Origin of the sequence: Massilia agri (assembly GCF_024753255.1) — a bacterium.
Taxonomy (GTDB): Bacteria; Pseudomonadota; Gammaproteobacteria; order Burkholderiales; family Burkholderiaceae_D; genus Telluria; species Telluria agri.
The window spans coordinates 109,761-167,431 of record NZ_JANUHA010000004.1 but is presented as its reverse complement, the minus strand read 5'-3'; the positions used below and the strand labels follow the sequence as shown (position 1 = coordinate 167,431).

Here is a 57,671-nt window from a genome sequence, read left to right as displayed (position 1 = left end):
GGCCACGCCGTTGAAGAAGGCTTCACCGGAAATCGCGCCGTACAGCACGGTGTTCCCGACGATGATGTTGTCCACCGCCCAGCCGCGGAACTCGGTGTTCGGACGCACGATGATGCGGCCGCCCGACAGGCCCTTGCCGACGTAGTCGTTGCCTTCGCCGACCAGGTCGATCGTGATGCCCGCCGCCAGGAAGGCCGCGGCCGACTGGCCGGCGGTGCCCTGCAGCTGGATGTGGATGGTGTCGTTCGGCAGGCCGGCGTGGCCGTAGCGCTTGGCCACTTCGCCCGACAGCATGGTGCCCACGGTGCGGTGCACGTTCTTCACCGGCGAGATGAAGGAGACGCGCTCGCCCTTCTCCAGCGCGGCCTTGGCCTGGGCGATCAGCTTGTGGTCCAGTGCCTTGTCGAGGCCGTGGTCTTGCGCATCGGTATGGAACAGGGCGCGCGGCGAATCGGACTTCGGCTGGTAGAAGATGTTCGAGAAGTCCAGGCCCTGGGCCTTCCAGTGGCCGATGGCCTTCGCCTTGTCCAGCAGGTCCGTTCGGCCGATCAGTTCGTCGTAGCTGCGGATGCCCAGTTGCGCCATGATCTGGCGGGCTTCCTCGGCCACGAAGAAGAAGTAGTTCACCACGTGTTCCGGCTTGCCCTGGAACTTGGCGCGCAGGACCGGGTCTTGCGTCGCGACACCGACCGGGCAGGTATTCAGGTGGCATTTGCGCATCATGATGCAGCCTTCCACCACCAGCGGCGCGGTCGCGAAGCCGATCTCGTCGGCGCCCAGCATGGCGGCGACCACCACGTCGCGACCGGTGCGCATCTGGCCATCCGCTTGCACGCGGATGCGGCTGCGCAGGCCGTTGAGCACCAGGGTCTGCTGGGTCTCGGCCAGGCCCAGTTCCCACGGGGTGCCGGCGTGCTTGACCGAGGACAGCGGCGAGGCGCCGGTGCCGCCGTCATGGCCCGCGACCACCACGTGGTCGGCCTTGGCCTTGGAGACACCCGCGGCGACCGTGCCGATGCCGACTTCCGACACCAGCTTCACCGAGATCGAGGCGTTCGGGTTCACGTTCTTGAGGTCGTGGATCAGCTGCGCCAGGTCTTCGATCGAGTAGATGTCGTGGTGCGGCGGCGGCGAGATCAGGCCCACGCCCGGCACCGACACGCGCAAGGACGCGATGTACTCGCTGACCTTGTGGCCCGGCAGCTGGCCGCCTTCGCCCGGCTTGGCGCCTTGCGCCATCTTGATCTGGATCTGGTCGGCCGATGCCAGGTACTCGGCGGAGACGCCGAAGCGGCCCGACGCCACCTGCTTGATCTTCGAGCGCAGGGAATCGCCCTCTTCCAGTGGGATGTCGGCGACCACGCGGTCCGAGCCCAGGATCGAGGCCAGGGTCTCGCCCTTGGCGATTCGGATGCCCTTGAACTCGCCCATGTAGCGGCGCGGATCTTCGCCGCCTTCGCCGGTGTTCGACTTGCCGCCGATGCGGTTCATCGCAATCGCCAGCGTGGCGTGGGCCTCGGTGCTGATCGAGCCGAGCGACATCGCGCCGGTGGCGAAGCGCTTGACGATGTCCTTGGCCGGCTCGACTTCTTCCAGCGGGATGGCTTTCGACGGGTCGATCCTGAACTCGAACAGGCCGCGCAGGGTCAGGTGCCGGCGGCTCTGGTCATTGATGATCTGCGCGTACTCTTTATAGGTGCTGTAGTTGTTGGCGCGCGTCGAGTGCTGCAGCTTGGCGATGGCGTCCGGCGTCCACAGGTGGTCTTCGCCGCGCACGCGGAAGGCGTATTCGCCGCCGGTGTCCAGCGCATGCTCGAGCAACGGATCGTTGCCGAAGGCGAGCGCGTGCAGGCGCAGCGCTTCTTCCGCCACTTCGAACAGGCCGATGCCTTCGACGGTGGACGAGGTGCCGCGGAAGTACTTGTCGACCAGCGACTTGTTCAGGCCCACGGCTTCGAAGATCTGGGCGCCGCAATAGGACATGTAGGTCGAGATGCCCATCTTCGACATCACCTTCATGAGGCCCTTGCCGACCGCCTTGGTGTAGTTGGTGATGGCCTTGTCCGCATCCATTTCGTGCGGCAGGTTGTGCGCGAGATCGGCCAGGGTCTCGAGCGCCAGGTAGGGGTGCACGGCTTCCGCGCCGTAGCCCGCCAGCAGGGCGAAGTGATGGGTCTCGCGGGCCGAGCCGGTTTCCACCACCAGGCCGGTGGAGGCGCGCAGGCCGCGTCCGACCAGGTGCTGGTGGATGGTGGAGGTGGCCAGCAGGGCGGGAATAGCGACCTGGTCGGCGGACATATTGCGGTCCGAGACGATCAGGATGTTGTGGCCGGATTTCACGGCATCGACCGCTTCCGCGCACAGCGACGCCAGGCTTGCCTCGATGCCTTCCTTGCCCCAGGCGACCGGATAGCAGATGTTCAGCTCATAGGACTTGAACTTGCCGCCGGTGTGCAGGCTGATCGCACGCAGGCGCGCCATGTCGTCGAAGCCGAGGATGGGCTGCGAGACTTCCAGGCGCATCGGCGGGTTGACGTTGTTGGTGTCGAGCAGGTTGGGCTTCGGGCCGATGAAGGAGACCAGCGACATCACCATGCTCTCGCGGATCGGGTCGATCGGCGGGTTGGTCACTTGCGCAAACAATTGTTTAAAGTAGTTATACAAAGGTTTGAGCTTGTTCGACATGACCGCCAGCGGCGAGTCGTTGCCCATCGAGCCGGTGGCTTCCTCGCCCAGCACGGCCATCGGGGCCATCAGGAACTTCAGGTCTTCCTGGGTGTAGCCGAAGGCCTGCTGGCGGTCGAGCAGCGTGACAGCCGTCTTTTCGCCCTGCGCGTCCTTCGCGCGGTGCTGCAGCAGCTGGCTTTCGGACAGCTTGATCTCGTTGAGCTTGATGCGCACCGACTTGATCCAGGCCTTATACGGCTTGGCGTTCGAGTAGGTGTCCTTCAGCTCCTTGTCGTCGATGATGCGGCCGGCTTCCAGGTCGATCAGGAACATCTTGCCCGGCTGGAGGCGCCATTTCTTGACGATGCGCGACTCGGGAATCGGCAGCACGCCGGATTCGGATGCCATGACGACCAGGTCGTCCTCGGTGATGACGTAGCGCGCCGGACGCAGGCCGTTGCGGTCCAGGGTGCCGCCGATGTGGCGGCCGTCGGTGAAGGCCATGGCGGCCGGGCCGTCCCAGGGTTCCATCATCGCGGCATGGTATTCGTAGAAGGCGCGGCGGTTGTCGTCCATCGACGTGTGGTTCTCCCAGGCTTCCGGGATCATCATCATCATCGCCTGGGCGACCGGATAGCCGGCCATCACCAGCAGTTCGAGCGCATTGTCGAAGCAGGCGGTGTCGGACTGGCCTTCATAGATCAGGGGGAACAGCTTGCCCAGGTCTTCGCCGAGCACGGCGGACTTGAGCATGCCTTCGCGGGCGCGGGTCCAGTTGAAGTTGCCCTTGACGGTGTTGATCTCGCCGTTGTGCGCGATCAGGCGGTAGGGGTGGGCCAGCGGCCATTCCGGGAAGGTGTTGGTCGAGAAGCGCTGGTGCACCAGGGCGAGCGCGGAGATGCAGCGCGGATCCTGCAGATCCTTGTAGTAGACGCCGACCTGGTCGGCCAGCAGCAGGCCCTTGTAGACGATGGTGCGGGCCGACATCGAAGGCACGAAGAATTCCTTGCCGTGCAGGAGTTTCAGGGCCTGGATCGCGTGGCCGGAAGACTTGCGGATCACGTAGAGCTTACGCTCGAGCGCGTCGGTGACCATGATGTCGGGGCCGCGGCCGATGAAGATCTGGCGGATCACCGGCTCCTTGGCCTTCACGAAGGGCGACATCGGCATGGTCTCGTCGACCGGCACGTTGCGCCAGCCGAGCACGACCTGGCCTTCGATGCGCACGGCGCGCTCGATCTCCTGTTCGCAGGCGATGCGCGAAGCGTGTTCCTTCGGCAGGAAGACCATGCCGACGCCGTACTCGCCGGGCGGAGGCAGCTCGACGCCCTGCTTGGCCATCTCGTCGCGGAAGTACTGGTCAGGAATCTGGATCAGGATGCCCGCACCGTCGCCCATCAGCGGATCGGCGCCGACGGCGCCCCGGTGGTCGAGGTTCTTCAAAATCATCAGGCCCTGCTCGATGATCGAATGGCTCTTGTTGCCCTTGATGTGGGCAATGAATCCAACGCCGCAGGCATCGTGCTCGTTGGCGGGATCGTACAAACCTTGGGCAATCATGAGGCAATCTCCACAGCTTTTTCGGGGGTTGAAAATCGAGAATAGTGCAACGCAACACAAACGGCAACAAGAATAATTAGGGTCAGAGTCGAATTGTTTGACAACTTTTTGCGAAGCAGATTAATTGGGGACAGAGTCAATTCCATGGTCAAGAATATTGCCAAGTGCTTGATTTTTATGGATGCACGCGATGTTCCTGCCGCGTGCGGCGCATAAAAAAACGGCACGGAAAACCGTGCCGTTCGACTGTTTGCGCGTCCTTACGCTTGCGGACGGGGTGGAATGGGCTCCCGGAAGGGCCGGCCGCGCTTGGCCGGCAGGATCTGGCGCTTCGTCTTGCGCTCGAGCTCGGCCTTGAAGCTGTCCGAACCCAGGGGCTGGTTCTTCAGGACCGCGGTGGTGACGAAGTCGAGCTCGTCCTGGGGGATGCCTTGCATGACCAGTTCGGTATACGCGGCTTCGCGCTGGAAGGGGGTGTTGCCCATGCCCCAGTAGAGGAGATGGTCGGTGACCAGGCCGTCGGTACGCACGCCCGTGTGGTGGGCGTAGCTCGACCAGGGGTAGTCCAGCGGCCCCGACGCCAGGCCGGCGCGCACGGGATTGAGCTCGATGTAGCGGCTGCAGGCCAGGAAATAGCTTTCCGTATCGATGAGAGAGGTGCGGAAGCGTCCCTCGAACAGGCCGCCGCTGCGCTCGTACTTGTTATTGAACCAGGGGACGTAGAAACGGCCCACCTTCTGCATCATCAGGGCCAGGCCGGTCGCGTCCGAGGGCGTCGCGAGCAGGTGTATGTGATTGGGCATGAGCACATAGGCATGGATCGCCACCTGGTAGAAGCGCGCCGCCTCCTTCAGCCAGGCCAGGAAACGCTGGTAATCCACTTCCTCGCGGAAGATCAGTTGGCGGTTATTGCCGCGCTGGATGACGTGGTGCGGCTGGTTCGGGATGATGAGTCGGGGTAGGCGTGCCATGGCGTGCTCAAAAGTCGAGCAGGCATTTTAGCTGAGAAATTTTACTCTGTCCCCAATTAATCTCAAGGCCGCCGAAAAAACGGCTGACTCTGTCCCCAATTACGGTCGAGCACGCTTCTAATGAGTCATTGCTCAATAATTCGACGCTGACCCTCATTGGAAATGGGACGAATTTGGGCAATTGCTCAATAATTCGACTCTGACCCCAATGAGAGGGTCAGGCGAGGGTGAAGCCGGCGGAGAGGCTGTAGCCTTCGCCGTAGGCGCTGCGCAGGGGCAGGTCCTGGCCGAGGCCGGAGCGGGCTTTCTTGCGAAGGCGGTAGACCAGCATGTCGACGCGGCGGCTGGCGTCCGGGTCTTCGCCGCCCATGCCGGCGACGATCACCTGGCGCGGGACCGGGCGGGTGTTGATGGTGAGGAGGTGCAGGAAGTTGCACTCCTTTTCGGTCAGGTCGATCACCTTGCCGCCCAATTCGAGCTGGCGCGCGCTCACGCGCAGGGTCCACTTGCTCGGCGCCGGGGCCGGGTCGGCGGGACGGACGCGGCGGTCCAGGGCTTCGATGTGGGCCGCGAGTTCGGGGAACTTGATCGGCTTGGTCAGGTAGTGGTCGGCGCCCAGGCGCAGGCCGAGGATGCGGTGGTCGAAGGCGACGCGCCCCGTCAATACGAGCAGGCCGATCTCGGGATACAGCTGGCGCATGCGCGGGATCACGTTGAAGCCGTCCTCGTCCGGCAGGCCGAGGTCCAGCACCACGACCGCGGCCGGGGTGCGCGTCAGCGCGGCCCACATTTCGCTCGCGGTCTTGGCGATGGTGACGTCGTGGTCCAGCTCCCGCAGGAACTCGGCCATGTCGTCTGCATATTCGCCGTTGTCTTCAACAATCAGTATCTGCGTCATGCGGGAGCCATGTTATTGATCGCTCCGATTATCACTGCTGGGACTGGATGAGGCAAGTCGTTGTTGTCCACCATCTTCCAGCGCCGGCAGCCACAAGCGGAATTCGGCACCGCCACTGCCCTCGGCCAGGCGCAGCATGCCGCCATGGACGTCGACGATCGAGCGCGCCATGTAGAGGCCCAGGCCGCTGCCCGCCAGGCCGTCCGCATTGCGGCCACGGTAGCCCTTGTCGAAGATGCACGCGACGTCCTCGAGCGGGACGCCCGCGCCTTCGTCGCGCACGCTGAATTCGACACCGTTGCCGCTGCGGCGCGCGCCCAGGCTCACCCGGGTGCCGGATGGCGAGTACAGCAGCGCGTTGTCGACCAGGACCTTGAGCGCCAGGCGCAGGCCTTCCGGCTCGCCTCGCAATACCAGCGCCGGCGGCAGCGCATCCGCCGCGACCTTCGCTTCGCGCCCGGCCTCGCGCACCTGCGCGGCGCCGGCCTCCAGCAGCTCGCCGGGCGCGATGGTGTTCGGCTGGCGCACCTTGCCGATCGCGGCCATGCGGTCCGGCGACAGGTATTCATCGAGCATGGCGATCAGGCGGTCGGTCGCCACCGCGATCTTGCGGTAGCGTTGGCGGGTCGGTTCATCGGCGCCCTGGGCGGTCGCTTCCAGGCGCTGCACCGCGCCGTCGATGGTGGCCAGCGGGGTGCGGAATTCGTGGTTCAGCATGCTCGCGAAGCGGCGCTGGTCGGCCAGGTGGACGCGCTGCGGCGTCAGGTCGCGCAGCAGGCCGACCAGCGACTGGCTGCCGTCCCCGTTCTGCACGATGGTCGAGATCACCTGCAGGCCGACCGGGTGGCCGTCCGCGTTGCGGATATCGATTTCCTGGGTCCGGCGCTCTCCCGGCGCGCCCATGCCGCCTGCCAGGACCATGCCCAGCGGGCCCAGGTCGTCGTGCGCACCGGCGATCGCGGCCTGTAGCGCGTCCCCGGTGTGGCCGAAGCTGCTGCTGAATGCGGGGCTCAGGTAGCGCAGCGTGCGCGCGGGCAGGTCGATGCTGAAAGCGATGTCGCCGGCGAGTTCGGCGATGATGCGGAACTGCTCGCCCATGCCATTCCCAGGCACGGGCTGGCCTGGTGCGGAGGTGGATGCATCCGTGCGACGGGTCATCGGGCGCTTTCTATTCGCGATGGGACACGCAGTATATCGCCCACCTTGCTTATTTGTACAGACAAGCCGAGGGCGCCCTCACGCCGCATTTTTTGCGCCACGTGGACCGCAGTTGGTGGATAATTCGCGTCATGAACGATACCACCTCCCTCCCCCAACTCCCGGACCGGCTCTCGATCGACCCGAGCAGCCCTTTCCATAACCGCGACGTCTTCCAGCGCGAGATCGGCATCCGCTTCAACGACAAGGACCGCCACGACGTGGAAGAGTATTGCATCAGCGAAGGCTGGATCAAGGTCGCCGCCGGCCGCACGCTCGACCGCAAGGGCAAGCCGATGCTGATCAAGCTGAAAGGCAAGGTCGAGGCTTATTACAAGTAAGCTGCGCCCTGTCCGCACCATCTGTAAAGCGAAAGGCTGCCCGGTTCGTACCGGCAGCCTTTTTTTTCATGGCGCCGGCGCCTCTTCTCAGGGAAGCCGCCGCACATGGCGGAAACGTGCGTAGCGGTTCAGGAGATCGTTGATCAGCTGCTCGCGCGTATAGCCGGTCACGTCGTGGGCCTGGTCGCCTTCGGAACTGGTGGCCATGGCGCGATAGTGCCGGCTGGACGAATCCGGCTCCTCCGTTTCCGCCCAGGCGAAGCTCGGTGGCCGGAAGCTGCGCGCGCGAATCGTGTAGCGGAACGTGCCGCGGTCGCCGTGCGGCACATCCAGCTCGAGCCGGTCCCCGGCATGGGCCAATTCCGGTTCCAGGCCTGTCTCGCGCATCTGCGCGGCGACCGCTTCCAGCGCGGGGCGCGCGGTGCTCTCGAGGAAGGCAGCGATCTCGGTCCTGCCGTAGAAGTGCATGATGCTGGCCAGACGCTGCTGCCAGTTCAGGCCGGCCGCAGACGGCGGCGTGTCGACGGCAATCGACAGGTCCATCGACGAGCCCCGGGTTTCGGTCTGCAGGGCGCGCAGCAACCCATAGCAGATAAAGAGCATCACCACGGCGAAGGGGAGCGCGCTGGCCAGCGCCGCGGTCTGGAGCGCCTGCAGCCCCCCGGCCAGCAGCAGCACGGCGGCCACGACGCCGGCGCAGACCGCCCAGAAGATGCGCTGCCAGACCGGCGGATGCGGCGCGGCGCCGGAGGTGATCATGTCGATCACGAGGGCGCCGGAATCGGCCGAGGTCACGAAGAAGGTGATGACCAACAGCGTGGCGATTCCGGATGCGATCAGGGGGAAGGGCAGCTGCTCGAGCACCTCGAACAGCGCCACCGGCAGATTGTCGGCAACGGTGCGCACGATCGGCGCCGCGCCGCTCAGGTCGAGGGCGATGGCCGTATTGCCGAACACCGTCATCCACAGGAAGGTGAACAGCACCGGCACCAGCAGCACGCCGGAGATGAACTCGCGGATCGTGCGCCCGCGCGAGATGCGCGCGATGAACATGCCCACGAAGGGCGACCAGGATATCCACCAGCCCCAGTAGAACAGGGTCCAGTCGCCAAGCCAGGCATTCGGCTCGTAGGCGTACATGCGGAAGGTGCGTTGCACCACCGCCCCCAGGTAGGCGCCGATGTTCTGGACGAAAGCCTGCAGCAGGAACACCGTCGAGCCCACCGCCAGCACGAAGAGGAGCAGGGCGATCGCCAGGATGATGTTGAGCTCGGACAGGCGCTTGACGCCCTTGTCCAGCCCCGTGGCGGCCGACAGCGTCGCCATGCCGGTGATCGCGGCGATCAGCACGATCTGGACCGTCGGACTGACCGGCAGCCCGAACAGGTAGGAAAAGCCGGCGTTCACCTGCAGCACGCCGAAGCCGAGCGAGGTCGCGACGCCGAACATCGTGCCCAGCACCGCGAAGATGTCGATGGCGTGGCCGATCGGGCCATGGATGCGCTGGCCGATCAAGGGAAACAGGCCTGAGCGCAGCGTCAGCGGCAGGCCGCGCCTGAAGGCGAAATAGGCCAGCGCCAGCCCCACGACGATATAAATCGCCCAGGCATGCAGGCCCCAATGGAAGAACGTCAGCACCATGGCCTGGCGCGCCGCTTCGATCGTACGGCCCTCCCCCACCGGCGGCAAGGCGTAGTGCTGGACCGGCTCGGCGACACCGAAGAACAGCAGGCCGATACCCATGCCGGCGCTGAACAGCATGGCGAACCAGGACAGGTAGCTGTATTCGGGCTCGCTCTCGTCGGGACCGAGCTTGACGTCGCCATAGCGGCTCATCATCAGGAACAGCACGAAGATCAGGAATGCGGCGACGGCCAGGATATAGAACCAGCCGAAGTCGCGTACGATGCCCGCCTGGAGCATGTCGAACAGGCTGCCGGCACGCTTCGGGAACACCGCTCCGAACAGGGCGAAGGCGAGGATCAGCCCGGCCGAGATGTAGAACACGGGCGGATTGACCTGCATCCTCGGACGAGGACCAGGATGGGCGGCTTCCTTCAGCACAGGATCAGTCATCTCTTGGCGTTCCTCCATGAATCCGGCAAACCAGGATGAGCGAGGCGCGTACGCTTTCCAATCCCGCGTTCCCGGGCCAAGTCTAGCACGCGGAACCCTCGTGTCCGATTGCCGGGCACGATTGAATGGGCGGGCGCCGTGGCAGAGCCGGCGCCCCCCCCCGGTCAGGCGGCGCCGTCGTCCAGCGGCGCGAAGATCGCCTGCAGGTCTTCCTGCGTCAGCGCCATCTTCTGCGATTCGCCTTCGGACAGGATCGACTGGGCCAGCTCCGACTTCTTCTGCTGCAGCTGCTGGATCTTTTCTTCCAGCGTGCCCTTGGCGATCAGCTTATAGACGAACACGGGTTTGTCCTGCCCGATACGCCAGGCGCGGTCGGTGGCCTGGTTCTCGGCTGCCGGGTTCCACCACGGGTCGTAGTGGATCACGGTGTCGGCGGCGGTGAGGTTCAGGCCGACGCCGCCAGCCTTCAGGCTGATCAGGAAGATCGGCACCGCGCCCTGCTGGAAGGCGGCCACCTGGGCCGAACGGTCGCGGGTCTCGCCGGTCAGGAAGGCGTAGTGGATGCCGCGCGCCGCGAGTTCTTCCTCGATCAGGAAGAGCATGCTGGTGAACTGCGAGAACACCAGGATCTTGCGGCCTTCCTGCAGCAGGTCTTCGACCATCTGCATCAGGTCGGCAAGCTTGGCCGACACCGGCGCCGAATTCTTCTTGGCCGGCATGGCTTTCACCAGGCGCGGGTCGCAGCAGACCTGGCGCAGCTTGAGCAGGGCCTCGAGGATGACGATCTGGCTGCGCGCCACGCCCTTGCGGTCGATTTCCTCGCGCACCTTCTTGTCCATCGCCAGGCGCACGGTCTCGTACAGGTCGCGCTGCGGGCCCGAGAGCTCGATGCGGCGCACCATCTCGGTCTTCTCGGGCAGTTCCTTGGCCACGTGGTCTTTCGTACGGCGCAGCAGGAAGGGCTTGATGCGGCGGCTCAGAAGCGTACGACGCACCGTGTCGTCCTGGCGCTCGATCGGATGGCGGAACTGGTTGTTGAAGGTCTTCTCGTCGCCCAGCAGGCCAGGCAGCAGGAAGTGGAACTGCGACCACAACTCGCCCAGGTGGTTTTCCAGCGGGGTCCCGGACAGGCAGAGACGGTGGTTCGCGTTCAGCGAGCCGGCCGTCTGCGCCGCCTTGGAGCGGGTGTTCTTGATGTAGTGCGATTCGTCCAGGATCACCAGGTGATAGTGGTGCTCGCGCAGCTTTTCCTCGTCGCGCGGCAGCAGCGCGTAGGTGGTCAGGACGATGTCGGCGTCCTTGATCTGGTCGAACAGGTCCATGCGCTCCTTGCCCTGCAGGAGCAGCACCTTCAGGCTCGGCGCGAAGCGCGCGGCTTCGTCGAACCAGTTGGTCATCAGGCTGGTCGGCGCGATGACCAGTGCCGGGCTGGTCAGGCGGCCGGCTTCCTTCTCGGTGAGGATGTGCGCGATGGTCTGCACGGTTTTACCCAGGCCCATGTCATCGGCCAGGATGCCGCCGAGGTCGTACTCGCGCAGGAACTGCATCCACGAGAGGCCGTCGAGCTGGTAGTCGCGCAGGGTGGCTTGCAGGCCCTTGGGTGGTTCGACCTTCTTCACCGAGCCGAACTGGCTCAGCTTGCGGCCGGTTTCGCGCAGGCGTTCGCCGCCAGTCCAGCGCAGCTCGAGGCCGCGCGCCAGGTCTTCCAGGCGCGCCGCGTCGAGGGTGGACATGCGCATGCGCGCCTTGATCTTGTCGTTGAAGTACAGCTCACCCAATGTCGCCAGGATGGGCTTCAGGCGCCCCCATGGCAGTGCCACGCGCACGCCGTCCGGCAGGGTCGCCAGCATCTGGTCGGACTCCGCATGCGCGGCCAGCACGGCCGGGTCGAAGTCGCTCGGCGCGCTGCGGATCAGCTGTACCAGCACCGGCAGCAGCGGCACGCGCTTGCGCGCCACCACGATGCCCAGCTCCAGCTCGAACCAGGCATTGCCCGCCTCGATCGGCTCGTCGATGTCGGCATACCAGTCTTCGACGGCCACGGTGTCGTAGCGGTACTTGGCCGACTTCTGCACATGCCAGCCGGCGTCGGACAGCGCGTCCAGGTCGCTTTCCGCGAAGCGCAGCCAGTGCGCCTGGCTGTCCAGCACCAGGGCCCCGGCCATCGCATTGAAAGGCGCCGTGGCGGGCTTGCGGAAGCCCATCTCGTTCAGTTGATTGAGCGCCGAGGCTTCGGCCTTCGGGTCGCGCTCGATGACTTCGGTGACGTCGCCGATCTGGCGCACCACGCGCTGGGCCGGGTCGAAGGAGACACGCTGGCCGTCGTAGTCGTAGGCCAGCACGGCGAAGTCGTGCCAGCGCGCCGCGCCGCCGTCGGACAGCTGCACGGAATCGAGCAGCAGGTGCGGGATCGGCTTGACATCGTTGCGCAGGCGCTGGGTCAGCGGCTGCGGCAGCGGCATCAGCCCCTGCAGGCCGTGCGCCAGCAGCAGCTGCGAGACGCGCTTCTTGTCGGTGCCGGTGAGGGCCGGGGCCTGGGCCACCAGCGCCTGCAATTCGGCCAGCGAGATGTCGATGCCGCCGCGATTGAGTTCCAGCGGGCCGATCGACAGGTTGTCGATATACCACGGTGGATCGGTCGGCAGCATGTAGTCGATCAGGTCGGCGCCGCTGTGCGTGGCGCCCTTGGCCGGTTCCACCGACCAGCCGAGCTTGGCCACGCGGCCTTCGTCGCGCCAGGCCAGGCTGGCCAGGCGGGTCGGGCCGGCCTGCAACGGATACACGAGGCCGTTGGCCATGTCGGACCAGGAGTTCGCCCACAGGAGCTTGCCCTGCTCGAGCAGCATCTGCAGCAGGATGGCGCCGACTTTCCCTTTCGGTTCGGTGGCGCTGGTGCCCTGGGCCGAGCCGCTGCGCATGGCGATGAAGAAGCGCACCAGGTCGACGTCGTCGCCTTCCAGGTAGGCGGGCGGGGCCGACAGCAGCGAGAACACTTCGCTCACCGGGCTGGCGGCGGCCACGTCGCCGTTCGGGCGCAGGCGCGCCTTGCACAGGCAGATGGCCACGTGGCGGCCGCCGCTGGTGGGCGCCATCACGTAGACGAACTTGTATTGAACCGCCTTTGGATCAGCGACCTCGTCGGTCAGCTTGGGCTGCGGATGCGCCGCGGCCTCGACCCTTTGCAGCCAGCTCACCACCGGCGCGGGCAGGGCGGGAGCGCGTGCGGGAGCGCGGGCGACTACAGGAGCGTCGCTGGCGTTCTCGCGATGATCATCGACTGTGTGCATGGGTCTCGTGTGTCTGTATTAAAAACGACAATAACGAACATTATCCTTCATACGGACACTTCCGTTTTGTTCGGAATCGCACGTAGCGGACAAAACTGGTCCGGGTGTCTCCTGCGTGCGCATGTGCCTGTTTTGAAGATGGTCTGCCAAACCGACTGTTCTCGCATGATCGGGGTGTGCCTGTCAAGACTGGCGCATCTGCCGTGTTTGCGTGATCATTGTTCGCTTGACCTTCCGCTCCATTTCTGAACCATCCATGCTGCCATCCATCGAACAACGCTTAGCAATCGAACTGTCCGCCAAACCGGCCCAGGTGGCCGCCGCCGTCGCCCTGCTCGACGAAGGCGCCACCGTCCCGTTCATCGCGCGCTACCGCAAGGAGGCCACCGGCGGACTCGACGACGTCCAGCTGCGCCTGCTCGAAGAACGCCTGCGCTACCTGCGCGAACTCGAAGACCGCCGCGCCGCGATCATCGCCTCGATCACCGAGCAGAACAAGATGACGCCCGAGCTGATGGGGGCGATCGCGCTGGCCGAAGACAAGACCCGCCTGGAAGACCTCTACCTGCCCTACAAGCAGAAGCGCCGCACCAAGGCGCAGATCGCGATCGAGGCGGGCCTGGCGCCGCTGGCCGACGCCCTGCTTGCCGACCCGACCCTCAATCCGGATGAAGTCGCCGCCGGCTACCTGCGCGAAGCGTTCACGAACGCCGACGGCGGCGCCAACCCGGGCGTGCCGGACGCGAAGGCGGCGCTGGACGGCGCACGCCAGATCCTGATGGAGCGCTTCGCCGAAGACGCGACCCTGCTCGCTTCGCTGCGCGAATACGTGCAGGAGCACGGCGTGGTCGAATCCAAGGTCGTTTCCGGCAAGGAGGAGGAAGGCGAGAAGTTCGCCGACTACTTCGATTATTCCGAAACCCTGGCCACGGTGCCTTCGCACCGCGCGCTGGCGCTGATGCGCGGCCGCCGCGAAGGCGTGCTGGACGTGACCCTGCGCCTGGATTCGGAAGCCGAAAAACCGAAATGGGACGCCCCGCACAACCCTTGCGAAAGCCGCATCTGCGCCGCCTTCGGCATCAAGGGCGCGGGCCGTCCGGCCGACAAATGGCTGCTCGACACCGCGCGCTGGACCTGGCGCGTGAAGAGCTTCATGTACATCGAGACCGAGCTGATGGGCGCGCTGCGCGAGAAGGCCGAACTCGATGCGATCAACGTCTTCGCGCGCAACCTGAAGTCGCTGCTGCTGGCCGCGCCGGCCGGCCCGCGCGCCACCATGGGCCTGGACCCGGGCCTGCGCACCGGCGTCAAGGTGGCCGTGGTCGATGCGACCGGCAAGGTGGTCGACACCGCCACGGTCTATCCGCACCAGCCGCGCAACGACTGGGATGGTTCGCTGCACGTGCTGGGCCAGCTGGCGGCCAAGCACAACGTCTCCCTGATCTCGATCGGCAACGGCACCGCGTCGCGCGAGACCGACAAGCTGGCCCAGGACCTGATCAAGCAGCGTCCGGAGCTCAAGCTGACCAAGATCGTCGTGTCGGAAGCCGGCGCCTCGGTCTATTCGGCATCCGAATTCGCTTCGCGCGAACTGCCGGAACTCGACGTCTCGCTGCGCGGCGCGGTCTCGATCGCGCGCCGCCTGCAGGACCCGCTGGCGGAACTCGTGAAGATCGATCCGAAGAGTATCGGCGTCGGCCAGTACCAGCACGACGTGTCGCAGGCCCAGCTCGCACGCTCGCTCGACGCGGTGGTCGAGGATTGCGTGAACGCGGTCGGCGTGGACGTGAACACGGCGTCCGCCCCGCTGCTGGCGCGCGTCTCCGGCCTGTCTTCGAGCGTGGCGCAGAGCATCGTCACCTACCGCGACATGCAGGGCGCATTCGCCTCGCGTGCGGCATTGAAGAAGGTGCCGCGCCTGGGCGACAAGACCTTCGAGCAGGCCGCGGGCTTCCTGCGCGTGATGAACGGCGAGAATCCGCTCGATGCGTCGGCGGTCCACCCCGAGTCCTATCCGGTGGTCGAGAAGATCCTCCTCGATATCAAGCGCGACATGAAGGCGGTGATCGGCGACAGCGCCCTGATCAAGTCGCTCAACCCGGCCAGGTATGCGGACGACAAGTTCGGCGTGCCGACCGTGAGCGACATCCTGAAGGAGCTGGAAAAGCCGGGGCGCGACCCGCGTCCGGAATTCACCACCGCGACCTTCAAGGAAGGCGTGGAAGAGATCGCGGACCTGCGTCCGGACATGATCCTGGAAGGCGTCGTCACCAACGTCGCCGCCTTCGGCGCTTTTGTGGACATCGGCGTGCACCAGGATGGACTGGTGCACATCTCTGCGCTGTCGAACACCTTCGTCAAGGACCCGCACACGGTGGTGAAGGCCGGCCAGGTGGTGAAGGTGAAGGTGCTGGAAGTGGACGCCAAGCGCAAGCGCATCGCGCTCACCATGCGCCTGTCGGATTCGGCGCCGCAGGCCGGCGCGCAGCCGCAGCAGCGCGGCGACCGCGATGACCGCAAGCGCATGGGCCAGCACCAGCGCCAGGAAAAAGCCGCACCAAGCGCAGGCGGCGCGATGGCGGCGGCTTTCGCCAAGCTGAAGAAGTAATCAGGTGATGCAGGTCGCGCCCATCGATCCCGACGATCCGGACGTCCGGCTCCTGATCTCGGAACTCGATGCGGCGCTGGCCGCCGTCACCGGCGACAGCGGCGCCTCGTCGTTCGACGCGAACGATGTGCGCGGCCCGCGTGCGGTCTTCCTGGTCGCGCGCGCGGAAGACGGCGCGCCGGCCGGCTGCGGCGCCTTGCGGCCGCTCGAGGGCGAAGCCGATGTCGGGGAGATCAAGCGGATGTACGCGCGTCCCGGCAGCGGCGCGGGCAAGCGCCTGCTGGCCGCGCTGGAGGCGCAGGCGCGCGATCTCGGCTACCGGGAAGTGCGCCTGTCCACGCGCCGCATCAACGCACGCGCGGTGGACTTCTACCGCCGCCACGGCTATCTCGAGGCGCCCGCCTGGGGCAAGTATGTGGGCAGCGCGGTGTCGGTCTGCCTCGGTAAACCGCTCAGCCCCGGTGCTTGAGGAAGAGCCCGATCATATAGATGCTCAGGAAGGCAAAACCGATCAGGAGCATGCGGCCCTGCGGCATGGCCGGCAGTCCGGTCTTGCGGATCGACAGGCCGTCGCGCACCAAGAGGCCCGCATAGGCGAGCGCCGCGACGCCGCAGATGATCTCCCCTGGACTGCCGCGCGTGAAGCCGCCGAACAGGTTAATCAGGCCCGGGATGCCGAGCAGGGTGGCGATGACGAAGTTGCCGCCGGCCGAAGGGCCGCGACGGGGTGGCTGTTGCATGACGGAGACCGGTTAATAAATGAACGCGGGATCATACCGCAGTCCGCGCCGCGCGAACATGCACGCTCAACCCTGGTGTCAGGTCTGACATCTGGACACGAGCTCTAGCATAATCACCATTGATTGCTGAGCTCGTGTCTGAATGTCAGACCTGACACCGACTGAAGTGTGTCAGAGAACGGCCAGGCCGAGATATTGACCAAGTTTAAATAGCAGCATCACGGCCAGGAAGGCGAAGCAGAGGTGGCCGGCGATGACGGTGGCGCGCGAAGCCAGCGTTTCGCGCTTGCCCTGCTGGACGCGCAGCGCGCAGTACAGCATGAAGACGCCGACGCACAGGCGCGCGAGGTTATGCACGATGTCCTGGCGCGACATCCCGTCCAGGTCGACCGTCAGGTCGAACACGGCGGGCACGCCGAAGATGAGGGCGAACAGCCACATCACGGGCGTGGACATGGTGGCATAACCGCGGTAGGTCGTCACTGCTGGGCTCCAGAATATTGATAAGCCGACCATCATACTAAGAAACGCCGCAGTGGCGCCATCTGCCGGCCACGCCCGCACAGCGGAATTCTTATAAAATGGCGCCATCTCACCCATTTCTACTGAAGGCAATCACATGAGCGACGTTCAAACCTGGATCAAAGAAACCGTGACCAATACCCCGGTCGTGCTCTTCATGAAAGGTACCGCCCAATTCCCGCAGTGCGGCTTCTCGGGCCGCGCCATCCAGATCCTGAAAGCCTGCGGCGTCGACAACATCGCCACCGTCAACGTGCTGGAAGACGCCGAAGTCCGCCAGGGCATCAAGGATTACTCGAACTGGCCGACCATCCCGCAGCTGTACGTGCGCGGCGAATTCATCGGCGGTTCCGACATCATGAACGAGATGTACGAGTCGGGCGAGCTGCAGACCCTGCTGAAGAACGGCTGATTCGATGTCGAATCGTCCGCGCCGGATCATTGTCGCCATCACGGGCGCGACCGGCGCGGTCTATGGCGTCCAGCTCCTGAAACGGCTGGGCGCAACGTCAGGCGTGGAAACCCACCTGGTGCTGTCCGACGCCGCTACCCTCACCCTGCACCAGGAACTCGGCCTGCAGCGGCGCGATGCCGAAGCGCTGGCCCACGTCGTACACCGCAACCGCGACATCGGCGCGGCGATCGCCAGCGGGTCGTACCAGACCGACGGCATGGTGGTCGCTCCCTGTTCCATGAAAACGCTGGCCGCCGTCGCCCACGGGCTGTCGGACAACCTGGTCGCGCGCGCGGCGGACGTGATGCTGAAGGAAAGGCGCAGGCTGGTGCTGATGGTGCGCGAGACACCCTTCAACCTGGCGCACCTGCGCAATATGACGGCCGTGACCGAAATGGGCGGCATCGTGTTCCCGCCCCTGCCGAGCTTTTATCACCGTCCTGCGACGATCGAGGAAATGGTCGAGCACACGGTCGACCGTGCGATCGACCTGGTCGGGCTCGACAATGCCCACGCCCCGCGCTGGGGCGGCATGAAAGGCACTGCGGACGCTTGAGCGTCCCGGCCGCCTGTCTAGCGTTTGTCGCCGTCGAAAACCGGATCGTCGGCCTTCTTGGCCTCACGCGCTTCTTCGAGCATCCGCCGCCGGGCATTGCGTTGTCGCATCACCTCGGCATGGCGCGCCGCCGTCATCGGCGGTGCGGTCATCAGTTCCTTGAGCTGGGCGGTGTTGGCGTAGTTGTTTCGCATACGGCAGCTGCTCCTTGACGTGACCAGTGGGCGCGAAGCCGCGCGCCACCGAATAGATTATGTACCAGCCGGGACGGTTTGTGCGTTCCCTGGCTCACGAAAAGTGCAGTAACGAAACTATAGGACCTTAAAAAACCGTTGCGAGCGGCAGCAGTGTTGGTCGAGAAGCGCAGCTGTACGAGTAGTACAGCCGGTCCGCCGTAGCGGAGCATCGCAGACCGACAATGCAACGCGCAGCAGGTTTTTCAAGGTACTTATTTTTGCTCGGCCTTGGCGTGATTCATGCGCACCAGCATGCGGATGAACTCGCGTGCGAGCTGGCGATGGTGTTCGTCGAGGCGTTGTAAATCTGCAATAAGCTTGACATCGGCGGACTCGAAGCGGGCGCCTGCCGCGCCGCTACCCTCACCGGCGCCAGCGTGCTCGGCGCCGCCGAAGCGCAGCCAGTCGGCGGGCACGCCCAGCCACTGGGCGATCATGCGCAGCTTTTCCTGGGTAGGAATGGCTTCGCCAACCAGCCATTTACGGGCGGCATGGACCGTGATTGGACGGCCTTCGAACCGGATATTGAATTCCCTCGCGAGGCGGGTAGGACTATCGGGAGAATAGTGGGCGTTCTTCAGCGCCTGCTGCAGACGCTCGCTGAAACTCTCCCGTTCATTGGTTGAATTCATTGAGATACTTACAATCGTGGGCGGAATGCCCGGTGGACGGCCGGCTTCACTGCTGAGAAGCCTCGCTGACAATCATACTCTTAAAATGTAACAAAGATGTGATTATTTAAGAGAATTTGCACTTCTTACAAATAGAAAAATATACCGCCAATTCCCCAAATGGGGAACGAAAATATATCCTAAAGGAAAGGGCATGTCAGCGCCGCGCGCTTGAATAGAAAACTCTTTTATGTCTATACAAGCGCGGGTGGCAAGTCAGGCGAGCTGGAAGCGCATAATGCCATCCGCATCTTTTGTGCGGCGCAAGATACCGTCGTACCAGAGTTTATGCAGGTGGGCGAGCGCTTCGCCCAGAGCGAAGCTGAGCTGGTGGGCGTCGAGCTGGCGGCGGAACATGATGGGGACGATGTCGACGGCGGACTTCGGCGTGGTGCAGGCCGTGACCACTTCGGCCAGGCGCGCCGCATGGTGTTCACGCAGTTGCGCGATGCGGGTGTGCAGGCCGCGGAAGGGTTTGCCGTGCGAAGGCAGGACGAGAGTGTCTTCCGGCAATTTTGTTAAATTCCCGATCGAGTCGAGGTAGCGCTGCAACGGATTGCCTTCCGGTTCGACCGCAAACACCGATACATTTGTCGAAATCCTTGGCAGCACCATGTCGCCGGAGATCAGGATGTTCAGTTCCTCGCAGTAGAGCGAAGCGTGTTCCGGCGAGTGGCCGAAGCCGGTGATCACGCGCCAGCCCCGGCCGCCGATGGACACGACATCGCCGTCCTGCAGGCGGGTATAGGCTTCCGGCACGCTCGGCACGAGCGAGGGATAGTAATTGCGGCGGCTGCGCATCTGCTCGAGCATGGCCGGGTCGGTCAAGCCATGGCGCTCGAAATGGGGGATGGCCGAGGGCCCGTCCACGCCGGGCAGAGCCGCCGCCATCATGCGGGCGAAGCCGAATTCGCCGGCCGTGGTGCAGAACGGCGCGTCGAACCGGCTGGCGAGCCAGCCGGACAGGCCGACGTGGTCCGGGTGGCAGTGGGTGGCGAAGACGCGCAGCAGCGGCGCACCCTGCAGGCCCTCGGCGAGCACCTGCTCCCAGGCGGCGCGGGTGGCGTCGGTGCCCGCGCCGCTGTCGACCACGCTCCAGCCGCCGCGGCGCGCTTCCCCGTCGTCGACTTCGTCGGCCAGGAGCCACAGATTGATGTGGTCGAGCGCGAAGGGCAGCGGCATGCGGATCCAGGCCAGGCCCGGCGCAACCGTCTGCAGGGCGCCAGGGGCGGGAATGGTGTCGCCAAAGGGATAATCCAGCTGGGCTTCGAGCGGGTTCATGGAAAACTTTCGTGTTTCAAGGAAGGCGGTCGCGCTACAATGCATTAACGTTAACGTAAACGGAAATGCGCGAGCCTGTCGATTGTAAGCCATTTGCGCATTCCGCTTCCCTGCACCCGAAGAACCATGGTCACCTACACCATCGCCGAACTGGCCCGCGAATTCGACATCACCGCCCGCGCCATCCGCTTCTATGAAGACCAGGGCTTGCTCAGCCCCAAGCGCGAGGGCGTCGGCGGACGCAACCGCGTCTACACGCCGCGCGACCGCACCCGGCTGAAACTGACCCTGCGCGGCAAGCGCCTCGGCCTGACCCTGTCAGAAATCAAGAGCATCGTCGACATGTACGAGTCGCCCCGCGACACCGTGGCCCAGATCAACCGCTTCCTCGGCGTGCTCGCCCACCAGCGCGAGACCCTGGAACAGCAACGCGCCGACATCGAGATGGCGCTGGAGGAAATCGCGGCCCACGAGGAAGAATGCCGCCGCCTGCTGAACGAAAACGCGGAAAGCAAGGACGCCGCCTGAAGTACCGCCGGGCTTGGACGTCCCGGCTTTTTTTGTCTCTTAGTTGACGTTTACGTTAACGTAAGAGGCGAGTATCATCCACCCTATTCTGCTCAACCACCGTTCACCGTGAGGACGACAATGCTGCATCTTCCAGGCTTGACCTTTGACCATGGCGAAGACATCGCCGCGCTGCGCGAAGCCGTTCAACAGTTCGCCGAAGCCGAAATCGCACCGCGCGCTGCCGAGATCGACCGCAGCGACCAGTTCCCGATGGACCTGTGGAAGAAGATGGGCGAACTCGGCCTCCTGGGCATCACCGTCGGCGAGGAATACGGCGGCGCCAATATGGGCTACCTGGCGCACATCGTCGCCATGGAAGAAATCTCGCGCGCCTCGGCCTCGGTCGGCCTGTCCTATGGCGCGCACTCGAACCTGTGCGTCAACCAGATCAAGCGCAACGGCAACGAAGAGCAGAAGCGCAAGTACCTGCCGAAGCTGATCTCGGGTGAGCACGTGGGCGCCCTGGCCATGTCCGAGCCGAACGCCGGCTCCGACGTGGTCAGCATGAAGCTCAAGGCCGAATTGCGCGGCGACCGCTACGTGCTGAACGGCACCAAGATGTGGATCACCAATGGCCCGGACGCCGACACCCTGGTGGTGTATGCCAAGACCGACCTGGAAGCCGGCCCGCGCGGCATGACCGCCTTCCTGATCGAAAAAGGTTTTAAGGGCTTCTCGATCGCCCAGAAGCTGGACAAGCTGGGCATGCGCGGCTCGCACACCGGCGAACTGGTCTTCCAGGACTGCGAAGTGCCGATCGAGAACGTGCTGGGCGGCGTCGGCAAGGGCGTGAACGTCCTGATGTCGGGCCTGGATTTCGAGCGCACCGTGCTGTCGGGTGGTCCGCTGGGCATCATGTCGGCCTGCATGGACGTGGTCGTGCCTTACATCCACGAGCGCAAGCAGTTCGGCCAGGCGATCGGCGAATTCCAGCTCATGCAGGGCAAGATCGCCGACATGTACTCGACCATGATGGCCTGCCGCGCCTATGTGTATGCCGTGGGCCAGGCCTGCGACCGCGCGACCTCGCCCGAACAGGTGCGCGCCCTGCGCAAGGACGCCGCCGGCGCCATCCTGTACAGCGCCGAGAAGGCGACCTGGATGGCCGGCGAGGCGATCCAGACCCTGGGTGGCAACGGCTACATCAACGAATACCCGGTTGGCCGCCTGTGGCGCGACGCCAAGCTCTACGAGATCGGCGCGGGCACCAGCGAAATCCGCCGCATGCTGATCGGCCGCGAGCTGTTCGGCGAAACGATGTAATGCCGCAGGATGCGGGTGTCGTCGCGGCCGCTAACCCGGTGACATCCCTCCTTGCAATAGAATATCAGTCTGAAGACACACGCCGGACTGCGCGCGAGACGAACGATGACCCAGCAAGCGTTTCCCAAACTGCTGTCTTCCCAGATCGCATTCGATATCGCGCGCACCATCCTGGACGGCTTCGACAAGCACTACCGCCTCTTCCGCCAGGCCAGCCAGCAGGCGCGCCGCCACTTCGAGACCGCCGACTGGGCCACCGCCCAGGAGGCCGCGCGCGCGCGCATCGATTACTACGACCAGCGCGTGCAGGAATGCGTGCAGATCCTCGAGGACGAATACAGCCTCGAAGAACTGACGGACCGCGTCTGGCGCGAAACCAAGCTGCACTACATCGGCCTGCTGTCCGGCCACAAGCAGCCGGAACTGGCCGAGACCTTCTTCAACTCGGTCAGCTGCCGCATCCTGCACCGCAGCTACTACAACAACGACCACCTCTTCGTGCGCCCGGTGATCTCGACCGAGTACATCGAGACCGACGAGCCGCAGCCGACCTACCGGGTCTATTACCCGCCGGCCGACGGCCTGCGCACCGCCCTGACGCGCATGGTGACGAACTTCCAGCTCGACGTGCCCTTCGCCGACCTGGCGCGCGACGTCGCCCTAGTGGAGGCGCGCATGCGGGAAGCCTTCGGCATCGACCGTGCGGAAGCGAACCTGCAACTGCAGGTGCTCTCCAGCCTGTTCTTCCGCAACAAGGGTGCCTACATCGTCGGCCGCGCCATCAACGGCCCGCGCGACTACCCCTTCGTGATCCCGGTACTGTACGAGCCCAGCGGCCAGCTGGCACTCGATACGGTGCTGACGGACCCGTACCACATCACCCTGCTGTTCAGCTTCACGCGCGCCTACTTTTTGGTAGACATGGAAGTGCCGTCGGCGTTCGTGGGTTTCCTGCGCAGCCTGATGCCGCGCAAGCCGCGCAGCGAGATCTACACGGTGCTGGGCCTGCAGAAACAAGGCAAGACCCTGTTCTACCGCGACTTCCTGCAGCACCTGAAGCACAGCTCGGACGCCTTCCGCATCGCGCCCGGCATCCGCGGCCTGGTAATGCTGGTGTTCGAACTGCCGTCCTTCCCCTATGTGTTCAAGGTGATCAAGGATTTTTATCCGCCGCCCAAGGACACCACGCGCGCTCTCGTCAAGGAAAAATATCTCCTGGTGAAGCACCACGACCGCGTGGGACGCATGGCCGATACCCTCGAGTACTCGGACGTCGCCTTCCCGCTGGCGCGCTTCTCGGAAGAACTCCTCGCCGAGCTGAAGGAATTCGCACCCTCGCTGGTCGAGATCGAAGGCGAGCGCCTGATCGTGCGCCACCTCTACATCGAGCGCCGCATGGTGCCGCTGAATATCTATTTATCCGAGGCCCAGGCGGCCGGCGACGATGAACGCCTGGCGCGCGGCGTGATCGAATACGGGAATGCGATCAAGGACCTGGTCGCAGCGAACATCTTCCCAGGCGATATGCTGTATAAAAATTTCGGCGTCACCCGCCACGGCCGCGTCGTGTTCTATGATTACGACGAGATCGAATACCTCACGGATTGCAACTTCCGCGACATCCCGGAGGCGCGCAACGAGGAGGATGAGATGGCCTCGGAACCCTGGTATCCGATCGGCAGGCACGACGTGTTTCCGGAACAGTTCGGCCGCTTCCTGCTTGGGAATCCGGCCATCCGCCACCACTTCATGAAACATCACGCGGAGCTGCTCACCCGCGCGTATTGGCAATCCCACAAGGACCGTATCCTGGCGGGCGTCGTCGACGACGTCTTCCCTTACCCCCAGCAGATCCGTTTCTGTACCCCGGCGCACGCACACCGTGATCCAGCGCCACCCATTTTGGAGACCTTACACAATGAATGATCCAGTCGTTATCGTTGGCGCCGCCCGTACCCCGATGGGCGCCTTCCAGGGCGATTTTTCTTCGAAAACGGCGAGCGACCTCGGCGCGGTGGCGATCAAGGCCGCGGTGGAGCGCGCGGGCGTCGATGCCAACAGCGTCGAGCACGTCTACTTCGGCAACTGCCTGATGGCCGGCCAGGGCCAGGCCCCGGCGCGCCAGGCCCTGATCAAGGCCGGCCTGCCACTGTCGACCGGCGCCGTGACCCTGTCGAAGATGTGCGGTTCGGCCATGCAGGCCGCGATCTTCGCCCATGACCAGCTGGTCGCCGGCAGCGCCGACATCGTCGTCGCGGGCGGCATGGAATCGATGACCAACGCGCCCTACCTGATCCCGAAGGCACGCGGCGGCTACCGCATCGGCCACGCGCCGATGTTCGACCACATGATGCTCGACGGCCTGGAAGACGCCTACTCGCGCAACGAGAAGACCGGCGAAGGCCGCTCGATGGGCACCTTCGCCGAAGAGTGCGTGGCCACTTACCAGTTCTCGCGCGAAGACCAGGACAACTTCGCCATCGAATCCGTGAAGCGCGCCCAGGCTGCGAACAATGAAGGCTGGTTCAACTGGGAAGTCGCGCCGGTGTCCGTTGCCACCCGCACCGGCGAACTGGTGGTCGAGAAGGATGAAGGCCCGATGAAGGCCAAGGTCGACAAGATCCCGTCGCTCAAGCCGGCATTCAAGAAGGACGGCACCGTGACCGCCGCCTCGTCCTCGTCGATCAACGACGGCGCCGCGGCCCTGGTGATGATGCGCGAATCGAAAGCGAAAGAGCTGGGCCTGGCCCCGATCGCGCGCGTGCTCGGCCACGCTACCCACGCCCAGGAACCGAACCTGTTCACCACCGCCCCGATCGGCGCGATGAAGAAGCTGTTCGCCAAGACCGGCTGGAAGGCGAGCGACGTCGACCTCTTCGAGATCAACGAAGCCTTCGCCGCCGTGCCGATGGCGGCCATGCGCGACCTCGACATCCCGCACAGCAAGGTCAACATCCACGGCGGCGCCTGCGCCCTGGGCCACCCGATCGGCGCCTCGGGCGCGCGCATCATCGTGACCCTGCTGGGCGCGCTGAAGCGCACCGGCGGCAAGCGCGGCGTGGCCTCGCTGTGCATCGGTGGCGGTGAAGCGACCGCGATGGCGATCGAGCTGGTATAACGATGTCATGAATCGTGGTCGATGGTGCTGTATTGGCTCCATCGACCACGTATCGTATTGAATCCGGATTTCAAAGGAGCCTGACATGCCTACCGCTTTGATCCTCGGCGCCTCCCGCGGCATCGGCCACGAGATGGTGCGCCAGTACCGCACCGACGGCTGGCGCGTGATCGCCACCGCCCGCAAGCAGGAAGACTGCGACGCCTTGACGCAGATGGGCGCGACCGCCCACCAGCTCGATGTGACGAGCGCCGATTCGATCGCCGCGCTGGGCTGGCGGCTCGACGACGAGAAGATCGACGTGGCTTGGCTGGTGGCCGGCGTCTACGGCCCCTCGGGCTCGAGCTTCCCGACCGGCCCCGAGTTCGACACCGTCATGCACACCAATGTGCTGGCCGCCATGCGCCTGATTCCCATCGTCGGCCCGCTGCTGGCCGACACGCGCGGCAAGCTCGCCGTGGTGTCTTCCAAGATGGGCTCGATCGGTGCGAGGAACAGTACCGAAGGCACGCTGTACCGCGCCAGCAAGGCCGCGCTCAATTCCGTGCTGGCCGACGCCGCCATCACCTATGGCGCGCAAGGTGTGACCTGCGTATCCTTCCACCCGGGCTGGGTGCAGACCGATATGGGCGGCAGTGGCGCCACCCTCACGCCGGAGCAGAGCGTACGCGACCTGCGCGCCACGCTGGCCGGGGTGGACGCTTCACAGAACGGCGCCTTCCTGGACCACGACGGCACGCCGATCCCGTGGTAAACCACGACAACGTATAAGAACGAACGAGACACAATGATCCTCAGCGAAGAACACCAGATGATCCGCGACGCCCTGCGCAGCTATGCGCAGGAGCGCCTGGCCCCCCATGCCGCGCGCTGGGACCGCGAACACTATTTTCCGAAAGACGAGCTGAAGGAACTGGCCCAGCTGGGCGCCTTCGGCGTGGCGGTGCCGGAGCAGTACGGCGGCGCGGGCCTCGACTACGTGTCGCTGGCCCTGGTGCTGGAAGAGATCGCGGCCGGCGACGGCGGCACCTCGACCATCATCTCGGTGAACAACTGCCCGGTCTGCTCGATCGCCATGATGTATGCGAACGAAGAGCAAAAGGAACGCTTCCTGCGCCCGCTGGCGCAAGGCGAGATGCTGGGCGCCTTCGCCCTCACCGAACCACACACCGGCAGCGATGCCTCGGCCCTGCGCACCACCGCGACCCGCGACGGCGACCACTACGTCATCAACGGCACGAAGCAGTTCATCACCAGCGGCAAGTACGGCGACGTGGCCATCGTCATGGCCGTAACAAGCAAGGCAGCCGGCAAGAAGGGCATCAGCGCCTTCTGGGTGCCCACAAGCACGCCGGGCTACATCGTCGCCGGCATCGAGCAGAAGATGGGCCAGCATTCCTCGGACACCGCGCAGATCGTCTTCGACAACTGCCGCGTGCCTGCTGCGAACCTGATCGGCGAGGAAGGCATGGGCTACAAGATCGCCCTGTCTGGCCTGGAAGGCGGACGCATCGGCATCGCCTCGCAATCGGTCGGCATGGCGCGCGCGGCCTATGAAGCGGCGCTGGCTTACGCGAAGGAGCGCGAGAGCTTCGGCAAGCCGATCTTCGAGCACCAGTCGGTGCAGTTCCGCCTGGCCGAGATGGCGATGCAGATCGAGGCCGCGCGCCAGCTGATCCTGCATGCGGCGTCGATGAAGGATGCGGGCCTGCCCTGCCTGAAGGAAGCCGCGATGGCCAAGCTGTTCGCCTCCGAGATGGCCGAGCGCGTGGTGTCCAACGCCATGCAGGTCTTCGGCGGCTACGGCTACGTGGCCGACTTCCCGGTCGAGCGCATCTACCGCGACGTGCGCGTGTGCCAGATCTACGAAGGCACCAGCGACATCCAGAAGATCCTGATCGCGCGCGCGCTGTGATCATTCGTCCCGCCACGCTGGACGACCTCCCGGCGCTGTTCGCCTACCTGGGCGAACAGCTGGCCGAGAACGGCCGCGACGGCCTGCTGTTCCAGCCGATGGCGCCGACACAGGCGGGCGTGCCGGACGCCATGCGTGAACGATTCACGAACGGCGTGGCGACCCCTGAAGGCCAGCCGGGCTGGCGCCATGTCTGGATCGCGCTCGATGAAGACGGCGCGATCGCCGGACACATCGACCTGCGCGGCCGGCAGGAAGCGACGGCATCGCATCGCGTCCTGCTCGGCATGGGCGTGCGCCACGACCTGCGTCGCGCGGGTCTCGGCACACGCCTGGTGCAGACGGCGCTGAGCTGGGCGCGCGAACATCCCGCCTTCGAATGGGTCGACCTCGAGGTGCTGTCCCAGAACCACAAGGCGCGCGCCCTGTACGCGCGCATGGGCTTTCACGAGACCGGCGAGGTGCCGGACCGCTACCGCATCGGCGGCGAGCAGATCGGCGAAGTCTCGATGAGCTTCAAACTGTAGGGTGGTCGGCTTCGCCGACCGCGCGTTCAAATACAGCAGACATCTCGTTATCGCCTCCGATAGTTGAACGCGCGGTCGGGAGGACCCGACCACCCTACAAAACCGCAGGTTCCAGCAAGGTCACGGTCTGCGCCGCCGTATCGAGCCGCGCCCGCACGCCCACCGGTATCGTGAACTGGTGCCGAATATGCCCGATCGAATACCCCGTCACCGCGGGCACGGTGAGCGGCTTGAGGTGCTGGTCCAGGGTCTCGTCCAGATTCAGGCCGCGCTCGCCGGGCTTCGGCGCGCAATCCTCGCAGACGCCGACCATGACGCCGGCCGCCTGGTGCAAACCGAAGGCGAGGTCGAGCTGGGTCATCCAGCGGTCGATCCGGTAGGGCGCCTCGTCCACCTCCTCCACGAACAACAGGCCGTTGCGGAAGTCGGGCGCGTAGGGCGTGCCGCACAGCGCGGCGAGCAGCGACAGGTTGCCGCCCATGAGGGGGCCGGTCGCCACGCCCTGCGTCAGCGTGCGGATGGCGAACTGCGGCGCGCTCTGCGCCTTCACCGCGTTTTCCGGCGCCATGGGAATCGTGTAGGTGGCGCGAGGCTCGCACAGCACCGCCAGCATGTGCTCGCGCGGGTAGTCGGCGAGCGTCGACGAGGCCACCGGGCCGTGGAAGCCCACCAGGCCGGCACGGTTGTGGATGGCCAGGTGCAGGGCCGTGATGTCCGAGTAGCCGAGCAGGATCTTCGGGTTGCGGCGGATGAGGGCGTAGTCCAGGCCGGCGAGCAAGGAGATGCAGCCCGAGCCGCCGCGCACCGGCCAGATCATCTTCACTTCCGGGTCCGCATACATCGCATGCAGGTCGGCCAGGCGCTGCTGCACCGAGCCGGCGTAGTTGCCGTGCAGGGCGCGCAGGTAAGCGCCCACTTTTACGCGCAGGCCCAGTGCTTCGATATTGCGCACCGATTTTTCGATGACGCGGTCGCTGGCGTAGCCGCCCGGGGCGATGAGGCCGACCAGGTCGCCGGGGCGCAGGCGCGGGGGTTTGATGAGGCGTTGCGCCGTGCGCTTCGATGCGGCGGCAGCCAGGCCTGGCGTGGAAAGGGCGGCGGCGGCGAGAGCGCCGAAGCCGCGCCGGGTCATGTTCATGGTTCTCCCCAATGAAAAACGGCCCGCGCCGTGGAGGCTTGCGCCTCCGCCGGCAGCGGGCCGTCGGGTACCGTCAAATCAGAGGAACTTGTACTTGACGTTGAAGGTGAAGGCACGGTCGCGCGGATCGGCCACGCGCGGATCCCAGCCGGCGCCGACCACGTCGTCGACGTTGTGGGCGGTGAACGGCGGATCGCGGTCGAACAGGTTCTGCACACCCACCGTGATCGTGGTGTTTTTGATGCCGGTGTAGGTGGTCGACAGGCCGAAGCGGGTGTAGCTCGACACGTCCGGATCGAAGCCCGGCGGCGGCGTGCCCTTGCCGTTGTTCGGCAGCTGGTCCTTGTAGCCATTCGCGAAGTTATTGCTGAGCAGGAAGCTCCAGTCGCCACGGCTCACGCTGAAGGTGGCCGAGTGCTTCCAGCGCAGGTACAGGTCGCGGGTGAAGAACAGGCCGACGTATTCCTTGTACGGCTGGCCTTCGATCTCGGCGAACTTGTAGCTGCCGGTCCAGGTGCCGTCCAGGGTGGCGTTCCACTTGTAGCCGTCGCCGAACTTGCCGTCGCCGCGCAGGCCGACGTCGATACCGCGGGTCTTGGCGCCCGCCGCATTGATCCAGCCGGCCTGGACGTAGTCGATGGTGCCGTCCGGGTTGCGGATGATGTTCTGCGGCAGCAGCGCGGCGTTCTGCAGCACGATGCTGGCGCTGCGGTTCAGGATGCGGTCCTTCATATTGATCGCCCACCAGTCGATCGAGGCCGAGAAGCCCTTGAACGGCTCGATCACCATGCCCAGCGTGCCCTGCTTCGAGGTCTCCGGCTTCAGCTTCTGGTTACCGCCCGAGATGTAGTCGAAACGCTCCGGCGCGCAGAAGCGCGGGTCGCCCGGATTGGCGGCGCAACCGACGGTGTCGATGATGCCGCTAGCCAGTTCCTGGCGCAGCGCGCCGGTGTAGAGCTGGGTGAAGCTCGGGGCCAGGAAGCCCTTGTTGGCCGAACCGCGGAACAGCAGCCAGTTGGTCGGCTGGTAGCGGAAGGCGACCTTCGGATTGGTGGTGGCGCCGATCACGCTGTAGTCGTCGCGGCGCACGGCCAGCTGCAGCTCCAGGTCCTTCGTCACCGGCACGATGAACTCGGCGAACACCGCCTTGACGTCGCGCGAGGCCTTCGGCAGGTTGGCATTGCCCGGCGCCAGCAGGATCGGCTCGGCGGCCACGTCCTGGCTGTACAGGTAGGTTTCGCGGCGCAGGTCGAAGCCGGCCGCCATCGCCAGCTTGCCGGCGAACAGGTCGAACAGCTCACCCGAGATGGTGCCGTCGAGCTGGGTCATGGTCGTCTTGCCGGTCTGGAAGGCGCCGCGGTACTTGGTGCGCTCGATCGCGGCCATCGCTTCCGGCGTCTGGGTGCCGTCGAGCGACCACGGGTTGACGATGCCGCTGCCGAGCACCTTGTAGAAGTCGGCGGTGTAGGCGTAGCCGTCGAGCAGGTCCATGTGGGTCTTGCTCTGCGCCTTCGACAGGCCCACCTTGTAGTCCCAGCCGCGGATCACGCCTTCGGCGCCGACCAGCAGGCGGCCGCTGGTGGTGGTGTTTTCCTGGGTGCGGTTACCCAGCGGGTTGGCGCGCCACTTGTAGATGATCGGCAGGTTGCGGTTGAAGGTCGGGATGTAGGCCGACAGGTCCTGGTAGTAGCGGCCGCCCACCGGGTAGGCGTTGCCGTTGGCGAGCGAGGTCGAGATCTGGGCCGGGGTCAGGATCGAGATGACTTCCGAACGCGAGCCGATCGCCTCGGCGAAGATCTTGTGGTCGGCCGACAGCTTCCAGGTGCCGCGCACCAGCGCGTTGGCCTGTTCCGACGGCGACTGCATGATGTAGTCGCCGCCGTAGTCGTAGGCGCAGGAATAGGTCGAGCGCAGCGGCGAGGTGACGTCCTTCCACAGCGCGGTCTGGTACTGCGACATGCCTTCGACGGTGTCGCACTTGCCGTCGAAGCTCAGGGGATTGGCCTGCAGGTAGGTGTTCGGGTCGCCCGGACGGGTGAAACCGGTGCCCAATGCGGTGCCGGCTCCGGTCAGCTGGTTGGCGAACGGGGTGCCGGTGGTGTCCGGCGACAGGCCGCGGCCCGGCTGGAAGCCGTTGGCGAAGTCGCGCTGGCGCGAGGACAGCTTGTCGTTCTTGGTGAAGGCGACCGTACCCATGATGTTGAAGCCGTCTTCTTCCAGGTCGCCGTGGCCGCCGATCAGCGAGGCGCGGTAGATGTCGCCGCCGCCTTCCTGGGTGGCATTGCTGTAGGCCGAGGCTTCGATGCCCTGGTAGTCGGTCTTCAGGATGATGTTCATCACGCCACCGATCGCGTCGGTGCCGTAGATCGCCGAGGCGCCGTCCTTCAGGACCTCGATGCGCGCGATGGCGGCCATCGGGATCGAGTTCAGGTCGACCGCCTTGCCGCTCTTGCCGTGGGTCGGCGCGCGGCGGCCGTTGATCAGCACCAGGGTGCTGTTCGGGCCCAGACCGCGGAAGGAGGCGAAGGAAGCGCCGCCGCTGACGCGGTCGGCATCGGCGCCGAACACGTTATTGCCCGAAGTCGGGTTGTCGGCGCCGGTACCGTTCGCCGAAATCGTCGCCATCAGTTGCTCGGCGGAGGTAATACCCTGCTTTTCCAGGGATTCGGCGCTGATCACCTGCACCGGCAGGGCGCCTTCCTTGGCGACGCGCTTGATGCTGGAACCGGTGATCTCGACACGCTGAATCTTGTCGGCTGCCGGCATGTCTTGTGCGAGGACCGGGCTGGTGATCCCGATCAGGGCGATCAAATGGGCGAGCTTCTTTAACTTCACGGGGTTTCTCCTAACGTTTCCCTTGGCGGCGGTCGAGGTGGCCTGACCGGCTTATCTGTCTGTAATGTCTTGGCATTACGTTATTTTGTCGTTTCAGGGTACGCCGAGGAAATCGGCGCGTTCCAATGAAATATGCGGCGGCCAGTATAACCAGCAGGAATATTTTCTTTCGGAAAAACCAACTAAATCGCTATTTCGCTCTGGTGGAGCGTGCCCTTTGCGCAACATCGACATCCAGGTAACGCCATTGCGTGAACTCAACGGGGTGGCGTTTGTAGTTTTTCAACCACGGATGGCGCAGGTCGCCCGACAGGACATGGGTCAGCGGGACCCAGGGGTTGTAGGCGTGGATCAGCTGGTTCATCTCGAAATACAGCTTCTGGCGCGCCGGCCCGTCGCTCAGCTGGCGCGCCGCTTCATAACGCTGGTTATAGGCCGGCAGGTCGAAGCGCGCATAGTTGGCGCGGCCGGCATTCGGCCCATAGAGCAGCTGGTAGAAGTTGTCGCCGTCGGGGAAGTCGGCGATCCAGTTACTTTCGAACATCTGGACCGTGCCCAGGCGCGAGGCCTTGATGATCTCGGTCTTCTTGTCGGACTTGAAGACGACGCGCAGGCCGATCGCATTCAGGCATTTGCGCCACAGCTCGTCGCGCAGGCGGCCGCTGACGGTGGCCTCGCTGTGCATGGTGAGGGTGAGCGGCACTGTTTCTCCAGTGCGGCCTCGTTTCGGCTGCCGCCGAAACCCATCGGGATCGCGCTGCGTGTAGCCGTAGCGGTCCAGCAGGGCATTGGCCAAGGCCGGGTCATAGGGCACCGGGCTGCGGTAGGCGGGGTCGTAGCCCAGCACGTTCGGCGGCAGCGGCGACTCGGCCTTGATCGCGAAGCCCTTCTTCAGCAGCGCGATGTCCTCGGCATTGTTGTAGGCGAGCGAGATCGCCCGGCGCAGCGCGATACGGTCCTTGCCGTAGCCGCCGATGACCGGGTCCTTCATGTTCATCCACATATAGTAGGTCTGCAGCACCGGGAAGCGCGACAGCACGATGCCGCGCGCCGCCAGTTCGGGCTTCAACTGCCCGTCGCGCACCACCATGTCGGTCATCGACTCGGGGATCTGCTCGAGGTAGTCGTATTCGGCGTTCAGGAAGCCCAGCATGCGGCCCTGGAACTCCTCGGCGATGCGCACCTCGACCCGGTCCACGCGCGGCAGGCGCTTGCCCTCGAGCGCCGCGGCGATCGCCCTGTCCTCGGGATTGACGCCCGCCGTAGCGTGGAACACGGCCGTCGAATACGGGTTGGCCAGCAGGGTGATGCGGTCGCTGCGCTTCCACTCGCCCACCATGAAGGGCCCGGTGCCGACCGGGTGGTTGCCGGCCTGGCCGGGATAGGCCTCGATGACTTCGCGCGCCACCACGCCGGCGGCGGGGACGGCGAGGTAGAACAGGAAGTTGTTGTCGCGCGCCTTCAATCGAATGCGCAGGGTATGGCGGTCGAGGGCCTGCAGGCCCGCTACCGGCGTGTCGGCGTCGTAGTGCGTCTTCAGCGCCTCGTCGCCTTCGATCTTCCCCTCGAACATATAGGCCCAGGGCGACTTCAGGGCCGGGTTGTAGAGGCGCTTGATGCTGTAGACGTAGTCCTGGGCGGTCACTTCACGCTTGATGCCCTTGAAGGCCGGGTCGGGGGTGAAGAAGATGCCGGGGCGGATGCGGAAAGTGTAGCTGAGGCCGTCCGCGCTCACCTCGGGCATGGCGCTCGCCGTGTTCGGGCGCAGCTTCGCGGGGCGCGCCAGGTAGTCGTAGCGCAGCAGGGGGTCGAACAGGTTTTCCAGCAGCGACAGCGTCGCGTTGTCCGAGGCCACGGCCGGGTCCAGGCCGGTCTCGCTGGTGGACAGGAACATGCGCAGGACTTTCTCTTCCTGCGGCTGTGCTGCTGCGCTGCCGGCGCACAGCAGGGAGAACAGGAAGGCAGCGGCGGTCAGGCGGAGTGTCATGCGGGTCTTGCGTCCATCGGGTAGTGTAAAGCGCGTGCTATGGCTTCACCGGCGTGAGCTGGATCTCCTGCACCTTCGGCTCGCGTTCGGGGGTGAGCGTGAACTTCACGTTCACCGTGCCGCGCTCGCCGACCAGCGGGAAGGTGCCGCGCAAGCCGTTTTCGGCCTCGATCGGGCCGACCGAGGTGATCTTCCCGATCGGCGCCAGCGTGTCGCGCGCGTGCACGATCCAGTCTTCGCGCGAACGGTCGAGGAACAGGTTGTCGGCCGCGATCGCGCTGCCCAGGGCGGCATCCCAGGTTTGCACCAGCTGCGCCACCTGCGTGTGGCGCGTCGCCAGGATCGGCGACACGGCAATTGGCCGCGGGCCGAGGCCGGCGCGCTCGAGCAGGATGTGCAGCGCCTTGTTGGTCGGCCCGTACACCGGACCATAGCGCAGATTGGTGAAGGCGAACACCCCCACCCCGTGGCCGGGCGCGAAACGGAACTGGCTGCCGTAGCCGGGCAGTCCGCCCGCGTGGCCGGACGTGACCACGTCGCGGCTGTCGCGCGTCCAGTCCAGGCCATAGCTGTAGAAATGCACGCGCGGATTCGCGGTCTTGTTGTCGGTCGTGGTGCCCTTGGCGGCCAGGGTGGCGAACACCTGCGGCAGGTGCATCTCGCGCAGCGAGGCGCGGCGCAGCGGCCCGCGGTCAGGATCGTCACGGGCCGGCCACGCATCGAGGTGGAAGGCGATGTAGCGCGCGAAGTCGTCCGCCGTCGTGATCAGCCCGCCCATCGCGGCGCCGTCGCCATCGGGGAGGATCGGCTCCGTCTCCCAATGGTCGCGGTCCCAGCGGTATCCGAGCGCGAGCTTGCCCGGCGCGGCCTGCGTGTATTCCCAGCGCGTGTTGTTCATTCCCAGCGGCCGCAGGATCTCGCGGGTGACGTAATCCTGGAAGCGCATGCCGGATGCCTTGCTCACCACCTTGCCCAGCAGGATGTAGCCGAGGTTGCTGTACTCGTAGGCCTGCCCGGGAGCATTGGAGAACGACAGGCCGGCGCCCACCAGCTGCTCGATCCGGGCGTTCGACAGGGCCATCTGGCGGTCGCCCCAGGGATTGTCCTCGGGCAGTCCGGTAGTCATGGTCATCAGGTGGCGGATCGTCAGCGCGGGCGAATCGCGGGTCGGCAGCTGGACGCGGCGCAATTCAGGCAGATGATCGGCGACGGGATCGTCGAGCCGCAGCTTGCCCGCGTCACGCAGCTTCAGCGCCGCCATCGCCACGAAGCTCTTGCTCATCGAGGCGATGCGGAATTCGCTCGAACTGCTCACGGGAATCTTGCGCCCCACATCGGCCAGGCCGAGCGAACGGACGTGTACCAGCTTGCCGTCGAGGACCACGCCGTAGACCAGGCCAGGCAGGTGGGCCTTGTCGGCGAGCTCCGCGTACATCCTGTCGATTTCCGGGAGCAGCGCAGCCACGCGTTCGCCGCGGCCCTGCGCCTGCGGCTGAGCCGGGGCCTGTGCATGAAGGGGCGCGACGGCGGCGGCGCCAAGGACGACAACAAGGCTGTACAGGGCAAGACGGGATGGGCGGTGCATGCTGGTCCTCTCCGGTAGGCACGGTTCCAGCGAACGATTATGCCTCGATTCTCATGCTATTGAGCAAACAAAAGAGGGCGTCCTTATAACTTTTAAACATGGCGCAGGCGCATTCTTTCATCAACGCAGCTTATTCCCGGCCTATACTCTCGTTGCACAATCGAACGGTCTTTCAGCAGCAGCGAACCCATGGCACTCAATTACATCTGGACTGGATTCTTCCTCGTCGGCTTCGTCGCCGCCCTCGCGCAGTGGCTGTTCCTGGGCGATACCGAGATCTTCAAGCGCGTCATCGACGGCACCTTTTCCTCGGCCAAGATGGCCGTCATGGACATCGCCCTGCCGCTGGCCGGCGTCATGACGCTCTGGCTGGGGATCATGAACATCGGCGAAAAGGCCGGCGCCATCAATCTGTTCGCCCGCGTCATCGCGCCCTTCTTCTCGCGCATCTTCCCGGGTGTGCCGAAGGAGCATCCGGCCAACGGCCACATGGTGATGAACTTCTCGGCCAATATGCTGGGCCTGGACAATGCCGCCACGCCCTTCGGCCTGAAGGCCATGGAGAGCCTGCAGACCCTGAACCCGAGCAAGGACGAGGCCAGCGACGCCCAGATCATGTTCCTGGTGATCCAGACCTCGGGCCTGACCATCATCCCGCTGGCGATCATGGCCCAGCGCGCAATCCTGGGCGCGGCGAATCCGGCCGACATCTTCATCCCGACCCTGATCGCGACCTACTGCTCGACCATGACCGGCATCATCGCGGTCGGCCTGCGCCAGCGCATCAACCTGCTGCATCCCGCCGTGTTCGGCTGGATCGGCGGCATGACGGCCGTGATCGCGCTGCTGGTCTGGTACTTCACCGTCTTCCTCGACAAGTCGCAGATCGAGCTGGTCTCGGTGGTCACCGCCAACCTGATCCTGTTCTCGATCATCGCCGCCTTCATGATCGGCGCGCTGGTGAAAAAAGTGAACGTCTACGAGGCCTTCATCGAGGGCGCCAAGGGCGGCATCGAGACGTCGCTCAAGATCATCCCCTACTTGGTCGGCATGCTGGTGGCGATCAGCGTGGTGCGCAATTCGGGCATCCTGGGCATGATCGTGAACGGCTTCGCCTGGATCTTCCAGTCGCTCGGCCTGCCGACCGACTTCGTCGGCGCGCTGCCGACCGCGCTCATGAAACCGCTCTCGGGCAGCGGCTCGCGCGCCATGATGATCGACGCCATGACCACCTACGGGGTCGACTCTTTTGTTGGCCGCCTGGCCGGCATCCTGCAGGGCGCGGCCGATACGACCTTCTACATCGTGGCCCTGTATTTCGGCTCGGTCGGCATCCGCAAGACCCGCTACGCGATCGGCTACGGCCTGCTGGCCGACCTGGCCGGCGTCATCGCCGCCATCTTCGTCGCTTATCTCTTCTTCGCTTAGTACAGGTATATCAGGGAGTTCTCATGCTGCGCAACCTCGCCCTCGCCACCGTCCTCTTTGCCGCCTTCGGTTCTGCTTCAGCCCAGCTGCCGGCGCCCGTGGCCTCGGTACTGGCGCAGCAGGGCCTGAACGAAAGCGAGCTCGGGATCCTGGTCATGAAGGGCGACGCGATCGTGCTGGCCCACCAGGCCGACCGGCCGATGCAGCCGGCATCGACCATGAAGCTGGTCACGACCATGGTCAGCCTGGATCGCCTCGGTCCCGCCTTCCGCGGCCGCACCGAGCTGCGCACCAGCGGCGAGGTGGTGAAAGGCGTCCTGCGCGGGAACCTGGTGCTGAAGGGCGGCGCGGATGCCGACCTGTCCGGCGAAGACATCGAAAACATGCTGCGCGCCCTGCACTACCAGGGCATCCGCCGCATCGAGGGCGACCTGGTCCTCGACCGCGGCGTGTGGAACCCGGGCCGCCTGGACCAGGGCCTGCCGCCCTTCGACGAGTCGCCCGAGGCCTATTACAACGTCATCCCGGACCCGCTCCTCGTCAACAAGAACATGCTGCAGATCGACATGCGCTCCACGAACAAGCGCCTGAAGCTCGAGATGCAGCCGGAACTCGACCGCGTGTCCATCGGTTCGGACATGACCCTGGTCGACGCCGACTGCTCGAAATGGGAGGACGGCTGGAAGCTGCCGGAAGCGGTGCGCCGGAAGGATGGACGCATCAAGGTGATGCTGCACGGGACCTTCCCGAAGGACTGCGCGCGCAGCTACAGCATCAATGTGCTGGACCGCGACGACTACATCGAGCGCCTGTTCCGCCAGAAGTGGAAAGACCTGGGCGGGAAGTTCAGCGGCAAGGTCGTGACGGGCAGCGCGCCGCCGGACGCGCGCCTGCTGGCCGAACACAGCTCGCGCTCGCTGCCCGAGCTGGTGCGCGACACCAACAAGCCTTCCGACAACCTGCTGGCGCGCATCCTCTTCCTGAGCCTGGGCAGCCTGCAGTCCGATCCGGCGGCGGGCAGCTTCGCCGCGCCGGCCAGCGGCGAAACCACGCTGGCGCGCGCCGATGCCGCCGTGCGCGAGTGGATGCGCGAGCACCGCATCGACGATACCGGCTTCGTGATCGAGAACGGTTCCGGCCTGTCGCGCAGCGAGCGGATCACGCCGCAGCAGATGGCCTACCTGCTGCAGGCCGGCCTGCGCAGCAACTGGGCGCCCGAATTCCAGTCCAGCATGCCGATCGCGGCCATCGACGGCACCCTGCGCCGGCGCCTGCAGGGCACGGCGGCGGCGGGACGTGCGCGCCTGAAGACCGGGACCCTGCGCAACGTCGTCGCGCTGGCCGGCTATGTGCCGGATGCGGACGGCGTGCAGAACGTGTTCGTGGCGATGGTGAACAGCGAGCAGGCGGGCAATGGACGCGGACGCGCGGTGCTCGACGCGCTGGTGGACTGGGTGGCCCGCTCGGGCGCGGCCCAGGCCCCGGCGGCGCCGGCGGCGCCGGCGGCGCAGCCGATGGCCCCGACGCCCTGAGCCTTATAGACCCTGCTGCCTGAGCGCCTCGATCTCGAAGTCGCCGTCGTCCATCAGGCGCAGGCCGATGTCCTGGGTCGAGAGTCCCAGGCTGCGGCCCATCGAGATCAGGAGGCTCTGGCCCGGCACGTTACGCTGCGGGTCGAGTGCGTAGACCGGGTCTGCGAAGGCCTCGCCCGGGCTGACGATGGTCCAGCCCATGTCGCGGAACTGCCGGATCACATCGTCCAGCCACAGGGCGTTGATGAGGTTATGGTGCAGCAGCAGGACCTGGGCGATGTCGCGGCCCTGCAGGCGCTGCGACAGGGCGCGGTAGGCCAGCGCGCGCTGGCGGATGTGGGACAGGTAGGCCTGGCGGATCGGTTCGACATCCGCCCGGGGATTCTTCGCCAGCACCTCGACCAGCTTGTCGTTCAGGCGCCAGTCGCTGGTGTCGAGCGTAACGTAGGCATTGCGGTAGCCCTGCTCGCGCAGGAAGGCCTTCATGCCGTCGCGCTTCTCCGGCGTGTTCCCTTCGCGCAGATAGGTGTAGCGGAACCATTTTTGATAACCCGGCAGCGGGGCGACGATGCGGTCGCAGTCGCGCAGCTCCTGCTGGTACTGCGCAAGCCCGGTCTTCGCATTGTTCAGGTCGAGGTGGGTCATGGTGTGGTTCGCCACCACATGGCCGGCCTGTCCCCAGGCGCGCGCCAGCGCCAGGCCTTCGGGCCGGTCGGCGCCGTTTCCGCAGGTGACGAAGAGCGCGGCCCTGACCTTGTGCCTGGCCAGCGCGGCCAGCATGGCGCTGTTCCGCGCCTGGGGCGACAGGCGCGGGGTCTCGGACAGGGTCGGACCGTCGTCGAAGGTGAAGGCGACCGACTGCGCATGCAGCTGGGGCGCGAGGGCGAGGCAGGCTGCGGCGACGGCGCAGCGCAGGAGGGACAAAACGGGCGTCAAGGGCGGCTCCACGCAAACGGGATCGCCCTACTGTAGCCGCGCCGCCTGGCGCTGTCCAGTCAGCGGACCGGGCGCCGGCGCAGGCCCGCCAGCAGCGCCAGCCCGGCCAGGACCATGGCGCCGGACGCGGGTTCGGGCACCGGCAACTGGACGATGTCGAAGCGGGTCTGGTCGGTCCAGTACAGGAAGGTCTCCGATTCGTAGTGATACCCGTAGGAGTAGTCGTTTGCGCTCGCGCCGGTGCTCACGCTGCCGCCCCAGCCCGAGTAGAACTCGTCATAGCCGTACCAGCCGGCCGAGAAATCGAGCTCCCCGCCCAGGGTGTAGCTGAAGCGCCGGATGCTGCAGCGGCCATAGGGACTGGGCTCCGCCATGCACGGAAAATAATCCCTGCCCTGCACCGAGAACCCGCTCAGCTCTTCCAGGACGATGATGCCGTCGCCGTTCCGGTCTTCGCCGCTGAAGCTGCCGCCGAGCTGCATGCCGGGCTGCCAGCCCTCCGCCGTGTGATCCCCTTCCCACGTCGAATGGCTCTCCAAGGTCCAGTAGAAGCCCGTGTAACTGAAATCCCAGGTCGTCGGCTCGGCATGGACATGCCAGGCGGCGCCGGCCAGCAGGGAAGCAAGGAGGAGCTTGCGCATCGCGATTCTCCGTTGAGAGCTCGGGATGCCAGATTACTACCAGGGCGGGCGCGCACGCGTCCGCCTGTCGCGGCCACGCTACTCGGCAGCGGGAATCAGAGCACGCGGCGGTAGGTCGCCCGCACCAGTTCGCGGTCGCCGCAGTCGAAATGCCACCACTCGGTGTTGATGCCGAAGAAGCCCGCCGCCAGCATGCCTTCCCTCAGCAGGCGGCGGTTCGCCACCTGCTGGTCCGTGAGCTTGCCGGCCACCAGGAAGCCTTCTTCCAGCGCCGGGTGCGAGAGGTCGGTCATGTCGTCGAAGCCGGTGCCCATGTCGAGCTCTTCCCCGTTCTCGCCCTGCAGGGTGATGTCGAGCGCCATGCCGTAGGAGTGGATCGAGCCGCGCGCCGGGTTGGCCAGGTACATCTGCAGGCCGGTGCCATCCAATGCGTCCCACAGCTGCTGCTGCACCCGCTGCGGACGCAGGGCATCGAGGATCAGGGCCGTGTAGCCGGGCCGGCGTTCGGCCAGCCAGGCGACGAAGGTTTCCAGCGCGGCCGCCGCATCGACGTGCAGCCAGGCGCAGTCGTAGGGCGAGTACAGGTCGCGTCCGACGAAGTTGTTGGGCGTCGCGTAGCGCAGGTCGATCGCGATCCCCTTGATACTGGTGAGATGGCGGAATTCAGGGCTGCCGGCGATGTCTTCGCTGGCGACGGACAGGGTCATGCACTACCTTTTTTTTCGAGCAGGGCGCGCGCGGTCGCGCCGATACAGTTGGCCAGCTCCCGCGCCCCGTGCGACAAGGGGGAATGGCTGGCGGTGAGCAGATACAGGTGGACCGGCATCGCCGGCGACCACGGACGGCACTGCACCCTGGCCGGGTCGGCCGAGGCGGCGGTGAAGGGATCGAGCACGGCCTTGCCGGCGCCGGCTTCGACCAGCGAGCGGGCGATCTGGTAGGTCTGCACCACGGTGTGGAAGACCGGCTGCACGCCCTGCGCCTCGCAGGCGGCGACGACGATCTCTCCCAGCGGGTCGCCGTCGGTCAGGCCGATCAGTTCTCCGCTGAGGCCTTCGGCGGTGAAGGGCTTCGACGCTTCTTCTTCCGACCAGGTGCCGGCGGGCGCCATCACGGTGAGCATGCCGTGGGCGATCGGTTCGGCCACGATGCCCGGGTGGCGCGGATCCTGCAGCGAGAGCGCGAGGTCGGCTTCGCCCAGGCGCAGCGCGTTCACGATCTCGCTGGTGTGGTGGGTGGACAGTTCGCAACGCGCCTGCGGGAAATCGCGGCGCCACACCGTCATCGCCTGCGGCAGCACGCTGATCGCGATGGTCGGCGTCGACACCAGGCGCACCGTCTCCACCGCGCGGCTCTTGAGGCTGGCGGCCAGGCGGCGGATGCCCTGCAGGTCGCGGTTCAGCTTCTCGGTCTCGGCGAACAGGCGGTGCGCTTCCGGCTTCGGATACAGCTTGCCGCGCACCCGCTCGAACAGCGGCATGCCGAGCTGGAGCTCGGCGTGCTGCAGCACCTTGGTCACCGCGGGCTGCGAGATGTGGAGAACCTGGGCGGCACCGCTGATGGTACCGACCTGCATGATGGCGTGGAAAACTTCGATATGACGCAGGCGCATCGCTTCATCCTTCTGTAAAGACTCCGCGCCTGGAGCGCGGATGTGTCGAAGGATACATGTAAACCCTGGCTGCGGCGACCGTCACGGCGTGTTCACGACAGCCGGGTTGGCGGGCCCCGCGGGCAGCGGCGTCGGCGGCGTGGCCGGCGTCGGGACCGGCGCCGGGGTGGCCGGATTCGGCAGCGGCACAGGCGCGGCCGGGGCCGGGGCCGTTTCGGGCACCACGGGAACCGGCGCCGTCGCCGGCGGCAGCGCCGGAACCGGGCTGGTGATCACCGGCGGCGTCACGACCGGCAGCGGCGCATTCGCCGGCGTCGTCAATACTTCCAGCAGGGCCGCAGTCTCCGCGTCCATATTGCCCGATATGTCGCGCGGGCGGTACTTCATCTGGAAGGCCGACAGCACGGTGATGGTCTGCTTGTCGAAGATGCCGGTTTGCTGGATGCCGAAGCCGTGGGTGGCCAGCTTGCGCTGGAACCAGGCCACGTCGGGCAGGGTCGCCTCGAAAATCGGGCGCACCAGCGCCACGCGGTTCGCATCCGGCCACAGCACCAGGCCTTCCTGCGCCAGGCGCGCCCACGGGAACAGCGGACCCGGGTCCTGCTTGCGCAGCGGCGCGATGTCGCTGTGGCCCAGCACGTTCTCGGGCGCGATGCCGTTGCGCTGGACGATGTCCTTCACCAGCACCATGAGCGCATCCACCTGCGCCTGCGGGAAGGGCGCGTAGACGCGGCCCTGCGGGGTGTCCTTCCAGCCGGCGTTGACGATCTCGATGCCGATCGAGCTGTTGTTCAGCTGCGTGTACTGCTTCCAGCTCGAGACGCCCGCGTGGTAGGCCGAGCGGGTCTCGTCCACCAGGCGGTAGATGATGGGCTGCGGATCGTCGGTGAGCAGGTAGTGGGCGCTCACCTGCTGCTCGGTCAGGATCTTGATCGAGGTCGGCTTGTCGGCCACCGTGTAGTGCAGGACCAGGAAGCGCGCGCGGCTCGACTGGCCCTTGGCGTTGTAGGTGGTGTCGATCTGCGGGCCCTTGGGCGCGGTCGCGCAGCCGGCCAGCAGGGCGAGGATGACGGGGACGATCAGGATTTTCATTCTGCGGATCCTTGTTGGATTTTTAACTGGAGCACTGGCCGAGGGCCAGGCGCGCCGCCGCGTAATGGGCGCACACGCCGGTCTGGCTGAGCGTGATGTCGGGCGGCAGGGCCGCGCGCATGGTGTCGACGATGGCCGGGTGCAGTTCGGCGGCGCGGCCGGCCAGCGCCACCGGGCGCGGACCGAAGCGCTGGATCAGGGCCGTCGCCAGGCGCGCCAGTTCCTGGCCGGCTTCGCGCAGGATGGCGGCGGCGGCCGGGTCGCGTTCGGCGGTGGCGGCCACGGCGATCGCCAGCTTGCCCACTTCGCCGCGCTCGCGGCCGTAAATGAACTGGCGCGAGAACGACCAGTCCGAGCCGCCCACGTGCTGGAACACGGCGTGCGCCATGGGCGAGGATTCCCAGGCGCCCGGACGTTCGTCTTCCAGGCGCCAGATGTGGCGCAGCGCTTCGCGTGCGATCCAGAAGCCGCCGCCGCCGTCGTCCAGCACCACGCCGCGCCCACCGGCGCGGTGGAAGCTGCCCCGGGCGTCGATGAAGGCGCCGATCGAGCCGGTGCCGGCATACACGAGGTAGCCGTCGCCGGGGCGGAAGCTGGCGAGGTAGGCGATCTCGATGTCGTTGGAGAAGACCAGCGCCTGCGGTTCCAGGCCGAGCTGTTCGCCCAGCCAGCGCTGCAGGGGCTCCGCTTCGCCGCCGAAGCCGGTCAGGCCGGCGCGCACCGCCACCGGGCGGCCATGCGCCAGCACCGCGCGCGCGATGGCAGCAAAAGTAGCCTGCACCGCTTCGCGCCCTTCGCCGGAACCCAGCTGCAGCGCCGACAGGCCGCCGGTCGTGCCTTCGGCGACGATGCGGCCGCCCGGGCCGGCGAGGGCCCAGCGGGTCTGGGTGCCGCCGGCGTCGATGCCGAGGCCGAGGGGCTCAGTGCTGTCTTGCTGCTGTTCGGGATCGTGCATAGCCCGCGAGTGTACGTTGTGGTCGCGCCGGCACGCGAATGAATGCTGGCGCTGTGTGCATGAACAAAGGTTATGAGCTTTTCACGCTCAGGGCCTGCGCCAGGCCTGCACGCGCGCGCCCTCGTTGCCGAGGCGGTCGACCGGGCTCACGTAGACCAGGTCGGCCGCGCCCAGCTTGCCGTCATCCGGCACCGTCCAGTCTACACGCGAAGCCGGCACGACGTCGAAGCGCCACTCTCCACCGTGGCGCGACCACACCGCATACAGCGCGGTCGCCTTGCCCGCCTTGAGCTTGAGCCTGACGCCGCCCTTGGCGGGCGCCCCACTGACCTGGGGCGTGCCGGGGCGCTCGCCAGCCAGCCAGGTGGTGGCCGGGACCAGGGCCGGGCCGGTGTAGATGCCGCTTCTCAGCTTGTCGCTGATGCCCTTGCGGTTCTGGGTGAGCGCGATCATGCTGAAGTGAACGTGGCCGGTTGCCCGCTGCCGCTGGCGCGTCAGCGCGATCTGGTCCAGGATCTCCTGCGGCTCGTAGGTCTTGGTGGGCGCCGGCGCCCCGATGCGGCTGGTGAACAGGCCCGGCCACATGTGGCGGCCCTGCGGGTTCTGGCTGATCCAGTAGTCGAGCAGCACCGGGTAGGATTGCGCGGTCTGGGCAATCGGCCAGTACAGCTGCGGGACGAAATAATCGAGCCAGCCCTTTTCCAGCCACAGCTCGGCGTCCGCATACAGCTTGTCGTACTGCGAGAAGCCGTTGATGCCCGGCGGGCGGCGGTCCGGGCGGCCCATGCCGAAGGGGCTGATGCCGAAGCGCACCCAGCTCTTTTCACGGTGGATGCCCTTGTACATCGCCTCGATCAGGCGGTTCACGTTGTCGCGGCGCCAGGAGGGGCGATCGAGCTTGCCGCCGCCGGCCAGGTAGCGTTCCCAGGCCGGGGTATCGGGGAAGTCGAGTTCCTTCGAGGCCGGCTTGCCGTTGCCGTCCAGGGCCTGCGCATTGCCGGCGACTTCCGGCGCCTCGATCGGGTAGGGGTAGAAATAGTCGTCGATGTGCACGCCGTCGATGTCGTAGCGGCGCACCACGTCGAGGATCACGTCCATGGTCTGCTTCGAGGCCGCTTCCTCGCCCGGGTCCATCCACATGAACTTCCCGTAGCGCTTCACGGCCGAGGGAATGGTGTTGGTGATGTGGTTCGGCGCCGCCGGCGAACGGGCGTTGTCGTGGCGCGCGCGGTAGGGGTTGAACCAGGCGTGCAGCTCCAGGCCGCGCGCATGCGCTTCACGCACCCAGAAGGCGAGCGGGTCGTACCAGGGCGAGGGCGGCTTGCCCTGGGCGCCGGTCAGGTATTCGGTCCAGGGCTCGATCTTCGAGGGATAGATCGCGTCGGCCGACGGACGCACCTGCAGCACGATGGCGTTCAGGTTCAGGCTGACCGCGCGCTCGAGAATGGCGATGGCTTCCGCCTGCTGCTGCGCTGCCGGCAGGCCCGGCTTGCTCGGCCAGTCGATGTTGGCTACCGTCGAGACCCAGGCGGCGCGGAATTCGCGCGGGGCCGCCGGCGGGAGCTCACCCGTGGCGCCGGCGCCGCCATCGGGCGCGGTCGGCTGCGTGGTGCAGGCGGTCAGGAATCCGCCCATCGCCAGGGCGCCGCCGAGCAGGCCGAGGGTGAGGCTGCGTTTTTTCAGGTTGGGCTTCAAGTCCACTCCTTTTTCAGACTTTGACGAACCACCGCTTGCGCCACATGCCGTAGGCGATCGCGAACATGCAGGCGTTGAAGAGGATGGCGTATAACAGGGAAGTGTTGGCAGCGCCGATGGGCAGCGCCTTGAGAGGCGCATACAGGGTGCTGCCAAGCGAATGCCGGCTGCCGTCAGGCTGCGCGAGCTTGATGAATCCAAGCATCTTGGCGACGAAGCCGGAGAAGGCGAAGATGAACAGCGCGTTCATCCCATAGATGACGAAAGGTTTGGCCCACCTGCCCGCGCGTTCGCGCACGATGGCATGGGGATTGGCATCGAGCAGCCAGTAGAAGACGCCGAAGGCGAGCAGCGCCCAGCCGGTCATCCACAGGCAGAAAGACACCGTCCACAGGCTCTTGTTGATCGGCATGAGCACGGCATCCAGGCTCGAGCCCAGGGCCAGGAAGACCAGGCCGGCGAACAGCATCCAGGCCGTCTGCTCGGTGCGCGGCAGCTCGAGGGCCAGCACGCGGCCGGCAAGCACGCCGAACAGCTGGCTGCACAGGGCGGGAATGGTGGAGACCAGGCCTTCCGGGTCCCAGGTTTTGGCCTGCGCCCACAGGTGGCCGCCCAGCAGCATGCGGTCGACCCAGGCGCCGAAGTCCTGGCCCGGCTCGAGCACGCCCGCGCCGATGCCGGGCACCGGCACCCACAGCATCAGCGCCGAATACAGCGCCAGCAAGGCGGTAATCACGGCCAGCTGCGCGCGCCAGCCCAGGTAGACGACGATGGGCGCGGCCAGCACCGTGCACAGGGCGATGCGCTGCAAGACGCCGGGAATGCGCACGGTGTCGAAGTCGAAGTTCGGGATGAGATTCAGCAGGAAGCCGATCAGGAAGATGAGAGAGGCGCGTTTGGTGAGCTTGAGCAGCAGGCCCGGCCTGTCGGTGCCGGCGGCGGCGAGCCGGCCCAGCGACAGGGTCATGGCGCCCCCGCCGATGAACAGGAAGAAGGGGAAGATGCAGTCGGTGAAGGTCCAGCCGTTCCACTTGGCGTGGGCCAGCTGGGCGTGGAGATTGCCCCAGTCGCCGGGATTATTCACGAGCGCCATGGCCGCGATCGTGAAGCCGCGGAAGGCGTCGAGGGACATCAGGCGCACCGGTGCATCGCGCATTGCCGCGTCGTCTCCTTGTTGTAGTGGTCTTACTTCTTGCCGAACTCGGGGTCGATCTTCACCAATGCCGCCATGATGAAGGCCGGGATCGTCGACAGGCACGCCCAGATGAAGAAGTGCTTGTAGCCGAGGTATTCCTGCAGGTCGCCGCTCCACATCCCCGGCACCATCATGCCGAGCGCCATCAGGCCGGTGCAGATCGCATAGTGCGCCGTCTTGTGCTCCCCTTCGCACACCATGATCATGTAGAGCAGCATCGCGGTGAAGCCGAAGCCGTAGCCGAACTGCTCGATCGCGAGCGAGGCGCAGACCACGGCGAAGCTGGTCGGCTGGGCCTGCGACAGGTAGACGAAGACCAGGTCGGGCAGGTGCACGGCGAAGACCATCAGCCACAGGCAGCGCTTGAGCCCCAGGCGCGAGATCAGGTAGCCGCCGGCCAGGCCGCCCAGGGTCAGGAAGGCGATGCCGATGGTGCCGTAGGCGATGCCGTACTGCTCGGTGGTGAGCCCCAGGCCGCCTTTTACCAAAGGGTCCTTCAGGAAGGGGGCGACGAGTTTCAGCAGCTGCGCCTCGCCGAGGCGGAAGGTGAGGATGAAGCCGAGGATCAGCCAGATGTCGCGCTTGCGGAAGAACAGCGCGAAGGTGACGAAGAAGTCGCGCAGCGGATTGCTGGTCCCCTTCACCTTATGGTCGCTGTCGGGTTTCGGCAGGATCATCCCGTGCCACAGGAAGGCCGCGAAGAACAGGACCGCCAGCACGAAGAACACGATCGACCAGGCCTGGTTGACGTCGCCCAGCTGGGTCGCCAGGTAACCCGCCAGCACCACCAGCGGCCCCTGTCCGGCCAGGGTGGCCAGGCGATAGAAGGTCGAGCGCACGCCCACGAAGGCCGCCTGCTGCTGCTGGCGCAGGCCCAGCATGTAGAAGCCGTCGGCCGAGATGTCGTGAGTGGCGGAGCTGAAGGCCATCAGCCACATCACGGCGAGACTCGCCACGAAGAAGTTCGGCAGGTGCAGCGCCAGGCCCACCGCCACCAGGGAGGCCGCCACGGCCAGCTGCAGCAGCACGGTCCAGCGGCGCTTGGTGCCGAACATGTCGACGATCGGCGACCACAGGGGCTTGATCACCCAGGGCAGGTACAGCAGGCTCGTATAGAAGGCGATGTCGGAGTTCGACACGCCCATGTCCTTGTACATGATGACCGAGAGGCTCATCACCACCACGTAGGGGATGGCCTGGGCGAAGTAGAGGGAGGGGACCCACAGCCACGGGGACTTGACGTTCTCTTTGTGCATTCTCTGTCTCGTGGTCGGCGGGCTGCCCCGCTCTTATGCGATGGCGTCGCGCACGCTGCCGCGTGACGCTTCCAACAGGGCCTGCGCCTGCTCGACACTGGTTTGTTTGATCAAGGCCACGATCGCGGTCTTGACGTGGTAGCCGCACTGCTCCAGCACCGCCTTCGCGGCCGCCTCGTCGGCGCCGCTGGCGAATGCGGTCAGGCGGATGGCGCGTCGCACCAGCTTGGCATTGGTAGCCCGGAAGTCTACCATCAGGTTGCCGTAAACCTTGTTCAAACGCACCATCAGGCCGCTGGAGAAGGTGTTCAGCGCGATCTTCTGCGAGGTGCCCGCTTTCAGGCGGGTGGAGCCGGAGATGATTTCCGACCCCGTGTCCAGCACCACGCCGATCTCGGCCTCGTTCGCGACCGGCGCGTCGGCATTGTTCGAGAAGCCGATGGTCAGCGCCCCTGCGCTGCGTGCGGCGCGCAGGGCGCCCAGCACATAGGGCGTGAAGCCGGAAGCGGCCAGCAGCAGCACGACGTCGCCGGCGTCCACCTTCACGCTCGCCAGGTCCGCCGCGCCCTGGTCATGATCGTCTTCCGCGCCCTCGACCGCCACGAACATCGCGCTCTCGCCGCCGGCCAGCAGGGCCACGGCGCGGCCGTGCGGCCAGGAGAAGGTCGGGTTCAGCTCGACGCTGTCGAGCACACCGAGGCGGCCCGAGGTGCCGGCGCCGACATAGATCAGGCGCCCGCCCGCTTCGATGCGCGGCAGGGCGGCGGTGATGGCGGCGGCGATGCGTGGCGCGGCTGCGCGCACGGCCTCGACGGCCTTGACCTGGTCGTCCACGAAGACGTTCACCAGTTCCGTGGTCGGGTACTGGTCGAGGGTGGCGTGGTCCCGGGCCGGGGTTTCGGTTTTCAGCATGGCCGTGTCTTCTTGATGGGCAGTAGTCGATAAAACCAGTGTAATACCAATGCCTGGGGCGGTCCCATGAAAGCTGCACCCGTCATCATGACGAAAAGTTATGCAGGGCGGCGCAACTCCGCGACGAAATCGTAGTGGTCGCTCAGGCAGTAGGAGTGGGTCAGCTCGACCGGCTCGCCGGATTCCAGGTAGCCGATGCGGGTGATGAAGAGCACCGCGCGCCCTTCCGGCACGTCCAGGCGCGCCGCCAGGTCGGCGGGCGCGTTCATGGCGCGCAGGTGCTGCAGCGCCCGCACCGGCATGTGGCCGGTCTTGGCCAGGTGGGCGTACAGCGAGCCGCCCACGTTCTCGGGGCGCGGCAGGATGGTGGCCGGGATCACGCTGGTCTCGTAGGCCATCACGACCTCGTCGGCCAGGCGCAGGCGCTCCAGGCGCGCCACCCGGGTGCCCGGCGACAGGCCGAGCGACAACTGGGCGTCGGCGTCGGCCTGCATGACGTCGCGCCGCAGCCAGTGGCTGCTGGGCGTGTAGCCGCGCTGCTGGAGCTGCTCGGAAAAGCTCGACAGGTCGGACAGCGGCTGTTCGATGCGCGGCGCGATGTAATTGCCGGAGCCGCGCCGCCGCACCACCAGGCCCTGCTCCACCAGCTGGTCGATGGCCTTGCGCGCCGTGACGCGCGAGACGTCGAGCTGCTCGGACAGGGTGCGCTCGGAGGGCAGCGCCTGGTCGGCCTGGTAGCGGCCGTCGCGCACGTCCTGTGCGAGCTTGCGCGCCAGCTGCATGTAGAGTGGCGAGTTGTCGTTCAGGTCGACCTGGAAGGATGGGCTGGTAGTGGTCATCTGGTCAATGAAAGTGTCAGGGAGAGTGTAAGGCCATGGCCCCGTCGCCGTGCCCGGCCGGACCATGAAAAAGCGTTGTCCTCGCATGCTCCTGCCTTATAAGCATACCACTTGATACCAATATAAAACGGTTATGCCAAGGCCATCGCTATTCATTTGGCAATCCTTTCCAACCCTCCGTATGCTCGTCCGACAAGCTGCAATTTCACAAATGGCCCGCAGAGGCAGGAAGGGAGACCGATGAACGAGCGCAGGCGATCCTTGCTGGGCATGGCGATGCTCGGCGCGATGGAACCCTTGTTCGCCATGCCTGCCGCCCCTGCGGCGCGCCCGGCGCTCGACGCCGAGCTGGCGGCGGTCGTGAACGACCCGGCCCTGCAGCTGGCCAGCCTGTCGGTGCTCGCGATCCGCGCCGGCCAGCCGGTCTACGAGGGCGCTTTCGGGCGCAGCTTCATAGGAAACGGTGTCTTGCCGGACAAGCTGGCAACGCCGGACACCCTGTACCGCATCGCCTCGATCTCCAAACTGATGACCACGCTGGGCCTGATGCGCCTGGTGGAAGCGGGCCAGGTCGACCTCGATGCCGACGTTTCAGGCTACCTGGGCTTCAGGCTGCGCAACCCGCACTTCCCGGAGCGCCCCATCACCCTGCGCAGCCTGCTCACCCACCGCTCTTCGCTGCGCGACGAAGCCGGCTATTCCTGGCCGCTCGCCACCTCCCTGAGGGACGTGCTGCTGCCGGGCGATCCGAAAACCTTCTCGAGCCGCGCCGGCCCCGGCGACTACTTCACCTACTGTAACCTCGGCTGGGGCGTGATCGGCACCGCAATGGAGAGGATCACGGGCGAGCGCTTCGACCTCCTGATGGAGCGCCTGCTCCTGCAGCCGCTCGGCATCACGGCCGGCTACAACCCTTCGCTGCTGCCGCCCGCCGCCCTGGCAAAGCTGGTCACACTCTACCGCAAGCGCAGCACCGGAGCGCCGGCCGCGGACACCGAGGTCTGGAACCCCCAGGGCCCCTGGATTGCCCAGGTAGACGACTACAGCGCCAGGCCCCCAAGCCCGCCCGCGGGCATCGCCACATACGTCCCCGGCGCGAATGCGACGCCCTTCAGCCCCACCGGCGGCCTGCGTATCTCGGCGCGCGACATGGGCGTGGTGATGCGCATGCTGATGAACGGCGGCGTGCACGAGGGCCGGCGCCTGTTCGAGCGCGCCACCCTGGAACGCATGTTCGCGCGCCAGTGGACGCACAACGGCAGCAATGGCGACTCGCTCGGCGGCTTTTTCAATGCCTGGGGCCTGGGCAACGCCCAGTTCCCGGACCGTCCCGGCATGCAGCTGGTCGAGGGCGGCGGCTTCGAGGCGGTCGGCCACCTGGGCGACGCCTACGGCCTGCGCTCGGTGTTCGCCTTCGATCCCGTGCGCGCCAATGGCCTGGTCGTGCTGGCCGGCGGGGTCTCGAGCGACCCGGAACAGAACAAGGGCCGCCATTCGGCGCTGGCGCGCTACGAGGAACGCATCCTCACGGCGCTGTACCGCCACGCCATCGCCGGCCAACGCGCACCAACATGAGGCAAACGCCCGCATATATCCCGGTTATGGTGCGCGCCGCGACTTTCATTGGCCGCCGCGCCGCCCAGGGCCTAAGCTTGACCACCAAATCCATATTGAAGAGTGCAGGATGCAGCAAGTGATCGTTATCGGTGGCGGAGTAGTCGGATTGACGTCGGCCTGGTGGCTGGCGGAAGCGGGCTACGATGTCTCCGTCCTCGAACGCGCGCCGGAAGTCGGCAGCGGTTCCAGCTACGGCAACGGCGGGCAGCTCAGCTACCGCTACGTGTCGCCGCTGGCCGACGAGGGCGTGCCGCTGAAGGCCTTGCAATGGATGTTCCAGGACACCGGTCCGCTGCACTTCCGGCCTGAGGCCGACCTGCGCCAGTACCGCTGGCTGGCCAGCTTCCTCGCCCACTGCCGCGCCGACGTCAACCGCAAGACCACGGCCAAGCTCTTGGCCCTGGGCGAGCTGTCGCGCCAGGGCATGAAGCAGCTCGAAGTCGTCGTCCCCCTCGAGAAATTCGACTGGCGCGACGCCGGCAAGCTGGTGGTCTACCGCTCGCGCGACGTGTTCGAAAAAGCGGCAGGCAAGCCGGGCGCCGGCGAGATCTGGTCGCCCGCCGACTGCGCCGCGCGCGAACCCGCCCTGGCCGCGGCCGAACCGCTGCTGGCCGGCGGCATCTATAACAGCGGCGAAGCGGTGGCCGACTGCCACGCCTTCTGCCTGGCCCTGGCCGAGCGCCTGCGGGAACACCCGCGCTTCCGCGGCTTCGTGCACGGCGCCGCGCGGCGCCTCCTGGCCGACAAGGGCCGCGTCACCGGCATCGAACTGGACGACGGTGCGATCGTAGCGGCCGACCGCTATGTGCTGGCGGCCGGCATCCAGAGCCGCAACCTGTCCGATACGGTCGGCGTCACGCTGCCCCTCTACCCGCTCAAGGGCTACAGCCTGACCGCCCCGATCCGCGCCGACGACGTGGCGCCGGAAATCAGCGTGACCGACTTCGAACGCAAGGTGCTGTATGCACGCATCGGCGACAAGCTGCGCGTGGCCGCCATGGTCGACATGGTCGGCGAAGACCTCAGCCACAATGCAAAGCGCGTGGACGGCCTGACCCGCCAGGTGAAGGAAACCATGCCGCGCGCCGCCGACTACTCGAAACTCTCGGTCTGGGCCGGCCTGCGCCCCGCCACCCCGAGCAGCGCCCCGATCATCGGCGCCACCCGCTACGACAACCTGTGGCTGAACGTCGGCCACGGTCCGCTGGGCTTCACCTTCGCCTGCGGCAGCGCCAGCCTGCTGGCGGGGGCGATGCGGGGAGAAGCGCCGCCCTTCAGCCTCGAAGGCCTGACGCTCAAAAACTAGGCAGCTGCCGTCCCGCCGGGGAATGGCGGATAATGGCGGCCATGTCCAAAACGATCACACCCGGGGCCTGCCCCTGCGGCGGTCCCTCGCTGGCCGCCTGCTGTGGCCCCTTCATCGAAGGCAGCGCCCTGCCGCCCACGGCGGAGGCGCTCATGCGCTCGCGCTACACGGCGTATACGCTGAAAAACGAGCCCTACCTGCTGGCCACCTGGCATCCCAGCACCCGCCCCCTTGACCCAATCGTCGATGAGAAAGAGCCAATCCGCTGGCTGGGACTTGAGGTAAAATCTGCTTTACGTTTACGTCAACGTAAAGTAAATTCACCGGACAATCCAGACAGCGACACCGTCGAGTTCGTCGCCCGCTTCAAGGTGGGCGGACGGGCGCATCGGCTGCACGAAGTGAGCCGTTTCCTGCGCGAGCCGGATCCCGATAGCGGGGCGCCGCGCTGGTACTACGTGGACGGCAGTTTCCCAAAATAAACACAACAGCAGAGACATAGAGGACGGCAATGCCCCAGATCGAGAGCAAACTCAACCCGCGTGGCGAAGATTTCAAGGCCAACGCCGCGGCCATGCAGGCCATCGTCGACGACCTGCGCGCGAAAGTCGCGCAGATGGCCCAGGGCGGCGGCGAGGCGGCGTCCGCCAAGCACGTCGCGCGCGGCAAGCTGCTGCCGCGCGACCGCGTGCAGATGCTGCTCGACCCGGGCACGCCCTTCCTCGAGTTCTCCCAGCTGGCCGCCTACGAGATGTACGACGGCGCCGCGCCCTCGGCCGGCATCATCACCGGCATCGGCCGCGTGGCCGGCCAGGAAGTCGTGATCGTCTGTAACGACGCCACCGTCAAGGGCGGCACCTATTACCCGATGACGGTGAAAAAACACCTGCGCGCCCAGGAGATCGCCGAGCAGAACCACCTGCCCTGCATCTACCTGGTCGACTCGGGCGGCGCCAACCTGCCGAACCAGGACGACGTGTTCCCCGACCGCGACCACTTCGGCCGCATCTTCTACAACCAGGCGAATCTCTCCGCCAAGGGAATCCCGCAGATCGCCGTCGTCATGGGCTCCTGCACGGCCGGCGGCGCCTATGTGCCGGCGATGAGCGACGAATCGATCATCGTCAAGGAACAGGGCACCATCTTCCTGGGCGGCCCGCCGCTCGTGAAAGCCGCGACCGGCGAAGTCGTCACGGCCGAAGACCTGGGCGGCGGCGACGTCCACACCCGCCTGTCGGGCGTGGCCGACCACCTGGCCCAGAACGACCTGCACGCCCTGTCGCTGGCGCGCACCATCGTGTCGAACCTGAACCGCGTCAAGCCGCAGCAAGGCGCCCTGCGCGAGAGCGTCGAACCAAAGTACGCACCGGAAGAGCTGTATGGCGTGATTCCGGTCGACACCCGCAAGCCCTTCGACGTGCGCGAAGTGATCGCGCGCGTGGTCGATGGGAGCGAATTCGACGAGTTCAAGGCGCGCTACGGCACGACGCTCGTCTGCGGCTTCGCCCATATCTACGGCATGAAGGTCGGCATCATCGCCAACAACGGCATCCTGTTCTCGGAATCGGCGCTGAAAGGCGCCCACTTCATCGAGCTGTGCTGCCAGCGCAAGATTCCGCTGGTCTTCCTGCAGAACATCACCGGCTTCATGGTTGGACGCAAGTATGAAAATGAAGGCATCGCCCGCAACGGCGCCAAGATGGTGACCGCGGTCGCCACCGCCTCGGTGCCGAAGTTCACCGTCATCATCGGCGGGTCCTTTGGCGCCGGCAACTACGGCATGTGCGGCCGCGCCTTCTCGCCGCGCTTCCTATGGATGTGGCCGAATGCGCGCATCTCCGTCATGGGCGGCGACCAGGCCGCATCGGTGCTGGCTACCGTCAAGCGCGACGGCATCGAGTCCAAGGGCGGCCAGTGGTCGCAGGACGAGGAAGCCGCCTTCAAGCAGCCGATCAAGGAGCAGTACGAGCACCAGGGCCACCCGTACTATGCGAGCGCGCGCCTGTGGGACGACGGCGTCATCGACCCGGCAGATACCCGCACCGTGCTGGGCCTGGGGCTCTCGGCCGCGCTGAATGCGCCGATCGAAGAGACGAAGTTCGGCGTGTTCCGCATGTAAGGAGATTGAGCATGGAATACCAGACCCTCACCATCTCCATCGACGACAAGGTCGCCGCCGTCACCCTGAATCGTCCGGAACTGCGCAACGCCTTCAACGAGCACGCCATCGCCGAGCTGGCCCTGGCCTTCGACGAACTGGGACGCAACGAGCAGGTGCGCGCCATCGTCCTGGCCGCGAACGGCCCGGCCTTCTGCGCCGGCGCGGACCTGAACTGGATGAAGAAGATGGCCGGCTACTCGCACAGCGAGAACCAGGAAGACGCCATGCGCCTGGCCGACATGCTGCGCACCATCTACCTGTGCCCGAAGCCCACCGTCGCCAAGGTGCAGGGCGACTGCTACGCCGGCGGCATGGGCCTGGTCGCCGCTTGCGACATCGTCGTGGCCAGCGAGGTGGCACACTTCTGCCTGTCCGAAGTGAAGCTGGGCCTGATTCCGGCTACCATCTCGCCCTACGTCATCAAGGCCATGGGCGAGCAGGCCGCGCGCCGCTACTTCCTGACCGCCGAGCGTTTCGACGCGAACGAAGCCCGCCGCATCGGCTTCGCGCACGAAGTCGTCGCGCCTGAAGTGCTGGATGCGACCGTGGCCGGCATCGTCAAGGCCCTGGTGACCAACAGCCCGCACGCCGTGGGCGAGGCGAAGAAACTGGTGCGCGACGTCGTGGGCCAGCCGGTGACCGACGCGCTGCTGGCCGACACTGCGAACCGCATCGCGGAAATCCGCGCATCGATGGAAGGCCGCGAAGGCGTCGCGTCCTTCCTCGAGAAGCGCAAGCCGACCTGGCTGAACTGAACAAGTAATAGGAACGATTTTGAAGCAGCAGACCTCTTCCGACTGGATCGCACGCAGCCTGCGCAGCGTGTGGCACCCGTGCACCCAGATGCAGCACCACGAAGAGGTGCCGCTGATCGCGGTCAGCCACGGCAAGGGGCCCTGGCTCTACGACCACGAAGGCCGCCGCTACCTGGACGGCATCAGCTCCTGGTGGGTCAACCTGTTCGGCCACGCCAACCCACGCATCAATGCGGCGCTGAAGGACCAGCTGGACAAGCTGGAACACGCGATGCTGGCCGGCTTCACCCATGAGCCGGTGATCGAGCTGTCGGAAAAGCTGGCCGCCCTTACCGGCCACAACCTCGGCCATGCCTTCTACGCCTCGGATGGCGCATCGGCGGTCGAGATCGCGATGAAGATGAGCTTCCACGCCTGGCGCAATGCCGGCTATCCGGCCAAGCAGGAATTCGTCTGCCTGCAGGGCAGCTACCACGGCGAGACCGTGGGCGCCCTGTCGGTGACCGATGTCCCGCTGTTCAAGGATGCCTATGGCCCGCTGCTGCGCGCCTCCCACGTGGTGCCGGCGCCGGATGCGCGCACCGCCAGCGAAGGCGAATCGGCCCAGGACGTGGCCAAACGCGCCATTGCCGACGTGCGCGCCCTGTTCGAAGCGCGCGGCGACAAGATCGCCGCCATCATCGTCGAGCCGCTGGTGCAGTGCGCCACCGGCATGGCCATGTACGACCCGCTCTACCTGGAACTGCTGCGCGAGCTGTGCGACCAGCACCACGTGCACCTGATCGCCGACGAGATCGCGGTCGGCTGCGGCCGCACCGGCACCTTCTTCGCCTGCGAACAGGCCGCCATCTGGCCGGATTTCCTGTGCCTCTCGAAAGGCATCAGCGGTGGCTACCTGCCGCTCTCGCTGGTGCTCACCGTTGATTCCATCTACCAGTCCTTCTACAGCGAAGACATCACGCGCGGCTTCCTGCACTCGCACTCCTATACCGGCAACCCGCTGGCCTGCCGCGCGGCCCTGGCCACGCTGGAGATCTTCGAGGAAGACGACGTCCTGGCCCGCAACCGCGAGCTGGCGACCAAGCTCACCATCGCGCTGGCGCCGCTGGCCGAGCACGAGCGCGCCAGCCACTTCCGCCAGCGCGGCATGATCTTCGCGTTTGACGCGATCGAACCGGACCCGGCACGCGCCTCGACCTTCGCGCGCCGCTTCTTCACGACCGCCGTGGAGAACGAACTGCTGCTGCGCCCGATTGGCCGCACGGTCTACCTGATGCCGCCGTATATCCTGAGCGACGAGGATGTCGCCGGTATCGCCGCGCGCACGCAGAAGGTCTTCGAATCGGTGATCGCGAGCTGACATGGATCTGATCGCCGGAATCGACCGCAAACTCGACGCGCTGGCCTCGCAAAGCCTGATTCGCCGCCTGCGCGTGGCCGACAGCCCCTGCGCGCCGCGCCAGGTCGTCGACGGCCGCGACATGCTGGCCTTCTGCAGCAACGACTACCTCGGGCTGGCGTCCCACCCGGCCGTGATCGCGGCGCTGCAGGAAGGCGCCGAACGCTATGGCGCGGGCAGCGGCGCCTCCCACCTCGTCAGTGGCCACAGCCGCGCGCATGCGCTGCTGGAAGAACGTTTCGGCGCGTGGATGACGCCTCATGTTCCGCAGGCGCGCGCGCTGTACCTGTGCACCGGCTACATGGCCAACCTGGCCGTCCTGACCGCACTCGGTGCGGACGCCGATGCCATGATCTTCTCGGAAGCGCTGAACCATGCCTCGCTGATCGACGGTGCGCGACTCGCCAAAGCCGGTGTCAGCGTCTACCCGCATGGCGACGTCGCAGCGCTCGAGCAGCAGCTCATCGCCAGCACGGCGGCGACGAAAATCGTCGTCACCGACAGCGTCTTCAGCATGGACGGCAACCTGGCTCCGCTGCCCGGGCTGCTGGCCCTGTGCGAACGCCACGGCGCATGGTTGGTAGTCGACGATGCCCACGGCTTCGGCGTGCTCGGCGCCACTGGCCGCGGCGCCCTCGAACACTTCGGCCTGCATTCGCCCAATCTGGTCTATATCGGCACGCTCGGCAAGGCGGCGGGCGTGGGCGGCGCCTTCATCGCGGCCCATGGCAGCGTGATCGAGCTGCTGGTGCAGCGCGCCCGCCCCTACATCTACACGACGGCCGCGCCGCCGGCCCTGGCCCATGCGCTGCAGGCCAGCCTCGACATCATCGAGGGCGAAGAAGGCAAGCGGCGCCGCGCCCACCTGGCCGCCCTGGTGGACCACCTGCGCGATGCCCTGCGCCCGCAGCGCTGGCAGCTGCCGCCATCCACCACCGCGATCCAGCCGGTCATCATCGGCAGCAACGAGGAGGCGCTGCGCGTGGCGGCAAGCCTGCACGAACAGGGCCTGTGGGTGCCGGCGATCCGTCCGCCGACGGTGGCGGCGGGCACGGCGCGCCTGCGCGTGACCCTGTCCGCCGCGCACACCCATGAGGAGGTGGCGCTGCTGGCGCGCGCGCTCAACGAACTTGAAAGGGCCACCGCATGAAGAACCTGAACGACCCCGACCAGCCCCAGGCGCTGACGCCCATCGTGACCGAACCGGGCAGCGCCGGCGCCCCGGTGGCGGAAGCGCCCGTCCTCGATCCGCAGCCGGAACCCCTGGCGGCGGAAGGCGTGCCGTCGCGCTTCTGCTGCTTCGTCACCGGCACCGATACCGAGATCGGCAAGACCCT

General features: G+C 66.1%; 48 protein-coding genes (2 of these 48 cut by a window edge). 22 read left to right on the top strand and 26 right to left on the bottom strand.

Features of this window, described 5'->3' with window-relative positions; all coding sequences use genetic code 11:
- From NX780_RS07825 to NX780_RS07810, 4 genes are all read right to left on the bottom strand, one after another.
- A protein-coding gene (locus tag NX780_RS07825; RefSeq protein ID WP_258827302.1) for a glutamate synthase-related protein crosses the window boundary here: on the bottom strand, positions 1-4,227 show its 5' portion. The gene continues 489 nt to the left of window position 1, outside the view; the window shows 4,227 of its 4,716 coding nt (coding positions 1-4,227); the start codon lies at positions 4,225-4,227; its stop codon lies beyond the left edge, outside the window.
- Positions 4,228-4,487: 260 nt separating this feature from the next.
- Positions 4,488-5,198 carry a transposase gene (locus tag NX780_RS07820; protein WP_258827301.1) on the bottom strand — a complete coding sequence of 237 codons (711 nt, stop codon included), beginning with the start codon at positions 5,196-5,198 and terminating at the stop codon, positions 4,488-4,490.
- A gap of 217 nt (positions 5,199-5,415) precedes the next feature.
- Entirely contained in the window at positions 5,416-6,096 is a 681-nt protein-coding gene (locus tag NX780_RS07815) for a response regulator transcription factor (protein WP_036253354.1), read from the bottom strand.
- 12 nt (positions 6,097-6,108) lie between these two features.
- A complete protein-coding gene (locus NX780_RS07810) occupies positions 6,109-7,254 on the bottom strand; it encodes a PAS domain-containing sensor histidine kinase (RefSeq protein WP_258827300.1) in 1,146 nt (381 codons plus the stop codon).
- A gap of 131 nt (positions 7,255-7,385) precedes the next feature.
- Between NX780_RS07810 and NX780_RS07805 the strand changes: the two genes are divergently transcribed.
- Positions 7,386-7,634: a DUF3297 family protein gene (locus tag NX780_RS07805; protein WP_258827299.1), complete on the top strand. Its 249-nt coding sequence runs from the start codon at positions 7,386-7,388 to the stop codon at positions 7,632-7,634.
- Positions 7,635-7,721: 87 nt separating this feature from the next.
- Here NX780_RS07805 and NX780_RS07800 read toward each other — a convergent pair whose 3' ends face one another.
- Together NX780_RS07800 and NX780_RS07795 are read right to left on the bottom strand one after the other, a co-directional pair.
- Entirely contained in the window at positions 7,722-9,710 is a 1,989-nt protein-coding gene (locus tag NX780_RS07800; RefSeq protein ID WP_258827298.1) for a BCCT family transporter, read from the bottom strand.
- Positions 9,711-9,874: 164 nt separating this feature from the next.
- Positions 9,875-12,997 (bottom strand): DEAD/DEAH box helicase, encoded by a 3,123-nt coding sequence (locus NX780_RS07795; protein ID WP_258827297.1) that lies wholly within the window; start codon positions 12,995-12,997, stop codon positions 9,875-9,877.
- A gap of 256 nt (positions 12,998-13,253) precedes the next feature.
- On the opposite strand from NX780_RS07795, the gene NX780_RS07790 reads away from it, so the two are divergent.
- Together NX780_RS07790 and NX780_RS07785 are read left to right on the top strand one after the other, a co-directional pair.
- The gene (locus NX780_RS07790) at positions 13,254-15,605 is read left to right on the top strand and encodes a Tex family protein (RefSeq protein WP_258827296.1); all 2,352 of its coding nucleotides are present in this window, start codon (positions 13,254-13,256) and stop codon (positions 15,603-15,605) included.
- A 7-nt stretch (positions 15,606-15,612) separates the two neighbouring features.
- On the top strand, positions 15,613-16,074 hold the full coding sequence (locus NX780_RS07785) for a GNAT family N-acetyltransferase (RefSeq protein ID WP_258827295.1): 462 nt from the start codon (positions 15,613-15,615) through the stop codon (positions 16,072-16,074).
- On the opposite strand, the gene NX780_RS07780 is transcribed toward NX780_RS07785, so the two are convergent.
- Positions 16,058-16,345 carry a hypothetical protein gene (locus NX780_RS07780; protein WP_258827294.1) on the bottom strand — a complete coding sequence of 96 codons (288 nt, stop codon included), beginning with the start codon at positions 16,343-16,345 and terminating at the stop codon, positions 16,058-16,060. The two genes, NX780_RS07785 and NX780_RS07780, sit on opposite strands and share 17 nt — an antisense overlap.
- A 171-nt stretch (positions 16,346-16,516) precedes the next feature.
- Complete coding sequence (locus tag NX780_RS07775) at positions 16,517-16,828, bottom strand: hypothetical protein (RefSeq protein ID WP_258827293.1); 312 nt, start codon at positions 16,826-16,828, stop codon at positions 16,517-16,519.
- Between the two features lie 136 nt (positions 16,829-16,964).
- On the opposite strand from NX780_RS07775, the gene grxD reads away from it, so the two are divergent.
- Both grxD and NX780_RS07765 read left to right on the top strand, forming a co-directional pair.
- Positions 16,965-17,279, top strand: a complete 315-nt coding sequence (gene grxD, locus NX780_RS07770; protein WP_020656899.1) for a Grx4 family monothiol glutaredoxin — start codon at positions 16,965-16,967, stop codon at positions 17,277-17,279.
- Between the two features lie 4 nt (positions 17,280-17,283).
- Positions 17,284-17,877 carry a UbiX family flavin prenyltransferase gene (locus tag NX780_RS07765; RefSeq protein ID WP_258827292.1) on the top strand — a complete coding sequence of 198 codons (594 nt, stop codon included), beginning with the start codon at positions 17,284-17,286 and terminating at the stop codon, positions 17,875-17,877.
- A 17-nt stretch (positions 17,878-17,894) separates the two neighbouring features.
- Here the strand turns inward: NX780_RS07765 and NX780_RS07760 are convergent, their stop codons facing one another.
- From NX780_RS07760 to NX780_RS07750, 3 genes are all read right to left on the bottom strand, one after another.
- Positions 17,895-18,071, bottom strand: a complete 177-nt coding sequence (locus NX780_RS07760; RefSeq protein WP_258827291.1) for a hypothetical protein — start codon at positions 18,069-18,071, stop codon at positions 17,895-17,897.
- A gap of 254 nt (positions 18,072-18,325) precedes the next feature.
- Complete coding sequence (locus NX780_RS07755) at positions 18,326-18,745, bottom strand: hypothetical protein (RefSeq protein ID WP_258827290.1); 420 nt, start codon at positions 18,743-18,745, stop codon at positions 18,326-18,328.
- A 255-nt stretch (positions 18,746-19,000) separates the two neighbouring features.
- The gene (locus tag NX780_RS07750) at positions 19,001-20,065 is read right to left on the bottom strand and encodes an MBL fold metallo-hydrolase (protein ID WP_258827289.1); all 1,065 of its coding nucleotides are present in this window, start codon (positions 20,063-20,065) and stop codon (positions 19,001-19,003) included.
- 126 nt (positions 20,066-20,191) lie between these two features.
- Here NX780_RS07750 and NX780_RS07745 point away from each other — a divergent pair, with 126 nt between their 5' ends.
- From NX780_RS07745 to NX780_RS07715, 7 genes are all read left to right on the top strand, one after another.
- Entirely contained in the window at positions 20,192-20,593 is a 402-nt protein-coding gene (locus tag NX780_RS07745) for a MerR family transcriptional regulator (protein WP_258827288.1), read from the top strand.
- Between the two features lie 120 nt (positions 20,594-20,713).
- Positions 20,714-21,898 carry an isovaleryl-CoA dehydrogenase gene (locus tag NX780_RS07740; RefSeq protein ID WP_258827287.1) on the top strand — a complete coding sequence of 395 codons (1,185 nt, stop codon included), beginning with the start codon at positions 20,714-20,716 and terminating at the stop codon, positions 21,896-21,898.
- A gap of 105 nt (positions 21,899-22,003) precedes the next feature.
- On the top strand, positions 22,004-23,824 hold the full coding sequence (gene aceK / locus NX780_RS07735; protein WP_258827286.1) for a bifunctional isocitrate dehydrogenase kinase/phosphatase: 1,821 nt from the start codon (positions 22,004-22,006) through the stop codon (positions 23,822-23,824).
- A complete protein-coding gene (locus NX780_RS07730; RefSeq protein WP_258827285.1) occupies positions 23,817-25,016 on the top strand; it encodes an acetyl-CoA C-acyltransferase in 1,200 nt (399 codons plus the stop codon). Before aceK ends, NX780_RS07730 begins: the two co-directional genes overlap by 8 nt.
- Positions 25,017-25,101: 85 nt before the next feature.
- Entirely contained in the window at positions 25,102-25,770 is a 669-nt protein-coding gene (locus NX780_RS07725) for an SDR family oxidoreductase (RefSeq protein ID WP_258827284.1), read from the top strand.
- 33 nt (positions 25,771-25,803) lie between these two features.
- Positions 25,804-26,931: an acyl-CoA dehydrogenase family protein gene (locus NX780_RS07720; protein ID WP_258827283.1), complete on the top strand. Its 1,128-nt coding sequence runs from the start codon at positions 25,804-25,806 to the stop codon at positions 26,929-26,931.
- Entirely contained in the window at positions 26,928-27,458 is a 531-nt protein-coding gene (locus NX780_RS07715; RefSeq protein WP_258827282.1) for a GNAT family N-acetyltransferase, read from the top strand. Before NX780_RS07720 ends, NX780_RS07715 begins: the two co-directional genes overlap by 4 nt.
- Positions 27,459-27,552: 94 nt before the next feature.
- Here NX780_RS07715 and NX780_RS07710 read toward each other — a convergent pair whose 3' ends face one another.
- The 4 genes from NX780_RS07710 to NX780_RS07695 all read right to left on the bottom strand — a co-directional run bounded on the left by NX780_RS07710 (position 27,553) and on the right by NX780_RS07695 (position 35,003).
- Complete coding sequence (locus NX780_RS07710; RefSeq protein WP_258827281.1) at positions 27,553-28,596, bottom strand: S66 peptidase family protein; 1,044 nt, start codon at positions 28,594-28,596, stop codon at positions 27,553-27,555.
- A 78-nt stretch (positions 28,597-28,674) separates the two neighbouring features.
- Complete coding sequence (locus NX780_RS07705) at positions 28,675-31,431, bottom strand: TonB-dependent receptor (protein WP_258827280.1); 2,757 nt, start codon at positions 31,429-31,431, stop codon at positions 28,675-28,677.
- 190 nt (positions 31,432-31,621) lie between these two features.
- Positions 31,622-33,418, bottom strand: coding sequence for an ABC transporter substrate-binding protein (locus NX780_RS07700; RefSeq protein WP_258827279.1), 1,797 nt, complete (start codon positions 33,416-33,418; stop codon positions 31,622-31,624).
- A 37-nt stretch (positions 33,419-33,455) separates the two neighbouring features.
- Positions 33,456-35,003 carry a serine hydrolase domain-containing protein gene (locus NX780_RS07695; protein ID WP_258827278.1) on the bottom strand — a complete coding sequence of 516 codons (1,548 nt, stop codon included), beginning with the start codon at positions 35,001-35,003 and terminating at the stop codon, positions 33,456-33,458.
- A 189-nt stretch (positions 35,004-35,192) separates the two neighbouring features.
- Between NX780_RS07695 and NX780_RS07690 the strand changes: the two genes are divergently transcribed.
- Together NX780_RS07690 and dacB are read left to right on the top strand one after the other, a co-directional pair.
- Positions 35,193-36,431, top strand: a complete 1,239-nt coding sequence (locus NX780_RS07690; RefSeq protein WP_258827277.1) for a spore maturation protein — start codon at positions 35,193-35,195, stop codon at positions 36,429-36,431.
- A 23-nt stretch (positions 36,432-36,454) separates the two neighbouring features.
- Positions 36,455-37,963, top strand: coding sequence for a D-alanyl-D-alanine carboxypeptidase/D-alanyl-D-alanine endopeptidase (gene dacB / locus NX780_RS07685; protein ID WP_258827276.1), 1,509 nt, complete (start codon positions 36,455-36,457; stop codon positions 37,961-37,963).
- A gap of 3 nt (positions 37,964-37,966) precedes the next feature.
- On the opposite strand, the gene NX780_RS07680 is transcribed toward dacB, so the two are convergent.
- The 11 genes from NX780_RS07680 to NX780_RS07630 all read right to left on the bottom strand — a co-directional run bounded on the left by NX780_RS07680 (position 37,967) and on the right by NX780_RS07630 (position 49,096).
- Positions 37,967-38,899, bottom strand: coding sequence for a polysaccharide deacetylase family protein (locus NX780_RS07680; protein ID WP_258827275.1), 933 nt, complete (start codon positions 38,897-38,899; stop codon positions 37,967-37,969).
- Positions 38,900-38,958: 59 nt separating this feature from the next.
- Positions 38,959-39,540 carry a PEP-CTERM sorting domain-containing protein gene (locus NX780_RS07675; protein ID WP_258827274.1) on the bottom strand — a complete coding sequence of 194 codons (582 nt, stop codon included), beginning with the start codon at positions 39,538-39,540 and terminating at the stop codon, positions 38,959-38,961.
- A 95-nt stretch (positions 39,541-39,635) separates the two neighbouring features.
- The gene (locus NX780_RS07670; RefSeq protein WP_258827273.1) at positions 39,636-40,247 is read right to left on the bottom strand and encodes a M15 family metallopeptidase; all 612 of its coding nucleotides are present in this window, start codon (positions 40,245-40,247) and stop codon (positions 39,636-39,638) included.
- Positions 40,244-41,152 carry a LysR family transcriptional regulator gene (locus NX780_RS07665; RefSeq protein WP_258827272.1) on the bottom strand — a complete coding sequence of 303 codons (909 nt, stop codon included), beginning with the start codon at positions 41,150-41,152 and terminating at the stop codon, positions 40,244-40,246. Before NX780_RS07665 ends, NX780_RS07670 begins: the two co-directional genes overlap by 4 nt.
- Positions 41,153-41,233: 81 nt before the next feature.
- Positions 41,234-42,244, bottom strand: a complete 1,011-nt coding sequence (locus NX780_RS07660; RefSeq protein WP_307732710.1) for an N-acetylmuramoyl-L-alanine amidase — start codon at positions 42,242-42,244, stop codon at positions 41,234-41,236.
- A 22-nt stretch (positions 42,245-42,266) separates the two neighbouring features.
- The gene (locus tag NX780_RS07655; RefSeq protein WP_258827271.1) at positions 42,267-43,199 is read right to left on the bottom strand and encodes an N-acetylglucosamine kinase; all 933 of its coding nucleotides are present in this window, start codon (positions 43,197-43,199) and stop codon (positions 42,267-42,269) included.
- 87 nt (positions 43,200-43,286) lie between these two features.
- The gene (locus NX780_RS07650; RefSeq protein ID WP_258827270.1) at positions 43,287-44,894 is read right to left on the bottom strand and encodes a glycoside hydrolase family 10-like protein; all 1,608 of its coding nucleotides are present in this window, start codon (positions 44,892-44,894) and stop codon (positions 43,287-43,289) included.
- 13 nt (positions 44,895-44,907) lie between these two features.
- Positions 44,908-46,050 (bottom strand): acyltransferase family protein, encoded by a 1,143-nt coding sequence (locus tag NX780_RS07645; protein WP_258827269.1) that lies wholly within the window; start codon positions 46,048-46,050, stop codon positions 44,908-44,910.
- Positions 46,051-46,079: 29 nt separating this feature from the next.
- Entirely contained in the window at positions 46,080-47,345 is a 1,266-nt protein-coding gene (locus NX780_RS07640) for an MFS transporter (RefSeq protein WP_258827268.1), read from the bottom strand.
- 33 nt (positions 47,346-47,378) lie between these two features.
- Positions 47,379-48,296: an N-acetylmuramic acid 6-phosphate etherase gene (locus tag NX780_RS07635; RefSeq protein WP_258827459.1), complete on the bottom strand. Its 918-nt coding sequence runs from the start codon at positions 48,294-48,296 to the stop codon at positions 47,379-47,381.
- A 59-nt stretch (positions 48,297-48,355) separates the two neighbouring features.
- On the bottom strand, positions 48,356-49,096 hold the full coding sequence (locus tag NX780_RS07630; RefSeq protein WP_258827267.1) for a GntR family transcriptional regulator: 741 nt from the start codon (positions 49,094-49,096) through the stop codon (positions 48,356-48,358).
- A 240-nt stretch (positions 49,097-49,336) separates the two neighbouring features.
- Here NX780_RS07630 and NX780_RS07625 point away from each other — a divergent pair, with 240 nt between their 5' ends.
- From NX780_RS07625 to bioD, 8 genes are all read left to right on the top strand, one after another.
- Positions 49,337-50,671, top strand: coding sequence for a serine hydrolase domain-containing protein (locus NX780_RS07625; protein ID WP_258827266.1), 1,335 nt, complete (start codon positions 49,337-49,339; stop codon positions 50,669-50,671).
- A gap of 109 nt (positions 50,672-50,780) precedes the next feature.
- The gene (locus tag NX780_RS07620; protein WP_258827265.1) at positions 50,781-52,019 is read left to right on the top strand and encodes a D-amino acid dehydrogenase; all 1,239 of its coding nucleotides are present in this window, start codon (positions 50,781-50,783) and stop codon (positions 52,017-52,019) included.
- Positions 52,020-52,060: 41 nt separating this feature from the next.
- On the top strand, positions 52,061-52,501 hold the full coding sequence (locus tag NX780_RS07615) for a YchJ family protein (protein ID WP_258827264.1): 441 nt from the start codon (positions 52,061-52,063) through the stop codon (positions 52,499-52,501).
- Between the two features lie 29 nt (positions 52,502-52,530).
- Positions 52,531-54,138: a carboxyl transferase domain-containing protein gene (locus NX780_RS07610; RefSeq protein WP_258827263.1), complete on the top strand. Its 1,608-nt coding sequence runs from the start codon at positions 52,531-52,533 to the stop codon at positions 54,136-54,138.
- Between the two features lie 11 nt (positions 54,139-54,149).
- Positions 54,150-54,935, top strand: a complete 786-nt coding sequence (locus NX780_RS07605; protein ID WP_258827262.1) for an enoyl-CoA hydratase/isomerase family protein — start codon at positions 54,150-54,152, stop codon at positions 54,933-54,935.
- Between the two features lie 19 nt (positions 54,936-54,954).
- Positions 54,955-56,295: an adenosylmethionine--8-amino-7-oxononanoate transaminase gene (gene bioA, locus NX780_RS07600; RefSeq protein WP_258827261.1), complete on the top strand. Its 1,341-nt coding sequence runs from the start codon at positions 54,955-54,957 to the stop codon at positions 56,293-56,295.
- 1 nt (position 56,296) lies between these two features.
- The gene (bioF, locus tag NX780_RS07595) at positions 56,297-57,484 is read left to right on the top strand and encodes an 8-amino-7-oxononanoate synthase (protein WP_258827260.1); all 1,188 of its coding nucleotides are present in this window, start codon (positions 56,297-56,299) and stop codon (positions 57,482-57,484) included.
- Positions 57,481-57,671: the 5' portion of a dethiobiotin synthase gene (gene bioD, locus NX780_RS07590; RefSeq protein WP_258827259.1), read on the top strand. Its footprint extends 652 nt past the window's final position; the window shows 191 of its 843 coding nt (coding positions 1-191); it begins with the start codon at positions 57,481-57,483; its stop codon lies off the right edge, out of view. The genes bioF and bioD overlap by 4 nt, the downstream gene beginning before the upstream one ends.

Excerpts from the sequence above, each read along its gene's own strand:
- NX780_RS07820 (WP_258827301.1), bottom strand. The coding sequence starts at position 5,198 with ATGGCACGCCTACCCCGACTCATCATCCCGAACCAGCCGCACCACGTC.
- NX780_RS07815 (WP_036253354.1), bottom strand. The coding sequence starts at position 6,096 with ATGACGCAGATACTGATTGTTGAAGACAACGGCGAATATGCAGACGAC.
- NX780_RS07810 (WP_258827300.1), bottom strand. The coding sequence starts at position 7,254 with ATGACCCGTCGCACGGATGCATCCACCTCCGCACCAGGCCAGCCCGTG.
- NX780_RS07805 (WP_258827299.1), top strand. The coding sequence starts at position 7,386 with ATGAACGATACCACCTCCCTCCCCCAACTCCCGGACCGGCTCTCGATC.
- NX780_RS07800 (WP_258827298.1), bottom strand. The coding sequence starts at position 9,710 with ATGACTGATCCTGTGCTGAAGGAAGCCGCCCATCCTGGTCCTCGTCCG.
- NX780_RS07795 (WP_258827297.1), bottom strand. The coding sequence starts at position 12,997 with ATGCACACAGTCGATGATCATCGCGAGAACGCCAGCGACGCTCCTGTA.
- NX780_RS07790 (WP_258827296.1), top strand. The coding sequence starts at position 13,254 with ATGCTGCCATCCATCGAACAACGCTTAGCAATCGAACTGTCCGCCAAA.
- NX780_RS07785 (WP_258827295.1), top strand. The coding sequence starts at position 15,613 with ATGCAGGTCGCGCCCATCGATCCCGACGATCCGGACGTCCGGCTCCTG.
- NX780_RS07780 (WP_258827294.1), bottom strand. The coding sequence starts at position 16,345 with ATGCAACAGCCACCCCGTCGCGGCCCTTCGGCCGGCGGCAACTTCGTC.
- grxD (WP_020656899.1), top strand. The coding sequence starts at position 16,965 with ATGAGCGACGTTCAAACCTGGATCAAAGAAACCGTGACCAATACCCCG.
- NX780_RS07765 (WP_258827292.1), top strand. The coding sequence starts at position 17,284 with ATGTCGAATCGTCCGCGCCGGATCATTGTCGCCATCACGGGCGCGACC.
- NX780_RS07760 (WP_258827291.1), bottom strand. The coding sequence starts at position 18,071 with ATGCGAAACAACTACGCCAACACCGCCCAGCTCAAGGAACTGATGACC.
- NX780_RS07755 (WP_258827290.1), bottom strand. The coding sequence starts at position 18,745 with ATGAATTCAACCAATGAACGGGAGAGTTTCAGCGAGCGTCTGCAGCAG.
- NX780_RS07750 (WP_258827289.1), bottom strand. The coding sequence starts at position 20,065 with ATGAACCCGCTCGAAGCCCAGCTGGATTATCCCTTTGGCGACACCATT.
- NX780_RS07745 (WP_258827288.1), top strand. The coding sequence starts at position 20,192 with ATGGTCACCTACACCATCGCCGAACTGGCCCGCGAATTCGACATCACC.
- NX780_RS07740 (WP_258827287.1), top strand. The coding sequence starts at position 20,714 with ATGCTGCATCTTCCAGGCTTGACCTTTGACCATGGCGAAGACATCGCC.
- aceK (WP_258827286.1), top strand. The coding sequence starts at position 22,004 with ATGACCCAGCAAGCGTTTCCCAAACTGCTGTCTTCCCAGATCGCATTC.
- NX780_RS07730 (WP_258827285.1), top strand. The coding sequence starts at position 23,817 with ATGAATGATCCAGTCGTTATCGTTGGCGCCGCCCGTACCCCGATGGGC.
- NX780_RS07725 (WP_258827284.1), top strand. The coding sequence starts at position 25,102 with ATGCCTACCGCTTTGATCCTCGGCGCCTCCCGCGGCATCGGCCACGAG.
- NX780_RS07720 (WP_258827283.1), top strand. The coding sequence starts at position 25,804 with ATGATCCTCAGCGAAGAACACCAGATGATCCGCGACGCCCTGCGCAGC.
- NX780_RS07710 (WP_258827281.1), bottom strand. The coding sequence starts at position 28,596 with ATGAACATGACCCGGCGCGGCTTCGGCGCTCTCGCCGCCGCCGCCCTT.
- NX780_RS07700 (WP_258827279.1), bottom strand. The coding sequence starts at position 33,418 with ATGACACTCCGCCTGACCGCCGCTGCCTTCCTGTTCTCCCTGCTGTGC.
- NX780_RS07695 (WP_258827278.1), bottom strand. The coding sequence starts at position 35,003 with ATGCACCGCCCATCCCGTCTTGCCCTGTACAGCCTTGTTGTCGTCCTT.
- NX780_RS07690 (WP_258827277.1), top strand. The coding sequence starts at position 35,193 with ATGGCACTCAATTACATCTGGACTGGATTCTTCCTCGTCGGCTTCGTC.
- dacB (WP_258827276.1), top strand. The coding sequence starts at position 36,455 with ATGCTGCGCAACCTCGCCCTCGCCACCGTCCTCTTTGCCGCCTTCGGT.
- NX780_RS07675 (WP_258827274.1), bottom strand. The coding sequence starts at position 39,540 with ATGCGCAAGCTCCTCCTTGCTTCCCTGCTGGCCGGCGCCGCCTGGCAT.
- NX780_RS07670 (WP_258827273.1), bottom strand. The coding sequence starts at position 40,247 with ATGACCCTGTCCGTCGCCAGCGAAGACATCGCCGGCAGCCCTGAATTC.
- NX780_RS07665 (WP_258827272.1), bottom strand. The coding sequence starts at position 41,152 with ATGCGCCTGCGTCATATCGAAGTTTTCCACGCCATCATGCAGGTCGGT.
- NX780_RS07660 (WP_307732710.1), bottom strand. The coding sequence starts at position 42,244 with ATGAAAATCCTGATCGTCCCCGTCATCCTCGCCCTGCTGGCCGGCTGC.
- NX780_RS07655 (WP_258827271.1), bottom strand. The coding sequence starts at position 43,199 with ATGCACGATCCCGAACAGCAGCAAGACAGCACTGAGCCCCTCGGCCTC.
- NX780_RS07645 (WP_258827269.1), bottom strand. The coding sequence starts at position 46,050 with ATGCGCGATGCACCGGTGCGCCTGATGTCCCTCGACGCCTTCCGCGGC.
- NX780_RS07640 (WP_258827268.1), bottom strand. The coding sequence starts at position 47,345 with ATGCACAAAGAGAACGTCAAGTCCCCGTGGCTGTGGGTCCCCTCCCTC.
- NX780_RS07630 (WP_258827267.1), bottom strand. The coding sequence starts at position 49,096 with ATGACCACTACCAGCCCATCCTTCCAGGTCGACCTGAACGACAACTCG.
- NX780_RS07625 (WP_258827266.1), top strand. The coding sequence starts at position 49,337 with ATGAACGAGCGCAGGCGATCCTTGCTGGGCATGGCGATGCTCGGCGCG.
- NX780_RS07620 (WP_258827265.1), top strand. The coding sequence starts at position 50,781 with ATGCAGCAAGTGATCGTTATCGGTGGCGGAGTAGTCGGATTGACGTCG.
- NX780_RS07615 (WP_258827264.1), top strand. The coding sequence starts at position 52,061 with ATGTCCAAAACGATCACACCCGGGGCCTGCCCCTGCGGCGGTCCCTCG.
- NX780_RS07610 (WP_258827263.1), top strand. The coding sequence starts at position 52,531 with ATGCCCCAGATCGAGAGCAAACTCAACCCGCGTGGCGAAGATTTCAAG.
- NX780_RS07605 (WP_258827262.1), top strand. The coding sequence starts at position 54,150 with ATGGAATACCAGACCCTCACCATCTCCATCGACGACAAGGTCGCCGCC.
- bioF (WP_258827260.1), top strand. The coding sequence starts at position 56,297 with ATGGATCTGATCGCCGGAATCGACCGCAAACTCGACGCGCTGGCCTCG.